At 57.3% G+C, this 57537-nt stretch carries 54 protein-coding genes (2 of these 54 cut by a window edge); 34 read left to right on the top strand and 20 right to left on the bottom strand.

Annotated elements, in window-relative coordinates:
- From HY010_19585 to HY010_19575, 3 genes are all read left to right on the top strand, one after another.
- On the top strand, positions 1 to 28 hold the final stretch of the coding sequence (locus HY010_19585; protein ID MBI3477942.1) for a M13 family metallopeptidase. The gene continues 2036 nt to the left of window position 1, outside the view; 28 of the gene's 2064 nt are visible here — the last part of the coding sequence; its start codon lies beyond the left edge, outside the window; it ends in the stop codon at positions 26 to 28.
- Between the two features lie 259 nt (positions 29 to 287).
- Positions 288 to 800: a class I SAM-dependent methyltransferase gene (locus HY010_19580; protein ID MBI3477941.1), complete on the top strand. Its 513-nt coding sequence runs from the start codon at positions 288 to 290 to the stop codon at positions 798 to 800.
- 116 nt (positions 801 to 916) lie between these two features.
- A complete protein-coding gene (locus tag HY010_19575; protein ID MBI3477940.1) occupies positions 917 to 2041 on the top strand; it encodes a tetratricopeptide repeat protein in 1125 nt (374 codons plus the stop codon).
- Between the two features lie 19 nt (positions 2042 to 2060).
- On the opposite strand, the gene HY010_19570 is transcribed toward HY010_19575, so the two are convergent.
- The 3 genes from HY010_19570 to HY010_19560 form a co-directional block, all read right to left on the bottom strand.
- Positions 2061 to 2663, bottom strand: coding sequence for a hypothetical protein (locus tag HY010_19570; GenBank protein ID MBI3477939.1), 603 nt, complete (start codon positions 2661 to 2663; stop codon positions 2061 to 2063).
- 43 nt (positions 2664 to 2706) lie between these two features.
- Positions 2707 to 4590 carry a PAS domain-containing sensor histidine kinase gene (locus HY010_19565; GenBank protein MBI3477938.1) on the bottom strand — a complete coding sequence of 628 codons (1884 nt, stop codon included), beginning with the start codon at positions 4588 to 4590 and terminating at the stop codon, positions 2707 to 2709.
- A gap of 93 nt (positions 4591 to 4683) precedes the next feature.
- On the bottom strand, positions 4684 to 6075 hold the full coding sequence (locus HY010_19560; protein ID MBI3477937.1) for a sigma-54-dependent Fis family transcriptional regulator: 1392 nt from the start codon (positions 6073 to 6075) through the stop codon (positions 4684 to 4686).
- A 366-nt stretch (positions 6076 to 6441) separates the two neighbouring features.
- Here HY010_19560 and HY010_19555 point away from each other — a divergent pair, with 366 nt between their 5' ends.
- The 17 genes from HY010_19555 to pheT all read left to right on the top strand — a co-directional run bounded on the left by HY010_19555 (position 6442) and on the right by pheT (position 26131).
- Entirely contained in the window at positions 6442 to 8052 is a 1611-nt protein-coding gene (locus HY010_19555) for a hypothetical protein (GenBank protein MBI3477936.1), read from the top strand.
- Positions 8053 to 8203: 151 nt separating this feature from the next.
- Positions 8204 to 10198, top strand: coding sequence for a transcriptional regulator (locus HY010_19550; protein ID MBI3477935.1), 1995 nt, complete (start codon positions 8204 to 8206; stop codon positions 10196 to 10198).
- Positions 10199 to 10397: 199 nt separating this feature from the next.
- Positions 10398 to 10994 (top strand): hypothetical protein, encoded by a 597-nt coding sequence (locus tag HY010_19545; protein ID MBI3477934.1) that lies wholly within the window; start codon positions 10398 to 10400, stop codon positions 10992 to 10994.
- 188 nt (positions 10995 to 11182) lie between these two features.
- Positions 11183 to 12403, top strand: coding sequence for a PAS domain S-box protein (locus tag HY010_19540; protein MBI3477933.1), 1221 nt, complete (start codon positions 11183 to 11185; stop codon positions 12401 to 12403).
- The gene (locus tag HY010_19535; GenBank protein MBI3477932.1) at positions 12397 to 13803 is read left to right on the top strand and encodes a sigma-54-dependent Fis family transcriptional regulator; all 1407 of its coding nucleotides are present in this window, start codon (positions 12397 to 12399) and stop codon (positions 13801 to 13803) included. The genes HY010_19540 and HY010_19535 overlap by 7 nt, the downstream gene beginning before the upstream one ends.
- A 218-nt stretch (positions 13804 to 14021) precedes the next feature.
- Positions 14022 to 14519, top strand: coding sequence for a hypothetical protein (locus tag HY010_19530; protein ID MBI3477931.1), 498 nt, complete (start codon positions 14022 to 14024; stop codon positions 14517 to 14519).
- 209 nt (positions 14520 to 14728) lie between these two features.
- Positions 14729 to 15847 carry a glycosyltransferase family 4 protein gene (locus tag HY010_19525; protein ID MBI3477930.1) on the top strand — a complete coding sequence of 373 codons (1119 nt, stop codon included), beginning with the start codon at positions 14729 to 14731 and terminating at the stop codon, positions 15845 to 15847.
- Positions 15847 to 16623: an SDR family oxidoreductase gene (locus tag HY010_19520; protein ID MBI3477929.1), complete on the top strand. Its 777-nt coding sequence runs from the start codon at positions 15847 to 15849 to the stop codon at positions 16621 to 16623. Before HY010_19525 ends, HY010_19520 begins: the two co-directional genes overlap by 1 nt.
- Positions 16624 to 16728: 105 nt before the next feature.
- Positions 16729 to 17367, top strand: a complete 639-nt coding sequence (locus HY010_19515; GenBank protein ID MBI3477928.1) for a helix-turn-helix transcriptional regulator — start codon at positions 16729 to 16731, stop codon at positions 17365 to 17367.
- A complete protein-coding gene (locus HY010_19510; protein ID MBI3477927.1) occupies positions 17364 to 18395 on the top strand; it encodes a hypothetical protein in 1032 nt (343 codons plus the stop codon). Before HY010_19515 ends, HY010_19510 begins: the two co-directional genes overlap by 4 nt.
- A gap of 258 nt (positions 18396 to 18653) precedes the next feature.
- Positions 18654 to 19451, top strand: coding sequence for a helix-turn-helix transcriptional regulator (locus HY010_19505; protein ID MBI3477926.1), 798 nt, complete (start codon positions 18654 to 18656; stop codon positions 19449 to 19451).
- An 8-nt stretch (positions 19452 to 19459) separates the two neighbouring features.
- On the top strand, positions 19460 to 21157 hold the full coding sequence (locus HY010_19500) for an FG-GAP repeat protein (protein MBI3477925.1): 1698 nt from the start codon (positions 19460 to 19462) through the stop codon (positions 21155 to 21157).
- Between the two features lie 146 nt (positions 21158 to 21303).
- Positions 21304 to 21876: a translation initiation factor IF-3 gene (locus HY010_19495; protein ID MBI3477924.1), complete on the top strand. Its 573-nt coding sequence runs from the start codon at positions 21304 to 21306 to the stop codon at positions 21874 to 21876.
- Between the two features lie 128 nt (positions 21877 to 22004).
- On the top strand, positions 22005 to 22202 hold the full coding sequence (gene rpmI, locus HY010_19490) for a 50S ribosomal protein L35 (protein MBI3477923.1): 198 nt from the start codon (positions 22005 to 22007) through the stop codon (positions 22200 to 22202).
- 150 nt (positions 22203 to 22352) lie between these two features.
- Positions 22353 to 22712, top strand: a complete 360-nt coding sequence (rplT, locus tag HY010_19485; GenBank protein MBI3477922.1) for a 50S ribosomal protein L20 — start codon at positions 22353 to 22355, stop codon at positions 22710 to 22712.
- A 161-nt stretch (positions 22713 to 22873) separates the two neighbouring features.
- On the top strand, positions 22874 to 23989 hold the full coding sequence (pheS, locus tag HY010_19480) for a phenylalanine--tRNA ligase subunit alpha (protein MBI3477921.1): 1116 nt from the start codon (positions 22874 to 22876) through the stop codon (positions 23987 to 23989).
- A 111-nt stretch (positions 23990 to 24100) separates the two neighbouring features.
- Positions 24101 to 26131 (top strand): phenylalanine--tRNA ligase subunit beta, encoded by a 2031-nt coding sequence (pheT, locus tag HY010_19475; protein ID MBI3477920.1) that lies wholly within the window; start codon positions 24101 to 24103, stop codon positions 26129 to 26131.
- Here the strand turns inward: pheT and HY010_19470 are convergent.
- Complete coding sequence (locus HY010_19470; protein MBI3477919.1) at positions 26128 to 26664, bottom strand: TonB family protein; 537 nt, start codon at positions 26662 to 26664, stop codon at positions 26128 to 26130. The genes pheT and HY010_19470 overlap by 4 nt on opposite strands.
- A 210-nt stretch (positions 26665 to 26874) precedes the next feature.
- On the opposite strand from HY010_19470, the gene HY010_19465 reads away from it, so the two are divergent.
- The 3 genes from HY010_19465 to HY010_19455 all read left to right on the top strand — a co-directional run bounded on the left by HY010_19465 (position 26875) and on the right by HY010_19455 (position 28957).
- A complete protein-coding gene (locus HY010_19465) occupies positions 26875 to 28074 on the top strand; it encodes an aminotransferase class I/II-fold pyridoxal phosphate-dependent enzyme (GenBank protein MBI3477918.1) in 1200 nt (399 codons plus the stop codon).
- A gap of 212 nt (positions 28075 to 28286) precedes the next feature.
- The gene (locus HY010_19460; protein MBI3477917.1) at positions 28287 to 28586 is read left to right on the top strand and encodes a hypothetical protein; all 300 of its coding nucleotides are present in this window, start codon (positions 28287 to 28289) and stop codon (positions 28584 to 28586) included.
- Between the two features lie 35 nt (positions 28587 to 28621).
- A complete protein-coding gene (locus HY010_19455; protein MBI3477916.1) occupies positions 28622 to 28957 on the top strand; it encodes a cell division protein ZapA in 336 nt (111 codons plus the stop codon).
- A 345-nt stretch (positions 28958 to 29302) separates the two neighbouring features.
- Here HY010_19455 and HY010_19450 read toward each other — a convergent pair whose 3' ends face one another.
- Complete coding sequence (locus HY010_19450) at positions 29303 to 29677, bottom strand: four helix bundle protein (GenBank protein ID MBI3477915.1); 375 nt, start codon at positions 29675 to 29677, stop codon at positions 29303 to 29305.
- Between the two features lie 169 nt (positions 29678 to 29846).
- Here HY010_19450 and lgt point away from each other — a divergent pair, with 169 nt between their 5' ends.
- Complete coding sequence (lgt, locus tag HY010_19445) at positions 29847 to 30656, top strand: prolipoprotein diacylglyceryl transferase (GenBank protein MBI3477914.1); 810 nt, start codon at positions 29847 to 29849, stop codon at positions 30654 to 30656.
- A 173-nt stretch (positions 30657 to 30829) separates the two neighbouring features.
- Here lgt and HY010_19440 read toward each other — a convergent pair whose 3' ends face one another.
- Positions 30830 to 32683 carry an ATP-dependent DNA ligase gene (locus HY010_19440; protein MBI3477913.1) on the bottom strand — a complete coding sequence of 618 codons (1854 nt, stop codon included), beginning with the start codon at positions 32681 to 32683 and terminating at the stop codon, positions 30830 to 30832.
- Between the two features lie 74 nt (positions 32684 to 32757).
- On the opposite strand from HY010_19440, the gene HY010_19435 reads away from it, so the two are divergent.
- Positions 32758 to 33183: an NUDIX hydrolase gene (locus HY010_19435; GenBank protein MBI3477912.1), complete on the top strand. Its 426-nt coding sequence runs from the start codon at positions 32758 to 32760 to the stop codon at positions 33181 to 33183.
- A gap of 265 nt (positions 33184 to 33448) precedes the next feature.
- On the opposite strand, the gene HY010_19430 is transcribed toward HY010_19435, so the two are convergent.
- Positions 33449 to 34558, bottom strand: coding sequence for a hypothetical protein (locus HY010_19430; GenBank protein ID MBI3477911.1), 1110 nt, complete (start codon positions 34556 to 34558; stop codon positions 33449 to 33451).
- 138 nt (positions 34559 to 34696) lie between these two features.
- Here HY010_19430 and HY010_19425 point away from each other — a divergent pair, with 138 nt between their 5' ends.
- Entirely contained in the window at positions 34697 to 35614 is a 918-nt protein-coding gene (locus HY010_19425; protein MBI3477910.1) for a sigma-70 family RNA polymerase sigma factor, read from the top strand.
- A 39-nt stretch (positions 35615 to 35653) separates the two neighbouring features.
- Positions 35654 to 37534, top strand: a complete 1881-nt coding sequence (locus HY010_19420; protein ID MBI3477909.1) for an MBL fold metallo-hydrolase — start codon at positions 35654 to 35656, stop codon at positions 37532 to 37534.
- A 204-nt stretch (positions 37535 to 37738) separates the two neighbouring features.
- On the opposite strand, the gene cheB is transcribed toward HY010_19420, so the two are convergent.
- Positions 37739 to 38818 (bottom strand): chemotaxis-specific protein-glutamate methyltransferase CheB, encoded by a 1080-nt coding sequence (cheB, locus tag HY010_19415; GenBank protein MBI3477908.1) that lies wholly within the window; start codon positions 38816 to 38818, stop codon positions 37739 to 37741.
- A gap of 243 nt (positions 38819 to 39061) precedes the next feature.
- Between cheB and HY010_19410 the strand changes: the two genes are divergently transcribed.
- Positions 39062 to 39460 (top strand): IPT/TIG domain-containing protein, encoded by a 399-nt coding sequence (locus HY010_19410; protein ID MBI3477907.1) that lies wholly within the window; start codon positions 39062 to 39064, stop codon positions 39458 to 39460.
- 39 nt (positions 39461 to 39499) lie between these two features.
- Positions 39500 to 40024 (top strand): pyridoxamine 5'-phosphate oxidase family protein, encoded by a 525-nt coding sequence (locus HY010_19405; protein ID MBI3477906.1) that lies wholly within the window; start codon positions 39500 to 39502, stop codon positions 40022 to 40024.
- A gap of 121 nt (positions 40025 to 40145) precedes the next feature.
- Here HY010_19405 and HY010_19400 read toward each other — a convergent pair whose 3' ends face one another.
- On the bottom strand, positions 40146 to 41201 hold the full coding sequence (locus tag HY010_19400; protein MBI3477905.1) for an NAD(P)-dependent alcohol dehydrogenase: 1056 nt from the start codon (positions 41199 to 41201) through the stop codon (positions 40146 to 40148).
- 90 nt (positions 41202 to 41291) lie between these two features.
- The gene (locus tag HY010_19395) at positions 41292 to 42107 is read right to left on the bottom strand and encodes a YihY/virulence factor BrkB family protein (protein MBI3477904.1); all 816 of its coding nucleotides are present in this window, start codon (positions 42105 to 42107) and stop codon (positions 41292 to 41294) included.
- A 523-nt stretch (positions 42108 to 42630) separates the two neighbouring features.
- Here HY010_19395 and HY010_19390 point away from each other — a divergent pair.
- The 3 genes from HY010_19390 to HY010_19380 all read left to right on the top strand — a co-directional run bounded on the left by HY010_19390 (position 42631) and on the right by HY010_19380 (position 45821).
- Positions 42631 to 42834, top strand: coding sequence for a cold-shock protein (locus HY010_19390; GenBank protein ID MBI3477903.1), 204 nt, complete (start codon positions 42631 to 42633; stop codon positions 42832 to 42834).
- Between the two features lie 156 nt (positions 42835 to 42990).
- On the top strand, positions 42991 to 44133 hold the full coding sequence (locus HY010_19385; protein MBI3477902.1) for a glycoside hydrolase family 18 protein: 1143 nt from the start codon (positions 42991 to 42993) through the stop codon (positions 44131 to 44133).
- A 44-nt stretch (positions 44134 to 44177) separates the two neighbouring features.
- Positions 44178 to 45821: a serine/threonine protein kinase gene (locus HY010_19380; GenBank protein ID MBI3477901.1), complete on the top strand. Its 1644-nt coding sequence runs from the start codon at positions 44178 to 44180 to the stop codon at positions 45819 to 45821.
- A gap of 8 nt (positions 45822 to 45829) precedes the next feature.
- Here the strand turns inward: HY010_19380 and HY010_19375 are convergent, their stop codons facing one another.
- The 5 genes from HY010_19375 to HY010_19355 form a co-directional block, all read right to left on the bottom strand.
- Positions 45830 to 46702: a flap endonuclease gene (locus HY010_19375; GenBank protein ID MBI3477900.1), complete on the bottom strand. Its 873-nt coding sequence runs from the start codon at positions 46700 to 46702 to the stop codon at positions 45830 to 45832.
- 13 nt (positions 46703 to 46715) lie between these two features.
- Positions 46716 to 47315 carry a DNA-3-methyladenine glycosylase 2 family protein gene (locus HY010_19370; GenBank protein MBI3477899.1) on the bottom strand — a complete coding sequence of 200 codons (600 nt, stop codon included), beginning with the start codon at positions 47313 to 47315 and terminating at the stop codon, positions 46716 to 46718.
- A gap of 102 nt (positions 47316 to 47417) precedes the next feature.
- Positions 47418 to 47828, bottom strand: coding sequence for a DUF4870 domain-containing protein (locus tag HY010_19365; protein MBI3477898.1), 411 nt, complete (start codon positions 47826 to 47828; stop codon positions 47418 to 47420).
- Positions 47829 to 47993: 165 nt separating this feature from the next.
- Entirely contained in the window at positions 47994 to 48938 is a 945-nt protein-coding gene (locus HY010_19360; GenBank protein MBI3477897.1) for a TIM barrel protein, read from the bottom strand.
- A gap of 28 nt (positions 48939 to 48966) precedes the next feature.
- Positions 48967 to 49629, bottom strand: coding sequence for an energy transducer TonB (locus HY010_19355; protein ID MBI3477896.1), 663 nt, complete (start codon positions 49627 to 49629; stop codon positions 48967 to 48969).
- Between the two features lie 157 nt (positions 49630 to 49786).
- Here HY010_19355 and HY010_19350 point away from each other — a divergent pair, with 157 nt between their 5' ends.
- The gene (locus tag HY010_19350) at positions 49787 to 50350 is read left to right on the top strand and encodes a sulfotransferase family protein (GenBank protein MBI3477895.1); all 564 of its coding nucleotides are present in this window, start codon (positions 49787 to 49789) and stop codon (positions 50348 to 50350) included.
- A 55-nt stretch (positions 50351 to 50405) separates the two neighbouring features.
- Here HY010_19350 and HY010_19345 read toward each other — a convergent pair whose 3' ends face one another.
- The 3 genes from HY010_19345 to HY010_19335 all read right to left on the bottom strand — a co-directional run bounded on the left by HY010_19345 (position 50406) and on the right by HY010_19335 (position 53760).
- Positions 50406 to 50852, bottom strand: coding sequence for a c-type cytochrome (locus HY010_19345; GenBank protein MBI3477894.1), 447 nt, complete (start codon positions 50850 to 50852; stop codon positions 50406 to 50408).
- Positions 50849 to 51757 (bottom strand): hypothetical protein, encoded by a 909-nt coding sequence (locus HY010_19340; protein MBI3477893.1) that lies wholly within the window; start codon positions 51755 to 51757, stop codon positions 50849 to 50851. Before HY010_19340 ends, HY010_19345 begins: the two co-directional genes overlap by 4 nt.
- Positions 51758 to 52014: 257 nt before the next feature.
- Complete coding sequence (locus HY010_19335) at positions 52015 to 53760, bottom strand: methylmalonyl-CoA mutase family protein (protein MBI3477892.1); 1746 nt, start codon at positions 53758 to 53760, stop codon at positions 52015 to 52017.
- Between the two features lie 225 nt (positions 53761 to 53985).
- Between HY010_19335 and HY010_19330 the strand changes: the two genes are divergently transcribed.
- Entirely contained in the window at positions 53986 to 54666 is a 681-nt protein-coding gene (locus HY010_19330) for a hypothetical protein (protein MBI3477891.1), read from the top strand.
- A gap of 82 nt (positions 54667 to 54748) precedes the next feature.
- Here HY010_19330 and HY010_19325 read toward each other — a convergent pair whose 3' ends face one another.
- Together HY010_19325 and HY010_19320 are read right to left on the bottom strand one after the other, a co-directional pair.
- The gene (locus HY010_19325; GenBank protein MBI3477890.1) at positions 54749 to 55588 is read right to left on the bottom strand and encodes a glycosyltransferase family 2 protein; all 840 of its coding nucleotides are present in this window, start codon (positions 55586 to 55588) and stop codon (positions 54749 to 54751) included.
- A 220-nt stretch (positions 55589 to 55808) separates the two neighbouring features.
- A protein-coding gene (locus HY010_19320) for a TolC family protein (GenBank protein MBI3477889.1) crosses the window boundary here: on the bottom strand, positions 55809 to 57537 show its 3' portion. 347 nt of this gene lie beyond the right edge of the window; only the last 1729 of its 2076 coding nucleotides appear in the window; its start codon lies beyond the right edge, outside the window — the gene reads right to left on this strand; its stop codon occupies positions 55809 to 55811.

Below are 57537 nucleotides of genomic sequence, written 5' to 3'. Positions count from 1 at the left end.
CCGCGAAAACGCCTGCCGGGTTTGGTAGGAAGCAGGATTCAGGTGTCAGGGCTCAGGTGTCAGGGTAAGGCGGTTTCTTTCCGGGTACCCGGTGATCGTGTGATAATCGCCAATGCCGATGGTTTTGCTGACACCTGAGACCTGACACCTTGACACTCTCCCTGAGGCGCCTCTTCAAAAAAGAAAAGCAGGAGCATCGCATCCTGCGGCAAATCGAGCGTGGAGATCATCTCCAGCCCGAATATCACCGTGCCACCCCGGAGAACCCGCACCCGGAATGGTGGAGCATGTACGACTCCATGACCGCGGAAGTTGAGGTCCTGGAATTCCTTCGGACCATCGTGACTACGATCAAGCCGGAACTGGTTGTCGAGACCGGAACCTTCAGCGGCATCAGCACGTTGTGGATCGCGGAAGGACTGAAAGCCAACGGTCGCGGACGAATCATCACCTGCGAATACGATTCGAAAGTTTACGAGAGCGCCAAATCGCGAATCGCCACTTCCGGACTCGCCGAGTGGATTGAACTCCGCAATGAGTCCAGCCTCGAAATGAAAGTCCAAGGCACGATCGATCTGTTCTTCAGCGACAGTGACATGCCGATACGCGAGCAGGAAATCCGCCGGTTTTTGCCCCAGATCAATCCTTACGGGTTGATCCTGATGCACGATGCCAGTTCCCATTTGAAGATCGTTCGCGACGCTGCCTTGAACCTGGAGCGCGAAGGGCTTATTTCCGTAGTGCTTCTCCGGACGCCGCGAGGCCTGGTCGTTGCGCAGAAGCGCGAGGGGCGGAAGTAGTCCTGCAGAATACCTTTCTCTTAAATCCGTGAAGAGCCGTGATCCCGTTCCTTGCGCCGCGACCCATTCGGCGTTACGATTCGCGCTGCAAAATCTCTAGTCTCCCGGAGGCTGCCATGCGTCGTGCCGCCGTCGTTGTCGTGCTCCTATCTCTCTCTGCATTTGCCCAACTCGACAAAATTGTCATTGCGGCTGGCACTCCGGAAGATCAGGCACTCACCGCGATCTCGAACGAGCAGGATGCGGCGAAAAAACTCGCCATGTATGAAGAGTTTGTCGCGAATTTTTCCGGCAATCCCGCTGCGGTTGCGTATGGCAACTGGCAACTGGCCCAGGCCTACCAGACCGATGGCAATCTGGAAAAAGCTCTCGGCTATGGAGACAAAGCGTTAGCCAGCGCTCCCAACAATCTCGACATTCTGGTTTCGCAGGTGAACATCGCGCAGCAAATGAAGTCCAGCGCGAAGATGTTCGATTACGCGGTGCGGGGCGGAAAAGCATACAACTCGGTTGAGCAGACTCCCAAACCGGAAGGGCTTACGGACGAAGTGTTCGCGTCTCGTATCGCCGACGCGAAGCAGAGTAACAAGACTTCTTACGAATACCTCGAGACAATTGCCTTCAACACCATTGCCGACGAGAAGGACGCGAAGACTCGCATGAGCTACATCGAGCGGTTCTCGCCGTCGTTCCCGGCGGGACGCTTCGACGAGCCTGTGACTCAGTATGCGATGTTCACGTTCGGACAACTGAACGATTCGTCGCGCATGTTCGCCTACGGAGAAAAAGCGTTGGCGGCGAATCCGAACAGCGTGCCCACCATGCTCTTGCTGGCGAATGCCTATGTGGAAGACACTCGTCCAGCGGGCTGGGCAAAAGCGATTACATATTCGCAAAAAGTGATTGAACTGTCGAAAGCCGATGCTTCCGACGCCGACAAAACGCGCAAGATTTCAGCAGGGTCCGCCCATTCCAGCCTGGGTTGGGCTTATGTCCGGCAGGAGAAGGTGCCGGCCGCAATCGTGGAACTCAAGGCAGCCGCTGCGCTACTGAAAGGTCAGGAGGAGGGCTCGTATGCGACCGCCCTCTATCGCCTGGGATATGCCTACGGAAAAACCAACAAAGCGGCCGAGGCGCGAGCGGTTCTCGAAGAAGCAGTGAAGATTCCGGGCCCACTGCAGGGTCCATCTCGCGATCTGCTGGAAAAAGTGAACGGCTTGCGCACCACCAAGCCGAAATAGGGAAGTGGCGGCGCTACGTTTAGCGCTTCACGAGGTCATCCGACAACAAATAGGCTTTCTGCGCCAGGGTGTGGGCTCGTTGAGGGTCGCTGTCTTTGAGCGCTGCACGGGAGGCGTCCATGTATTGGCGAATCTGGACGACCGTGTCCTGCTTATTCTTGTCGATCGGCCGGTAGGCTAGTTGTTGCAGAGAAGTTTCAGCGGCAGCAAGAAACTGCTCGGTGCTCTCCCGCTGCCTGGCCGCTTCCTCGGGAGTCATCCCTGGCAGAATCTGCGCGCCGGGTTCTGTGGTTCCACCCTGGTGGACGACGATCTTTCGGGGCTCGCTTTCCGTGCTGGGCGGGGGCGATTTCTTGATTCGTCCACGACGTTTCCGCACGCCACTGGCAGCCGGAGTGGGCATCGCTTTTTGCGGAACTGATTCATTTTTCTTCGCTGCCGGTGGACCTTCCTCAGATTTTTTTTCAGAAGGTATCGGATCACTGCTGCTCGCTGGAGTCGGTTCGGCTGCAGGTGCCTGCTGACTTTGCGCCGGTACCGCTTGCGAGGAGTCGTCTCCCCTCACTCCTGCGCCGGGAGGCGAGGACAACAACAGAATAACGAGGATGGCGGTCCAAGGCATATAGAAGTTCAGATGCGATTCTGGCTACTGCCGGACGCAACGCCTATCCCACTCGTTCCGACGCGGCAGTAACATCCTTCGAGGTCATACGATTTCCGTTGACCGCCGGCAATCGCAGCCGGAAAGTCGTGCCCACCCCCACTTTCGATTCGAAATCTACCTTCCCGTGATGCCATTCCACATACTGGGACGCTTGCGCCAATCCAATCCCAGTTCCGCCCTTATCTTTTTTCGTCGTGAAGTAGAGCTGGAAGACTTTTTCCTGCAACTCCGGCGGAATTCCGCGGCCCTGGTCGCGCACTTCGGCGACCACCATGTCGCCTTCGCGCCGGGCCGCGAGCGTCAAGGTTCCACCTTGGTCCATAGCCTGAAGTCCGTTTAGTACAAGATTCAGTACTGCTTGCTTCATGAGGTCGGAATCCACCCGCACGATGAGTTGTTCGTGCGAAAACTCCCGGACCAGGAGCGCACGCTGCCGTTCGGCATCGGGAGCAGCGAGAATTGAAACGTCCTCCAGGATCTTCCGCATATCGACGTCCTGTTCGCGAAGGTCGCGCGGGCGCGTGAAATCCACCAGCGTTTGTACAACCCGATCGAGGCGGTGGATCTCGTCCCCGATTACTGCCATGTGGCGGCGTGTCTCAGGATCAGAACTCTGCATTTTGTCCTGCAAAAGTTGAAGATGAAGCACGATCGCATTCATCGGATTCTTGACTTCGTGGGCCACTTCTTTCGTCTTGTGCCCACTGGCGGAAAGGCGGCGCGAAATTTCGATTTCGTCTTCGATTCGATGCACCGACTCGAGATCCCGCATGATGAGCAGCGCGCCGATCGAAGCTTCTTTCTGTTGGATGAAATCGAGTGAAACTTGCACCCGTCGCTTGTCGGCGGCATCGAACTCGTATTGCACAAGGTTCCTTCGTGCCGTGAAGGCTGGCAGCACAACCGCGCCGAGAGGTGAACCGTCGGAAAAAATTTCTTGTGCGCTTCGACCCAGAATTTCGTGCCGGGGACGGCCCAGGAACTGCTCGGCAGATGCGCTCACCAGCACCACCCGCGAGTCAGGTGTAAAGAGCATGAGCCCGTCTTGAAGATTAGCCATGACCTGTTCAACGTTGTCTTTCAGCGCTGAGAAAATCTGGTTGGTGTCACGGATCTGGCGCCCCAGGTGCGCGATCTTCAGGGATACGAGGCCGACTTCATCGGCGGGCGAGTCGTCGGCGGGAAGCATCTCGGTACCGCCCGCGCTGGCGCTATCCAGATTCGCGGCAATTCGTTTAAGAGGGCCGAGCGCGAGGTTGGAGATAACCGCGGAGAGCACTAGCGAACAAAAAATCGCGACCACGCAAAAAAAAGCCGCCTGCTGCAGCCTCGGCGTCAGTTCGTTGCGCAGGAAAACGGTTGCAACTCCTACGCGCACGCTGCCGAAGGGCTGTCCGCCCAATTGCAACGGGATGCTGACGTCGTACACCGAGCCCAGGTTGTAGAGCAGACGCAACTGGCGGCGAAAGCCGGCATCTCGCAAAACGATCAGGTCCGAGCGGGGTGGAATCGGCTTACCGTTCAATGCGGGGTTCGTGTCAAGAATCGCGATGCCTGCGGGATCGACGATGGCGGCGTCGTAGATGATCTGAGAATTCCCGACCACCGATTCCAGCATATCGTTGAGATTCGCGTCGTTCTGAAGGTAGTCCGAGACGGCGGAGCGTACGGCTTTCGGATTCGAGGTGTCGACACGCGTGCTGGTGAGATCGGGGACGGCTTTGGAAGCGGTGTACTCCAACTGCCGCGTGAGCATCGAGGCCGTCTCGTCCGCCCACAACAGGCGTTGCCGAAGCAGTTGCGAGAGGTACACCCAGGAAAATCCGAACACCAGCGCCGTGATAAGCGTCGTGATCGCGAACACGATAATGGCTTTTCGGCTCATGGGAGTTCTTCGGCCGTTGCTGACTGTGAGTTCGCTAAGGAATAGTGATCCTCAGAATGCCATCTCAATAAGGAGCTAACGACTCAGTTCTCGCTATTCCTCCGCCGTCAACACCGAATCTGTTGCCCGACCGTATTCCTTGAGCTTGTTGTGCAAAGTTTTCAGGCTGATCCCAAGAATTTCAGCGGCCCGCGTCTTGTTGTTTGTCGTCGCCTGCAGGGTTTTGAGGATGAGCTGCTTTTCAGCCTCTTCTACGGTTGTCCCCACACCCAGGTGAACGGCATCAGGATCGTGAACTGCCGGACGAACGCTCTGTCCGAAGCCGGGAGGCAAGTGCTTGGTTTCGACCAGGCCACCTTCGCAGACAATTACCGCGCGCTCCAGAGTGTTGCGTAACTCACGGACATTCCCCGGCCACGAGTAACTTTGAAACAAGTTGAGCACCGCCTCGCTGACGTCGGCCACTTTGCGTTCGTGTTTCTTGCTCATCTCGGCGAGTAAAGACTTGACCAGGTCGCGGATGTCTTCCTTATGTTCCCGCAGAGACGGCATGTTGATATTGAAGACATTCAGCCGGTAATACAGATCCTGGCGTAGTTCTCCGGTTGCAACGGCATCATCAGGAATTTTGTTGGTCGCTGCCAGGACGCGCACATCCACCGCGGTTTCCGCTTTACTGCCGAGGCGCCGCACCTTGTGGTCTTCGAGCACGCGCAGCAATTTCGCCTGCGTACCAACCGGCATCTCGCCGATCTCATCCAGCAACAACGTTCCACCTTCGGCAAGTTCGAAGCAGCCTGTTCGGCGTTCGAGTGCGCCCGTGAACGCTCCTTTTTCGTGGCCAAAGATTTCACTTTCGATCAGAGTTTCCGGGATGGCCGCACAATTGATCGGGACGAACGGCTTGTTGCGGCGCGGACTCAGATCGTGAATCGTGCGCGCGACCAACTCCTTCCCAGTGCCGCTGGCTCCGGTTATGAGTACGGACGCGGTGCTGGGAGCAACCATCTCGATGAGATGAAAAATCTCCAGCATCTTCGGAGAAGATCCCACGAGTCGGCCCAAGGCTCCCTTGTCGCGTAGTGAACGCCGCAGGGTTTCGTTCTCCGTGCGCGTTTGGAGAATCTCTCCGATATTTCCGAGGATCGAGCGCAGGCGTCGGAAATCGATCGGCTTTTCAATGTAGTCCTGAACACCGAGGCGCCCGGCGTGAAACGCAGTCTCGGTGGTCTTCTGCGCCGTCACCATGACCACGGCGATCGACTGGGAAAGGTCGGAGAGTTCTTCCACCAATTCCATACCGTCCATGCGCGGCATCTTGATGTCGGTGATGACGATGGAAGGCGAGAAAGCAGCAACTTTTTCCATCGCTTCGACGCCGTCGCAGGCGGTGTCGGTGCGATAGCCCCAGCTGGAAACTAGTTCGGCCAAGCCGGTACGTTCGTTGGCTTCGTCCTCGACGATGAGTATGCGTTCTTGTGTCATAGGCGCAAACCCTTATTATTGGCCCTGCAGCGTTGCCTCGCAACCCTGCACACCCTGAAATCGTCTGCGCAGCTCAAGAATGTAGTCGATTCGGGCGGCCCCTGCATGGCTGTTCAAGGAAGACTCCAAGCCCGGCAATATCAATTTGAGATGCCTTGTCCGAGCCTGATGCAACCCTGCTTTTCGTCGCAAAGGTGGCCGAAGCGCCGCCAAATGCAATTCTTTTCCTTTTCGAGAAGTGGCATCGTGCTGTAGAATTCATGGTTCCCAAGGGCAGGCACATCATTTGTGCAGTCGGGTTTCGTTGGTCTGTTCATTCTGCTCTCATTAACACATGATCGTTGTGGATTTGATTCGGAGGAATCTATGTCACTTTGTTCCCAGGCTCACCGCAGAAGTGCTTGCGTAGCATTTGTGCTGGCGGTAGTGGTTGCGATGTTCCCATCATTCATGAGCGCGCAAGACGAGGCGCCGCCAAAAGTTGACATATTTGTCGGCTATCAATGGTTGAACCCCGGCGGCGAGGTGCCGCAGTCAACTGCTAATCCGGTTTCGTTCACTCTCCCGTCACTCCCGAAGGGTGGGGGCGGTAGTGTCGCCTACAACTTCACGAAGTATTGGGCCTTGGAAGCTGATTCTGGCATGAATCGTAGAGGGGATGTCACTGAGTCGACATTCAGCGGCGGGCCGAGGTTAACTTGGCGCGGAGAGAACCTGAACATCTTCGCTCACACCCTTCTTGGTGTGAATCGTCTCAACGTAAAAGGACTCGGAGCAGACAATAACCTCGGAGCGGTTTTGGGTGGCGGTATTGATTTAAAGCTCTTCAAGTTAATGAGTCTGCGTCTCATAGAAGTGGACTATGTTCTCGGTCGGCACAACTTTGCAGCCCCGATCACCGATTCGAACCTTCGTCATCCGGTCCTTAGCGGAACGCGCCTGCGCACGGGCGTCGTATTCAATCTGGGTGGTGGCGCTCCGGAATTGCCGGTGGCCGCGACCTGCTCGGTTGACCACAGCGAAGTCATGGTCGGAGAACCGGTCCATGCGACCGTGGCCGCCAACAACTTCAATCCGAAGCACCCGCTGACCTATGCCTGGTCTAGCACCGGTGGCAAACTCGATGGCAAGGACACGGGCGCGAACATCGACACGAATGGTGTCCCGGGCGGCAGCTACGCAGTGACTGCGCATGTGACCGATCCGAAGGCCAAGAAGAACAATGAAGCGAGCTGCACTTCGAACTTCACGGTAAAGGAACCGCCAAAGAACCCGCCGCAAATTTCCTGCTCGGCGAGTCCGACCAGCGTCCAGACCGGTTCGCCCTCTACCATCACTTGCACCTGCACCAGCCCCGACAGCGTTCCTGTCACGGTCGGTGGATGGACGTCCAGTGGCGGCAGTATTTCGGGCAGCGGCAACACCGCGACCCTCAACACCACGGGCGCGCCATCGGGCACGGTCACAGTAAATGCGACCTGTACCGATTCGCGCGGTTTGACGGCTTCGACCTCGAGTTCGGTCACGGTGGAGAATCCCCCACCGCCGCCGCCGCAGGCCAGCAAGTTGAACGAGTGCCAGTATCCCAACAAGATGAAGCCCTGGCGCGTGGACAACACCTGCAAGGCCATGCTGGACGATGTTGCGCTGAAGTTGCAGCAGGATCCGGAAGCCAAGCTGGTCGTCGTCGGCAACGCCGATCCGAAAGAGAAGCGTAAGAACCTGGCCGGCGAGCGCGCAGCCGACGTGAAGTTCTACATCTCGGGCGGCGAAGCGAAGCAGAACATCGATCCCAGCCGGATCGAGGTTCGCACTGGCAACGAGGGTACGACGACCTCCGAGCAGTGGATCGTCCCGTCCGGCGCCACCTTCCCCGAGGCCAGCAGCACGGCTCCGGTGGACGAATCCAAAATCAAAGCCATTCCCGACCATCCGAAGCCAGCCGCCAAGAAGGCAGCCGGCAAGAAGGCGGAATAGCTTCTCTAGCAATATGAAGGGCATACGGGGCCGGTGGGTACAAACCACCGGCCCTTTTTCGTCTCTGTTCTTCGGTAACCTTGTAGTGTGCGTGGTAGCCTGTCAGTCTCTGGGACGGGCGAATACTGTTCGCAGGGGTAAACATACGTTTATGAACTGGGGCCTTTACCGCAAAAGTTTGGTTGTTTTGGCTTTCAGCCTGGTAGCTACCGCGCTGTTCGCTGGATCCTGGCAGGCAATGGGACCGGACGGCGGCGACGCTCGTAGCCTGGCTTATGATTCTCACAATCCGGACCACCTTCTGCTCGGCACCAGTACCGGACAACTGTTCGTTTCCGAGGATGCCGGTAAGAACTGGGCGCGGTTAGCCCGTCTCGGCGGCGATGACTACGTTCTCGATCACATCACCGTCGATCCGCAAAATTCCAAGCACATATTTGTTTCCGCCTGGAGTGTTTCCAGCCAGCAGATTGGCGACGTCTTCCGCACTCGTGACGGCGGCAAGAAATGGGAAACTCTGCCCGCGATGCACGGCAAGTCGATTCGCGCGATGGCAATGTTCCACGGCGATTCCAAGATCATGGTTGTCGGCGCACTGGACGGCGTGTTCCGCAGCAAAGATGGCGGCGACAGCTGGGACCGGATGTCTCCCGCGAACCATGCCGATATCAAAAACATTGAGTCGATTGCGATCGATCCCAAGGACCCCAACACGGTCTATGCCGGTACGTGGCATCTGGCTTGGAAGACCGCCGATGGCGGCGCCAACTGGCAGCAGATCAAGAAAGGCATGATTGACGATTCCGATGTGTTCTCGGTCATCGTCGATCACTCCAATCCTTCAATCGTGTTCGCCAGCGCTTGCTCTGGAATCTACAAGAGCGAGAGCGCGGGTGGTCTATTTGCGAAGATTCAGGGCATCCCGTTTTCGGCGCGCCGCACGCGCGTTCTGAAACAGGATCCAACGAACGAAAACATTGTGTACGCCGGCACCACCGAAGGTCTGTGGAAGACAACCGACCTGGGCAAGACATGGAAGCGCGTGAGCAATCCTGAAGTCGTCGTCAACGACGTTTCGATTGATCCCCGCGATTCCAATCACGTTCTCCTCGCCACCGACCGCAGCGGCGTTATGGCCAGCACCGACGGCACGCAGAGCTGGTCTTCTTCGAACCATGGATACGCTCATCGCTACGTTTCGGCTCTTCTGGCCGATGCGAAAGAAGCGGACACGTTCTACGTAGGCGTGGTCAATGACCGCGAGTACGGTGGCGTCTTCTACACGCGCGATGCCGGACACACCTGGCTGCAGCGCAGCGCGGGCCTCGGCGGACGCGATGTGTTTTCCCTGAAGCAGGCTTCGAACGGCGCGCTCGTGACCGGAACCAACCGGGGTATGTTCTCTCTCGACCGCAATGGCAGCGAGTGGCATCCCATGAACGTCGTTGTGACCGAGCAGACTGTTAAGACCGCCAAGAAGGGGTCGAAAAAGGCTGCCACGACAACCATCGTGAAGAAGTCGGGCGTTCTCGAGGCACGTGTGAATGATCTGGAACTGGGTTCGCAGCGCTGGCTGGCGGCGACCTCGGAAGGCATTTACACCAGCGTCGATCAGGGCAAAACCTGGAAGGGCGGACCAGTGATGGGACAAAAAGACTTCGTCTCGATCCGGGCGCAAGGATCTTTCATGGTGGCTTCGACGCGATCCACGGCTCTGGTTTCGAATGATTCCGGCGCGACCTGGAAACAGGCTGGGCTGCCTTCGTTCATGGTTGGCATTCGCGGTAGCGCAATTGCCGCCGACAATGCCGTAGTGATCGCCGCTCGCGAAGGGATCTACCGCAGCACGGATGGTGGCGCCAGCTGGGAGCACGTTGTTGATGGATTGCCCGGCAAGGACATCACCTCGGTAAGCTTCGACGCCGCTCACAAGCGGCTTCTGGCGACCAGCGATTCAACGGGCGTGATTTTTGTCAGCAATGACAACGGTCACTCCTGGAAACGCGGGCCGGACACCGGGTTCCCGTTGCGCCGAGTCAGTGTAGTCGGCGGGCGCTTTGTGGCTGCAACTCCGTTTGATGGTGTCGTTCTCCAACCTGAGGATGGCAACATCAGCGCGGCCGCGGATGCCGGTAGCACGAACTAGATCAGCACTCAGCAAAGAGGGGGGAGCGGAGACGCTCCCCCTTATTCTGTTGGAGTTCAGTTGTCACCCGGAGCGGAGAAGTTTGCGAAGATTGGCAAAAAATACACGATTCAACGTGGGTCATCATCTTCAAGTATCTTGTTTTCAATAACTCTGATGGTGACCCTCTTGCGTTCAGAAGTGTAGGCAACAGAGTTTTATGAAACCGCTTCAGGCGTGCCAACTCGCAGGGGTCGTTGTCATGATTGGTCTCGCTTTGGCCTGCGGCAAGGCAACCGGCGTTCCGGATGACGGGCGGCAGAGCGCCGATGACGTTCAAAAGGTCCCTTTTGAACTGGAATCACAGCCCGCTGCGCGATTGACTACTGGTTTGCCGCAGTCCGCCGGCAGTTTGCCGGAAGGAACCGCCATCACCATCCGCTTGCTCAGGACTATCTCCAGCGCTCAGGTTCATGCCGGCGACCACTTCGAGGGCACCTTAGAGGATCCCATTACGATCGCTGGACGGAACACGTTGGAACGAGGTGCCGCCGTGACCGGGCGCATCCTCGCTGCCAAGGCCTCCGGAAGCAGGCATGATCCAGGGTATCTCCGCATCGCACTAGCCAGTCTCAGCGTAGATGGAAAGGCGATGCCGATTGAGACCTCAAGCCTGTTCGTCAAGGGCGGAGCGCGTGATCGGACCAGTTCCATTGCGTCGGGCGGGAACGCCTTCGTATCCGAAAGCCAAGAGGTATCGTTTGCGGCAGAGCGCCGCCTCACATTCAGGCTCGCGCAAGCCTTGGAATTGCAATAGACCGCCATCCCGGAGATCGATTCGCACTTACTCCGGTCCATCAGGATTACCCTTCAGTAAGTACGTCCAAGCGGATGCTTGCGCCCCTTCTCGGAATCATCACAAATTGACGTGATAGCCCGCACTTAGTGTGAGCCACTAAGTCCGTAGAATTCCCAAAATAAGACTCAAAGGCATCGGGGTCATTGATGAGCGCTGCGGGTAAGGCAACGGTCGGATCGAACGGAGCCAAGCAAAGTAATGCGTTGTCGCACGACCCGAAGTTGCGATTGACGTCTCTAGTCGAAGGGGCTGCGATCGGAATCGCAACCTGTACGCTCGATGGCCGGCTGATGGAAGGCAATACCGCTCTTGCGACAATGCTGGGCTACAACCGCGAGGAGTTGGCTGGCTTACCAATTCGCGAACTCCGACTCGATGATTCTAACGAGACTGAAGTCTCTCTCGCGGAATTACATGCCGGTAAGCATGATTCGCTGAAACAGGAAAGTTGCTATCGCCGAAAGGATGGCACTCACTTCTGGGCTCGATTGACGATGTCGGTCGTGCACGACGGTGCGGGCGATCCTGCATTTCTAGTCGCCTTGCTGGAGGACTCCAGCGAGCAGCGGCGCGCCGCCGAAAAATCGCAGGAAGCGGAAAAGATGGAAGTCATGGGCCGGCTGGCCGCGGGTATCGCGCACGACTTCAACAATCTTCTGACCGGAGTCCTGCTCTATTGCGATCTGCTGTCGGATGGAATCGGGGCCGACACTCCTCTCCTGCAACATGTGGAAGAGATTCGCATGGCAGGTGAGCAGGGTGCTGCAATCACCCATCAACTATTGGCGATCGCTCGCAAACAAGTGATCCAGCCCCGTCCGATTTCGATCAATGCCCTCGTCACCTCGACACAGGACCTGCTTGGACGGCTGATCGGTGAACAAATTGAAATTGTAACCGTGCTCGCGCCGAAATTGCCGACGGTACTCGCGGATCCCGGGCAGTTGCGTCAGGTGTTGTTGAACCTGGTTTTGAACGCGCGCGACGCGATGCCACGCGGTGGACGGATCACCATTCGGACTCGGGTCAACCCCGGCGTCAACGTCGGCCCAGCCATGGTCACACTTCTCGTGGAAGACACCGGATGTGGCATGGATGAGCAGACCCGCGCCCGACTCTTTGAGCCCTTGTTTACCACAAAGCCGCCGGGGCAGGGAACCGGCCTGGGGCTGGCGACAGTGCAGCGCATCGTCTCGGAATCAGGTGGCACGATCGATGTAGAGAGTGAACTCGGAAACGGCACGTGCATCCAGGTTTCATTCCGGGCATTGGATGTCATCCCGGACACCTCCTTACAGATCGCCGGCTGTGTGCCCCCGAAGCGCATTCGCGAAGTTCTTGACCCCAAGGGAGACTCGCCATGGTAGCCATCAACCCTGCACTCAGCCGTCCTCCGCAAATCGAGGGCGCAAATTTCCTTCAACTGCTGATCGTGGATGACGACCGGGCAGTCCGCGAGGCGTGTCGCGACGTAGCGTTGACGTTGGGCTTTGATCCACAAACTGCCGAGTCTGCCGAGCAGGCTTATCGCGCGCTCGAGTCCCGTGGAGCCGACGTCGTGTTGCTCGACTTGAAACTGCCTGGATCGAGCGGACTGGAGGCGCTGCACAGCATCCGGAAGAACAGTCCTGGAGCGCTGGTGATCGTGGTCACGGGCCATGGAACGATCCAGTCCGCTGTGCAGGCCATGAAAGATGGCGCGTATGACTACGTCACCAAACCGTTCAGCCTCGAAGAACTGCGACTGCTTCTCGAGCGTGTTGCCGGACACCTGAAGTTAAAGACGGAAAATCGCCTGCTGCGCGAAAGCATCAAGTCGCGCCAGGGATTTGGCAACATCATTGGCCGCGCACCGGAGATGGAAAAGCTGTACCGCATTATTGCCAAGGCCAGTCAGAGCACGCATCCGGTGCTGATTTTAGGAGAAAGTGGAACGGGCAAGGAACTCGTTGCCAAGTCGTTGCACTTCACGGGGCCCAATCGAACCAAGCCATTTATTCCCGTTGACTGCGGATCTCTGGTGCCAACCCTGATTGAAAGCGAACTTTTTGGCCACGTGCGAGGAGCCTTTACCGGTGCGACCCATCCCAAAGACGGACTGCTGGCGGTCGCCGAAGGTGGCACGATCTTCCTCGACGAGATTGGCGAGCTTACGGTCGATCTGCAAGCAAAACTGCTGCGGGCAATTCAGGAGAAAGAGATCCGCCCTGTCGGCAGCGTGCGGCGCATTCCCATCAACGTACGGATTCTCGCCGCCACCAATCACGATCTTGAAATCTCGGTCACGCAGGGTACTTTCCGGCGCGACCTTTTCTTCCGACTGAACGTACTGACCTTACGCATTCCACCGTTGCGCGAACGACGGCAGGATATCCCGCTGCTGGTGGCGCATGTGCTCGATCGCGTGGGTCGCGACACGGGCACCGTAAAAACAATTTCCGACGAAGCGCTCAAAATCCTCTTGAGCTATGACTGGCCCGGCAATGTCCGTGAACTGGAAAACTGCCTGGAGCGGGCCTGTGCGCTCTCGAGTGCCGACGAGATCCAGTTGCGGGACTTACCCACTCGCGTCTGCAGCGCCCCCGCCGAAATGCTCGCCGTTCCCTCACCCGGAAATGGAGGAATCCTGCCCATGGCCGAATTGGAGAAGTTGACAATACTGAACGCACTCGCGCAGGTGAATGGAGACAAGATAGTGGCCGCCAGACTGCTCGGGATTGGCAAAACCACTCTGTATCGAAAGCTCAAGGAGTACGCGCAGGCGTGAACCGCGTGCTAGAACGCGTCTGCACACTGCTGTGCGCCGTGGTAGATCGCAAGAATCGTAACGTGCTGCCCCGCAACGCGATACGCCGCGCCTTTCCCCAATCTGAGCCGGAGCCCACAGAAACGTGCCGAACTGGGAAAGATCTCCAGACATGGTCCGATAAACCTCGCATTCTCAACAGTCCATGATTGGTCCGCGACTTGCTTGTCAGCAGAGGCATGATCCTCGTTGTCACACCGAATCTTGCAGTAGACGAATCCTTTGCAACGCTCCAGCAGGCTACCAAGGAGAAGATCGTCCTCGCCAAGAGCCTGGTTGAGGCAGCAACTCTACTTCGTGCCGAGTCATACCTGGCCGTTGTGCTGGATCAGTATTTGTTGGAGACCGAACCGCATAACACGGAAGTGGTGATGCGCCACCTGGGAACGGCGATCCCACTGCAATTCAATTTTGCGATCAGCGGCGTTGCCAGATTGGTGCGCGAAGTTCGAGCTACTGTAGATCGCCGTCAGCGTGAGGAAGAGTCTGCGCGGCGGGCTGCAGTCAACACACTCCAGTCAGAAACCAATGGGACCGTGACGGCGCTCTTACTCTGTTGTGAACTTGCCATGGGAGCTCCTGGCATCTCCTCGACTGCCTTCAAGAATATCGAGTCCGCTCACGAACTGGTCAAGAAACTGCGGGATCAACTGGAGTCCTCTCTGACCGAAGCCTGATTTCCAACAGCTTATTGGTGGATCAAGGGAGTCTCACGCAGGAATAACTCGCCCCTGGCACTCTTTTGGACCCAAATGGCCTTCTGTGTGGGGCTTTCGGCCAAAAAACCACAAACTCGTGCAAGAAAAGCTTGGCTCCCGGGCCTCCTCGCCAATAAACTATCCCCACTGCGAGGACCTTCCAGCCTCGCACCTCCTTGGGAGGTTCTGTGCGCGTTCTTGTCACAACTGACACGTTCAGTGGAGTGTGGACCTACACTCGCGAATTAGTGTCGGGCTTGGTGACGCAAGGCGCCCAGGTTGTGCTGGTCAGCTTCGGCGAAATTCCCCTGCCTCACCAGACGAGTTGGATGCAAGGCCTGCACGGACTGGAATACCATCCCACCGCATTTCGCCTCGACTGGATGCAGGAAGGCGAGCAGGATTTCCACGCCGCACAAGACTATCTCTGCTCCATCATTCAAGACACGCGTCCGACCTTACTCCACCTTAACCAGCTAAGTTTTGGATCCCTGCCAGTGGATACCCCGCGTCTGGTGATTGCGCACGGCGACATCCTCACCTGGTGGCTCAGCGTCCACGGACGCGAGCCCGCCGCTTCGAGTTGGCTTGACTGGTATCGCGAAACCATTGTGCAAGGGCTGGCGCGTGCCGAAGCCGTTGTCACCACTTCGCGATGGATGGAAGAAATGCTGCGCCTGGCCTATGGCGACGAATTCGAGTCGTACGTTGTCGCGCCCGGGCGCAATCCGATCTATTTCAATCCGTTTGTCACCAAGGAAGAATCGGTCCTGGCGATCGGCCGCCTCTGGGATACCGGGAAACAAGTTGCGCTCCTCACTCACCATTCCCATGGAATGCCGGTTTGCATCGTGGGCGCGGACCATACGGTCCCTCCACCGCCTGTGCCGATCCGTGCCGATGTGCGCGTCTCCACCAGCAAGCACGACATTTCGGTCAAAGGTGCGCAGACCGAATCGCAGTTGCGGACCCTCTACAGCAAAGCCACAATTTTTGCCGCCACTTCGCGCTACGAACCCGTGGGCCTGGCCGCAATTGAAGCGGCTTTTTCCCGCTGCGCTATCGTCGCGAATGACACACCGGTCTATCGCGAAATGTGGGGCGACGCGGCGTTGTATTTCGAACGCAACGACGCCGACAGCCTGACCGAGACCCTGGCACAGTTACATCACGATCCGGAAATGGCGCGGCTTTACGGCACCCGAGCCTACAATCGCGCCCGCGAGCACTTCACCGCCCGCCGCATGGTGGACGATTATCTCCGACTCTACCGGCAACTGCGCACGCCGAAAGTCGCTGTGGCGTAATGGACGCGGCACCTGACCCAACGGCAAACCATTCCAAAGTTCTGATTGTCACCGGAGGCGGTCGAGGGATAGGTGCGTCCACGTGCCTTCTTGCGGCGCGCCGTGGTTACGCTGTTTGCGTCAACTATTTGCAGGGACGATCGACTGCCGACGAGGTGGTGCATGCGATTCAGAAGGAGCACGGGCGGGCCATCGCCGTCCAAGCCGACATCAGTGCAGAACCAGACGTGATCCGACTCTTCAACACCGTTGACCGCGAGCTAGGCCGTCTCTCGGCGCTCGTAAACAACGCCGCCACCATCGCGCCGCAGATGCGTCTGGACATGATGGACGCAGCGCGCCTCCAGCGCATCTTCGCGACCAATGTGATCGGAACATTCTTGTGCTCGCGAGAAGCCGTCCGCCGCATGTCGACCCAACATGGAGGATCGGGCGGGGCCATCGTCAACGTTTCGTCCGCTGCAGCAAGACTGGGGTCCGCTGGCGAATACATCGATTACGCGGCCAGCAAAGGAGCCGTTGATACGCTCACGATCGGGCTGGCGAAAGAAGTGGCCCAAGAAGGGATTCGCGTCAACGCCGTCCGCCCTGGGCTCATCTACACCGATCTGCATGCCAGCAGCGGAGAACCCGGACGCGTGGACCGCCTCAAAAAAATGGTGGCGATGAAGCGCGGTGGACAGCCAGAAGAAGTGGCCAACGCCATTCTGTGGCTGTTATCGGACGAAGCTTCCTATACAACCGGCGCCATTCTGGACGTCACCGGCGGACGCTAGGCTCACTCCAACTCATTAAAAAAAATAGAGAACATAGAATTCGTACGCTCGTGCAAGATTCTTGTTCCTTAATATAGTTCTCATGATATAGTTCATGTGAACTATATGAAAGAAATCGACTCACATCGCGGCCTTTGGGATTTGGCGGTGCTCTGTTTTCTGCGCGAATGTCCGATGCACCCCTACGAGATGCAGCGTTTACTCCTGGAACGGCACTGGGACGAAGTTCTGGTTCTGAAGAAGGGATCCCTTTACCACGCGATCAAGCGCTTGTTGAAGTCCCGCCTGATCACCGCTGCCGGAATCAGCCGGGATGGGCGGCGGCCCGAACGCACGACCTATCGCATCACGCCCGAAGGCGAGCAGGAACTCGTTCACTGGCTTCGAGAAATGGTTGCGGTTCCTTTGCGGGAGCCTTCGACGTTTATGGCTTCGATCAATTTCCTGATTCACTTGACGCCGAGCGATGCGGTCGCACAGCTGGAAAAGCGCGCGCAGCAACTCGACCAGGAAATCGCCACCAGCGAGGCTGTTTTGAAACAGGTGGCTACCTTTCTGCCACGTTTCCACCTGCTCGAAGGCGACTACCTGCTCTCGATGCGCAAAGCCGAACAGCAATGGGTTCGTAGTCTGCTGGATGAGCTAAGTTCCGGGCGATTGACATGGGACCTGAAGAAGATTTTTGACGACCTCGAAGCCGCAAGAAGAGGAGCGTCCACGCAGGCAAAAGGAGAACAGCCATGAACACCCAGACCCTCACTACGCATTCGACTGAAGAACTGCCGAAGAATCGAATCGCTCCCATCGTGGTCCTGATCCTGCTGTCGCCTTTGGTAGGCGAAGTCCTGAGTGGGGCGACGCGACTGAGCTACATGTTTGCCTACCTTCCAGAAGTGATGATGTGGGGATGCGGCACGCTGCTCATTCGCGAGGCGGTGCGCCGCTGGCACGGCGATTGGACCACTATGCTGCCGCTGGGTTTCGCGCTGTCGGTAGCGGAAGAGTTCATCGTTCAGCAAACGTCCCTCGCGCCCTTGCCATTCTTGGGCACAACTCCGATGTATGGACGCGTCTGGGGTGTGAACTGGATCTACTTCCTATTCATGCTTGGATTCGAGAGCGTTTTCATTACGCTGGTTCCGGTACAGATTGTCGAACTCATCTTCCCGAAGCGCCGCCATGAGCCGTGGCTGCGCACACGCGGCATCGTCATTGCCAGCGTTATCTTTCTTCTCGGAGCCGTCATAGCATGGTTTCTGTGGGTCAAGATCGCGCGCATTCAAGTATTCCACATGCCTGATTACCGTCCGCCGATGGTGACGATCCTGATTGGACTGCTCGCAATCGTCGCCATGGCGCTGGCTAGCTACGCGTTGCGTGGGCCACGCCCCGCAGGAGGGGCTTCGCATAAAGCGGTCAGTCCCGCACTCGTGTTGCCGGTCACCATGCTTCTTGCATTCCCCTGGTACATCCTGATGGCGTTGATTTTTGTTCCGCAGCCCCTGGCTCTATGGATACCCGTCACCGGCACCATCGCCTGGGCCGCATTCACCTTCTTTTTGCTCCGGCGCTGGGTATCGGCCGACGGCTGGGGGGAGATGCATGAGTGGGCCCTTTCATTCGGTGCGCTGCTGGTTTGTATGATTGCAGGATTCCTAGGGAGCAGTTTATGGCCACGCATCGATCTGATTGCAAAGATCGTCCTGAATGGGATCGCGTTCGGGAGCATGATTCTGCTCGCGATACAAATCCGGCGGCGCTCCGCAGCATAAGAATTTGGGTCCCGACGAACGCTCCGGTGCTCCTGTTGTCGCAGTTCATCCGTCTATGGCATTGACAGAGGCTGGCGATTCAGGTCGAGCGGCTTTTGATACCCAATCCGGGTGGCGGAAAGACGGCCGATGGCTGCGTTGCAACCTCAATTCAATCGAGTTGTCTTTGAGACGGGCCTGGTCCGGATCGGGGCCTTTCGATGCCATCCGGAGCATCCATCGTTCCGTGATACTGGACCTGCGAGAAACTTCTGTTTCGTGTTTCCGCGGACTGCGGTGGAAATTCAACATGAGCACGAACCAGCGTTCGTGGCCAACCCGAATGTCGTAACTTTTTACAATTCCGGGCAGCAGTATGGACGCAATGCCATCAGTCCCGAGGGCGACCTCTGCGACTGGTTCGGCGTTGATGCGAAGGTGGTGCGAGACGCAGTGCGGACGTTTGACCGTCGAGTCGATGACCGCCCTGAGCGACCGTTTCTGCTTCCGCGTGGGTGCGCGGAGTCTTCCACGTATCTTCTCCAACGAAATCTGTTTACGAGAGTTGTGCGGGGAGAAGGCGTAGAGCCGCTCGCGGTAGAGGAAACCGTGATTGAACTGCTCGATCAAGTAATGCTCTCCACCTACGCACCGCTTGCAAGTCTCGTTTCACCGCAGGTCAGCGCGCGGCAGCGGGCGACGGTTCACGATATCGAAACGATTCTCAGCCAACATACGGATGAGCCTGTAACACTGACCAGCATCGCCTGCCGACTAGGCCTGTCTCCGTATCATGTTTGCCGGCTGTTCCGGCAGGTGACAGGAACGAAACTGCATCAGTATCGTTTGCGGCTCCGGCTTCGCGTGGCGTTGGCGGCGGTTCTTGAATCCACGCAGCCACTGATCGATATAGCCCTCGACACAGGTTTCGCAAGCCACAGCCATTTTACGAATTCCTTCCGTCACGAGTTCGGCATGACGCCTTCCATGGTGCGAACTGCTCGCCCGAGCAAATCCTGGATTCGCAATTTTCTGATAGCGCCTTCGACTCCCGCTGGGATAAGCCTAGGGAGGTGATGATCTCGATGCCATTCAAGAACAAACAATGCCTCGCCCTAGCACTGCTGGTTTTCAGTGCCTCTTGTGCTCCCAAACAAAAAGCAGTTGCGCCCGAAGCGACTTTGCACGCTGCCATGGGCCGGATCCAGTCAAGCGACTTTGCCGGGGCCGCGAAGATTTTGGAGGAGGTCACGAAGAAAGAGCCAGGCAACGGGCGGGCATGGCGAAATCTTGGTTTGGCTGACCAGCGGCTCAAGAATGTTGATCGTGCCATAGAAGCCCTCACCAAGGCGATGGAAGTTGAGCCTGCGGTTCCCACGCCCATGTTTCAACTCGCTGCACTTTACGCATCGAAAGGCGACAAGGAACAGGCGTTCTACTGGTTGTCCAAAGCGAAAGCAAGTCGCAAGTTGGATATGACGCAGATGGACGCCACTCCGGAATTGGCCGCGCTGAAGACCGATCCACGTTATGCCGCCCTGTTGCCTGCTCACAAGGATTTCGATGACCCGTTTGTGGAGCCAGTGACGATCCTCCACGAGTGGGATGGCGAGGCCGCCCAAGACCAGTTTGGTTGGATTGCGCGCAATATAGGCGATGTGGACGGTGACGGCGTTCCTGACTTCGTAACTTCGGCGCCGACCAACAGCGCAGGCGGAGCAAGCGCGGGCCGTATCTATGTGTACTCAACCAAGTCCGGCAAACTTTTGTGGAAAGCAAACGGCCACGCAAACGACCAGCTTGGAACCGGTCTGGAAGCGGCGGGAGATACGAATGGAGATGGAATTCCCGATGTGGTTGCCAGCGGACCCGGGGGCGGTTATGCCAACATTTATTCGGGACGCGATGGTCGCGTGCTCCGAACGCTCAAAGCGGAAAACGTGAATGACGATTTCGGACGGCATGTGGAAGGCGTCGGGGACGTCAATCGAGATGGATACGCTGACATCATCGTCGGTGCGCCGAACAACAGCGCGGCCGGGGATAAGGCTGGCCGGGCATATGTTTACTCGGGCAAGGATGGAAGCATTCTCCTGACGCTGAGCGGCGAGAGGGCAAACGACAATTTTGGCAGCGCCGTAGCGGGTTATTCCGACAAGAAACATATTCTCCTGATGACAGGAGCGCCGGCTGCCGGGCCGAAGCAGACGGGGCGCGTCTATGTGTACGACGGTCTGACCGCCGTTCCCAAATTCACGATCGACGCGGATGAGACGGGGGCCGGTTTGGGACACATGTTCTTGTCCATCCTCGGCGATGTGGATGGCGACGGTGTGCCGGACGTGTACGCGTCCGACTGGGCGAACAGTGCGAAGGGGCCGTCGACTGGCCGCGTGTATATCCATTCGGGAAAAGATGGTCACCTCCTGTTCGCTTTGACAGGCGAGACAGCGGGAGAGGGATTCGGCACAAGCCCATCCGTTGCGGGCGATGTGGATGGAGACGGTCATGCGGATGTCGTCGTCGGGGCGTGGCAGTATTCGGGCGCCGCGATCGGCGCGGGGCGTGCTTATCTATACTCGGGTCTCGATGGACATCTGATTCGCACTTACACCTGCCGGACTCCGGGCGACACTTTCGGCTTCGATTCCGTCACCATGGGCGACGTGAAGGGTGATGGCATGAGCGCCTTCCTGATTACTTCGGGATGGAGTGGAGTACATGGCTACCACTCGGGCCGCGTGTTTCTGATCGCGAGCGGTATTAAACGCGGCTCGCATTGAAAATCCGCGAAAGAGAAGAAATAGCTGGGGACTGGGGCGAGGAATATGCTCCCTCAAACCGCCCCGCCGTTGCATGTTATACTTTTTAAGCATCTTTCCGCTCAGAACGGACGACGGAGGACGGTATCGACAAACGCTTTATCCGCATGAATGAGCGCATCCGCGCACGCGAAGTGCGTGTGATTGGTGACGAAGGTGAACAAATTGGCATTATGCCTCCCTTCGAAGCGCTCAAGATGGCTCGCGAGAAGAACCTGGATCTGGTAGAGATTTCCCCCACTGCGCAACCTCCGGTTTGCCGCATCATGGATTACGGGAAGTTCCTCTATCAGAACGAAAAACGCGAACGCGAAGCCAAGAAGAAACAAAAGACGATTACGGTCAAGGAAGTGAAGTTCCGTATCAACGTCGATGATCACGACTACGATACGAAAAAAAATCATGTGTTGCGATTCCTGGATGAAGGCGACAAGGTCAAAGCGACCATCTTCTTCCGCGGACGCGAAATGACCCGGCAAAGCCTGGGCCGCCAGATTCTGGAACGGTTGATCAAAGACGTCGAACACAAGGGACTGGTGGAATTCCGGCCCCGTCAGGAAGGCAACACGCTGCACCTGATCCTGGCGCCGAAGAAGGACGCCGGAGGAGCAAAAGAAAGTAAGCCGGCGCCTCCGAAGATTGCGCCTCCGCCACCGCAAGGCGGCGCGCAGACAGCGTAACGACAGCATTTCAGCCGTCAGCACTCAGCCATCAAAAACTGATTGTGTGCGATAGCGAAAAAAAACGGTTGTCTTCTCAGAAGTGGTAGCACTGAGAACTGGCAATCGAGAACTGGGAACTGATTTCAATGCCGAAACTAAAAACACACAAGGGCGCTGCCAAGCGCTTCAAGAAGACTGGGACTGGAAAGGTAAAACGCCATCAGGCGTATTTGCGCCACATTCTCAGTTCGAAATCCAAGAAGCGTAAGCGTCACCTTGGTAAAGCTGTACTGGTAAGCGATGGCGATCTTCTCAAAGTAAAGCGGATGATCCCGTACGCTTAATCGTCGATCGTGACTGGTAGTTCGTGGCTGGCGCATGTGCAATTCAAAAGCCAGCCTGGCGCGTGAAGAGGTCAGACTTCAGAAATCCCTTAGGGTAGAAGTCGCCTTACCTCCAGCCGCCTTAACGTAGTAAAAAAAAGGAGAACACTCATGCCTCGTGTAAAACGCGGAACCAAACGCCGCGCCAAGCGCAAAAAGATTCTTGATCGCGCTAGTGGATATTTCCTAACAAAATCAAAACTCTACCGCTCTGCAAAAGAAGCGGTTGATCGTGCCCTCAAGTTTGCCTACTCCGGACGCAAACAGAAAAAGCGGCAGTACCGCTCTATCTGGATCGTCCGCATCGGCGCTGCCGCCCGTTTGAATGGACTGAACTACAACCAGTTCATCAGCGGACTCAAGAAAGCCGGCGTGGAACTGGATCGCAAGATCCTTGCGGAGTTGGCCGTGAATGATGCGGCAGGCTTTGCGCATCTGGCGGACCAGGCGAAGAAGGCGCACGCAGCGTAGACCTCGTCGCTGGTCGTTGGTCGTCAGACTCTAGTCCCTATTTTGAAACTGTCATCCTGAGCGAAGCGAAGGACCTGCTGTCTTGGCTACCGAGAAGGAAGCGGGTCCTTCGCTTCGCTCAGGATGACAACTTCAGTTAGAGGGAAGCATTCGAACGAGCCATGCCCTATACCGTCCCCAAACTGACTGATTTCTCGGCCACTGCGCTCGATGTTGCAGTGCGCGAGTTGCTGTCTGCTTTGGGACAGGAGTCGGCTGCCGTTGGGTCTGAAAGCGATTGGAAAACTTTTCGTGATGGTTGGATGGCACGCAAGAACGGCGTGCTCACCCAACTGAATGATCTGTGGCTGAAAGCTGCGCCGAAAGATGCCAAGCGTGATGTCGGCCAGCGCGTCAACGAAATTAAAGCCAGGGTCGAATCGACAGTTGAAGCGGTACTCAGTCGTATTCAGGGCGGCGCTTCTTCCGCGAAACTCGCTGCCGACCGGGTCGATGTCACCCTGCCCGGCATTCGCCGCACGCTCGGTGCGGAGCATCCGGTCATCAAGACGATGAACGAAATTGTCGGCGTCTTCCGCAACCTCGGATACTCCGTCGAAGAAGGTCCGGAGATTGAAACCGACTACTACAATTTCGAAGCGCTGAATTTTCCGCCGAATCACCCCGCGCGTGACACGCAGGACACGCTCTTTATTGCTGGACAAGAATCGAAGCCGCAGCGCGACCGCTTGTTGCTGCGGACGCATACCTCGCCGGTGCAGATCCGTAGCATGCAGAAGATGAAGCCGCCGGTACGAGTCGTTTGTCCCGGCAAAGTGCACCGCAACGATGCGCCCGACGCGACACATTCGCCAATTTTTCATCAGGTCGAAGGACTGGCCGTTGACACCAACATTACGTTCTGCGATCTCAAGGGCACGCTCGATCATGCGATGAAAGCGTTGTTCGGTTCGAGCGTGAAGACGCGATTCTATCCCTCGTTCTTCCCGTTCACGGAGCCCAGTGCCGACGTGCAGATTAGCTGTATTTTCTGCGGCGGCAAAGGTGTTCGTGATGGCGGTCCGTGCCGCAATTGCAAAGCCAGTGGATGGATTGAGCTACTCGGCTGCGGCATGGTGGATCCCAATGTCTACGGGTTTGTCGATTACGATCCGGGAAAAATTTCTGGCTTCGCGTTTGGCATGGGCGTGGAACGAATTGCGATTTTGAAGTACGGCGTTGACGATATTCAGTTGTTCTTTAATGGTGACGTGAGGTTTCTAGAGCAGTTTGGATAGATCAGCTACTAGCTGCTAGCTACTGGCTACTAGCGAACTGAAGCCGAAGCGGTCGGCTTGCTAGAAGCTAGGAGCCAGAGGCTAGTAGCCGATCCAGTATCTTTTTCGATCATGAAAATTAGTCCTCATTGGCTCCGCGACTTCGTCGACTTCAAGATCGACTACCGTCGACTTGCAGACGAACTCACTCTCGCGGGAATTGCGGTGGAAGGCGTTTCCGGCGAAGGTGACAGTACCGTCTTCGAGATGGAGATCACGACCAACCGTCCCGACGCGATGAACCACTACGGAGTGGCGCGGGAGATTTCGGCGCTGTACGATTTGCCGCTTCGCCCGATCGATCCGAAACTGCCTGCTAGCAAAGGGAAGTCCGACGTCGTCATTGAGATCCAGGAAGCAGAACTTTGTCCGCGCTTCACGGCGCAGGAAATTCGTGGTGCGACGGTCAAGCCTTCGTCGGCAAAGATCGCGGATCGTCTTGCGCTGATCGATCAACGTCCCATCAGTAACGCGGTCGACGCCACGAATTACGTTCTTTGGGAAAGTGGTAAGCCGACGCACGTGTTCGATCTCGACCTGCTCGAGGGACGCAAGCTAGTGATCCGCAAAGCTCGTGCCGGGGAGGTGCTGAAGACGCTCGACGGCATTGATCGTAAGCTCACGGTTGAAGACCTGGTCGTCGCCGATGCAGTGAAGCCGGTTGCGCTTGCGGGCGTCATGGGCGGATACGACACCATGATCACCGAGAAGACGCGGAACATCCTGATTGAGTCCGCGTGGTGGGATCCGGTTACGGTGCGCCGCATGTCGAAGCGGCACGGGATTCACACCGATGCATCACACCGTTTCGAACGCGGAGCGGATTTCGAGTCGACTGTTCCTTCGACCAACCGCGTGGCGGAGTTGATCCTCAACTCGGGTGGTGGCGAGTTGGTTGGCGGGATCATCGACGTCATCGCCCGCAAACTGGATCTGGCGCCGGTTGAACTGGATCGCCGCGAAGTGAAGCGAATTCTCGGTGAGGACATTGGCGACAACGAAATCAGCCGCATCCTGACCCGTCTCGGATTCGTCCTGATCGCCGGTCATGAAGACGCGTATCTGGTGAACATCCCGAGTTGGCGTCTTGACGTGGAGCGTGAAATCGATCTGATCGAAGAAGTTGCGCGCCTGCACGGCTACGACAAGTTTGCCAATACGCTGCCGGCTTACACGGGCGGCGTAGTCGATCGCCCGGATGCCGCGAAGGACGCCCGGTTGCGCACTTCCTTGCTGGCGCTGGGATACAACGAAACAATCTCTCTGACGTTCATTTCCAAAGGTGATGCCGCCAAGTTCTCCCCCGCGGTGGCGGTGGAGCTGGCCAACCCGATCAGCGACGAAGCCTCGGTCATGCGTACTTCGATGCTTCCCGGCATGCTCAACATGCTGGCCTACAACCTGAATCGCGGCGCGGAGAACGTCAGGCTGTTCGAGGCGGGTAACGCGTTCGAAGCCTCAGGCGAGAAGGCTGCCGAGTTGAAGCGCCTTTGCATCGGAGCCACGGGAAGCACGCTGGAGAGTGGCGTACACCAGGCGGCGCGCCCGCTTACATTTTTTGACCTGAAAGGTGATATCGAAGATCTACTCGCGCCCTTCGCCTCCTCGACCACGGTCTACGACACGACTACAGCTGACTATTACCATCCTGGCCGTTCAGCACGTGTGGTGATGGATGGCACGCCAGTCGCGGAATTTGGCCAGCTCCATCCGGATGTCGCGGTGGCGCGCAAACTCCGTCAAGACGTTTTTGTTGGAGAAATCTTTCTTGACCGGCTTTACCAGCACGACCTGCGACAGGTGCGTTACGAAGCCCTGCCGCGTTTTCCGGGAGTCGAGCGGGATTTTTCGTTCGTCTTCGACGACAGCGTGACCTTCGAGACGGTTCACCAGAGCATCGCGGGATTGGGCCTTGCCGAGTTGCAGAGTTTCATTCCGGCGGAAATATTCCGTGGAGATAAAGTCGGGGCCGGGAAGTACTCCATCCTGTTGCGCGCGAAGTTCCAGTCTGGCGAGCGGACCCTGCGCGAGGATGAAGTTGCGAAGTGGGCCGCGCAGGTGACGAAGGCACTGGAATCGCTGGGCGGGGTGCAAAGAGCCTAGGGATCGCCATAGCGAATACCGCATCGCCACAAATACCAGCATTTTCCGGAACGTACCCTAAATAGTGTGCCTGCGGGGTCGCAAATCTCTTGCGCAAACCCTGAAACGACAACTTCATGTCGCGATGGATCTAATTCAGGCGCTGGTGACTGGTCTTTGAAACTATCGCAATCACGGGGACTTCCGCGAGATATTATTTGGAACTTGTATTTCAGCGCATACGACGTAACCGCCTCGGTGCACCCTCGGCACTCAAACTTGGACCGTTTCGCGCTATCAAGCGCAGCCACCGCCAGCATCGGGTGACCGTTCAGAAGACGCGCCGACTCCACCGTTCCGTCCGACCGGACAACCACCGTTACGTCCACATCTCCGGTGATGCGGGCTTGTCGCGCCAGGGGTGGATAGATCGGAGCGGCCAGGTTCGTTAGTTCTGCTACACCAGCGGTCCTATCCAGAGTTTCGGAGGGCTGGGCCGCAAGATGTACGACGGCAGCCGCCAAGAAAAACAGCACGACCAGGCGCGGCTTCATGCGCAAAAGTCTATGCCGAGTCGCCTTCCTTGTGCAACGCACGCCACTATGAGTGAGAATAGCTTTCCACAGCGACGCGAAGGATAACCGTTCATGGCGGAGGAGAAGACAGCAGGTCCTTCGCTTCGCTCAGGATGACAGTCCTTGTCGGTGTCGGTATCGGCTGCAAGTGAGGATACTTGAGCAGTCCCTGTGCTAGCCTTACTTCCCATGACCCACGTTTCGCCGCATCCCAAGCACTTTCTCTCGGAAAAGGTCGAGCATTTTACTGAGTCCGTGATTCGCGAAATGACGCGCCAGGCAAACCAGTACGGCGCGATCAACTTGTCGCAGGGGTTCCCGGATTTCTCTGCGCCTGCCGAAGTGAAGAAGGCCGCGCAGGACGCGATCGCCGCGGATGTCAATCAGTACGCAATTACATGGGGAGCAAAGAATCTGAGGAACGCGATTGCCCGGCAGATGCTGGAGCGGCACGGACTGGAAGTCGACCCCGAGCGCGAGGTCACTGTCTGTTGCGGGTCGACCGAAACGATCGTGGCAACCATGCTGGCGATCTGCAATAAGGGCGACGAGGTCATTGTCTTCGAGCCGTTTTATGAAAACTACGGGCCGGATTCGATCATCAGCGGAGCCAAGCCGCGCTTTGTCAGCCTCCGGCCGCCCAAGGATGGGGGCAGGGAATGGACGTTCGACGAACAGGAATTGCGGGAGGCGTTTCAGCATCACACCAAGGCGATCGTCCTGAACACGCCCAACAACCCGACTGGCAAGGTATTCAGCCGGAAGGAAATGGAACTGATCCGCGATTTGTGCGTCGAGTTCAACGTGCTGGCGATCACGGACGAGATTTACGAACACATCCTCTACGATGGCGCCCAACACATTTCGATCGCTTCTCTCGATGGAATGCGCGACCGAACGATCACGATTAACGGGCTGTCGAAGAGCTACGCGGTCACGGGATGGCGCGTCGGTTGGGCGGTAGCGCCGCCGAACATCACGAATGCGATTCGCAAGGTACACGATTTTCTGACCGTGGGCGCGCCGGCGCCTCTGCAGGAAGCCGGAGCGGTGGCGTTGGGTTTGCCGCAAACGTACTACACGGAACTGGCGGAGAAGTATCGATCGCGCCGAGATCACCTGATCCCGGCACTTGAAAAGGCGGGATTCCGCTGTTACCGGCCGCAGGGCGCCTACTATGTGATGACCGATATCAGCGGATTCAACTTTCCCAACGACGTCGAATTCGCGACCTACCTGGTCAAAGAGATTGGGGTCGCATGCGTGCCGGGGTCGAGTTTCTACAAGCATCCGAAGGACGGCTCCCAACAGGTACGTTTCGCATTCTGCAAGAAGCCTGAGACACTGGACGCGGCGGCGCAACGGTTGGAGAAGCTGCGTTCGAGATAGATCGCCAAGAATAGCTGTGAGCTTCGGGCTGCGAGCTACCAGGTTTGGCTGCTCGCTGGAAGCTCGTGACTCGAAGCCCGCGGCTCCGATAGTTGTGTTGGCGAGTCGTCGACGTCCAGCACAACCAGTGCAAAAGTCGCAAAGTCTTCCACAGCAAACTGGGTTATACTGCGCCTCAAAGCTGAATACCGTTGTTGGAAAGTGAGCGGCTCATGACCCTGAAGGTTGTGGAAGAGGTATCTGCGCAGGTTCCTGCTGAAGATTTTCAGGCGCTGGAAGAGAAAGTTTATCGCACCATTGAGTTGTACAAGGCTGCCAAGGAAGCCAGGAGTGCCGCAGAACGCGACGTAAAGCGAATTCGCGAGCAACTCGAAGAGCGCGAGGAAGAAAACGAATCCATGCGCCGCGAGTTGGTGAAGCTCCGCAAGGAGCGGGAAGAAATCCGGGGACGCGTGGAAAAGATGCTGACCCAGATGGAAGACCTGGCGCAGGAACAAGCGGCGGCGAGCTGAAGCAGGCGGGGGACGATCCCCGAATCAGGAGTGACATGGCAACGGCCACCAAGCAACCACCGACCAGCAATGCATCGAACGGCAGTGTGCGGGTCGAAATCTTCGACCAGGTGTACAACCTGCGCGGGTCTGACGCAGATTACATTTTGAAACTCGCGGAATACGTGGACACGAAGATGCGCGCCGTCTCGGAACAGACGGCCACCGTGGATTCGGTGCGTCTGGCGGTGCTGGCTGCCCTAAATATTGCTGACGAATATCATTTGCTGAAGCGGCAACTGGACACTCCGGCTCCGGAAGTGAAGCAGCGCACCAGCAAGCTCGAAAGCGCGCTTGACGAAATTTTGCAAGATACCCGCCGCATTGGATGAACGCGTTCGTAACCTCTGGTTCATGGACGAATGCGAACACGTTGCAAACTTCCTGCCAACTATTTCTGCTTTTCCACTTGCGCATCGTCGCGGTCTTTCCTAGCATCAAAGACGAAAAGCCGGCCTGCTAGGTTGGTGCTGGTGGTCACCGATTTTTGAACCAATGCAGAATGAACGGGGACTCGACTCGAACTAGGATCCGGTGTGCTACGTTCCGCCATGCGGAAAAGCCTAAAGGGTCTCGGCGGGTTCCCAACGCTTACCAGCGGGTTCATTCTCGGCCCATCAGGACGGCGGTGCGGGTCGGCTTTTTCAGTTCAGGTGTTAGGTCTTAGGTGTCAGGGGTTAGGAAAACCTTTTGATTTGCCCCTGAAAGCGGTTGATCAGGCCGTTCAAAATGCGGCCTACTTCATCTATCATCCCGTCTAGATGAATAAAGGTCGGCTCATCTACATAGTCCAGTTCATGCGCGATTGACAACTGCGTGTCCAATTCAAGGAGTGAGCCACGGGCATGAAAGAGAAACTGCACTAGTTCTTTGGGTGAGTGGCGTCCCTTGCCTTCAGCAATATTGCTCGGGATTGAAACTGCCGCGCGCCTCATTTGAGAAGTCAGTCCGTACATCTCATCCTTAGGAAATTTCCTGGTACAGCAATAAATCTCCAAAGCCAGAGCCTTCGCTTTCTGCCATGCGATCAGGTCCCGATAGTTCTCTGGCATCAGACTTCCCTCTGGCATCATCGTGAAGTGGCAGCACGATCGCTGCAGTGATACCAGTCACCACACGTTGGGTCGGTTTTCCTGACACCTGATACCTGCCACCTAAGACCTGACCCCTCGCTTCCTGCTAAACTTCTCTCAATCCCGAAAATGGAGCATCCAAGCTAACGTGCTACCTAGACTCTTCCACATTGGCAACTTCAGCTTGCCGACTTATGGCCTGCTGGTCGCTTGCGGCGTCCTGATTGGGCTTTGGATCAGCGTCCGCAATTCCGAGAAGCAGGGCCTTAACGGCGACGACGCCTGGAACCTCGGCATCCTGGTTGTCCTGGCCGGCATTCTCGGCGCCAAAGTCTTGCTCATCGTGAACGAGTGGGACAATTACTCGGGGAACTGGCGGCAGATTTTCAGTCTCAACACGTTGCAATCCGGAGGAGTGTTTTCTGGCGGACTGATCGCGGCGCTCCTGATGGGCGCGTGGTATATGCGCCGCCATCGCATGCCGGCACTTCGCACGATGGACGGTTTTGCCCCCGGCCTTGCCTTCGGACATGTGCTCGGACGCTTTGGCTGCTTTGCCGCGGGCTGCTGTTATGGCAAGCCCACCGAACATTTCTGGGGCGTCATTTTTACGAACCCGTTGGCGAATAGCTGGGCAGGAACTCCGTTGAACGAACGACTCGAGCCGACACAACTGATTGAAGCGGCGGCTGAGTTTTTCAATTTTGTGCTGCTGATGTGGATGTTGAAACGCAAAAAGTTCGATGGACAAATGTTCGCTGCCTTCATGATCCTGTATGGGATCGAGCGCTACTTCATTGAGTTCCTGCGGGGAGATCCTGGCCGAGGGGAAGTGTTCGGCGGATTTATGTCCGGGACACAGCTCATTTCAGTTTGCCTGGTGATTGGCGGGGGACTGATCTGGTGGTTCAAGAGCGGAGTACCGAAAGCAGTGGTGCCGCAGCCAAGCAATTCGTAGCCGCTCGCATGTGTGCTTAGCCCAACCTCGGAACTGTCATCCTGAGCGAAGCGAAGGACCTGCTTTCCTGGCGGACCAAATGAAGGCAGATCCTTCGCTCGTCCTCGGCTTCGCCTCCGAACGGCTCAGGATGACAGTGTCAAGAATAATCACAGGTTCCGGGCGATCCGGGGTCACTTGGTGGAACTCACAACCTCCTGCCCTCGCATAGGCACCGCATCCTCCAGGTTGCACTCTTTGGGATCCTTGTCGAACCTCAATCCCATGAACACCGGGGCGCGCAGTTTCATTCCACCTTCGACAGTTTCGTGGGTCCACTCGGAAAATTTGATCTCGGCAACCAGTTTTGGACGAACGAAGTGGACCTTCTTCAATCCGCCAATTTCGCCATAGAAGGGATTGGTTTTCGTCTCCAGCGGATGCAGCTGTCCATAAATCTCTTTGAGTGCATTTTGGTCGAATCCGGTGCCGGCCTGGCCCACATGAATCAGTCTGTCGCGCTTATCGTAGAGTCCGAGAACGAGCGCTCCGAAGTGTTCGCGGCTGCCTTCGGGATCGGTGTAGCCGCCGATGACGCATTCCTGGCGCTTCGTGATCTTGATCTTGAGCCAATCGCGTGAACGTTCTTCGTGATAGATGCTGGCGCGCTTCTTCGCGAGAATCCCTTCCAGGCCACTCTTGCCGGCAACCTCAAATAAGTCACGGCCCTTCTCGGGGTAGTGATCCGAGAAGCGGACGATGTCGCCTGCGGTGAGAACGGACTGTAGTAGTTCCTTGCGTTTTTCCAGACCGACGCGGCGCAAGTCGTAACCGTCGAGGTAGAGCAGATCGAACGCGTAGTACACAACCGGAACCCCTTCGCGGCCCGGTCGACGCGGCTTGCCGGGCTGAAATCCGGTTCGTTGTTGCATCAGGCTGAAGGAAGGACGTCCTTGGTCGTCGAGGGCGACGATTTCTCCGTCGATGACGGCACGCTCGGCGTGCACGGATTTAGGCAGGTCGCGGAGTTCGGGGAACTGTCCGGTGAGATCATTCTGATTGCGGGAAACCAGTCGCACGCCGCTGCCTTCAATGAAAGCCACGGCACGATAGCCGTCCCACTTGATCTCAAACAGCCAGTCTGGGTTGTCGAACGCGTCTTCGACTGACGTGGCCAGCATGGGGCGGATCTTCGTCGGCATGACTTTCTCTACGGCGCCAGGCACGTTCTTAACCACGGAGGGCACGGGGGCCACGGAGGACTTCTTGGCGCTAATCTTCGACGAGGCGATACTTGCTTTCCGCGCGCCTTTCCCCGTGTTCTCCGTGCTCCCCGTGGTTAACGCTCTTCGCTTTTTGTCAGCCCGAGCCACCGCGTCCGCCAGCCATGCGGCTTTGAGTTTTCCACGCGTGGCCGGACGACTAGTGGTCCACTCCCGTGAACCTTGATCCCCGGCGATTTCCTTCATGGTCCGGCCAGTCAACACCGAGGTGTCGAATTCGCCGATGTCATATCCGGACACTACGGAAGCATCCTTCTTCTTGATCAACAGCCACTCGTTCCCCTTGCTGCCGGGCCGTTTTCCCCGGATGTGGACCAGCGAGAAGTCGCCGTTCAGGCGCTTTCCTTTTAAACGAAATTTCAGATCGCCCTTGGCGAGCATCGTCTCTGCTTCTTTGTCGGTGGCCGGAACGTACTCGCCTTTGACGGTCACAGGAGACAACGGCTGCCAGGTGCCGACGTCCCACACCATGACCGTGCCGCCACCGTAGTTGCCCTCGGGGATGGTTCCCTCAAAATCGAAATAGGAAACGGGATGATCTTCGACATGCATTGCCAGGCGCTTGTGGGCGGGATCGAGCGACGGGCCTTTGGGGACAGCCCAGGATTTCAGGACGCCGTCGATTTCGAGCCGAAAGTCGTGATGCAAGCGTGTGGCATCATGACGCTGGACGACGAAGCGGTGCTTGGACTGCTTCTCGATCTTTGGCGGAGGCTCGGGCGTTTCCTCAAAGCGCCGTTTGCGTTTGTATTCGTCGAGGGACATTCTGCGTATTCTAGAGCACCGCGGCTTCGAGCTACGAGCCGCAAGCTACGAATCCTTGTACACTGCTGCTTCGTATGGGCCGCGAATATCCAGATACTCCGCTAGTTGGGGTAGGCGCCGTCGTGCTTCGGGACAACCGCGTCTTGCTGATCCGGCGCGGGCAGGCGCCGTTGCTGGGGGAGTGGTCGTTGCCCGGTGGCGTCCTCGAGTGTGGCGAGTCGCTGCGCGAAGCGACGATCCGCGAGGTTCGCGAAGAAACTGGCCTCATCGTGGAGACAGGGGAATTGCTCGGGGTCTACGAGCGCGTGATTCGTAGTGACGATGGACGCGTACGATATCACTACGTGCTGATCGACTTCTTGTGCCGCATGCTTGGCGGGGATCTGGCCGCTGGAACTGACGCGGCAGATGTGCGTTGGTTTGAGCGCGAGGAGTTGGATGGTTTGAATTTGCCGCACGACACGCGTGAGGTAATCGCCAAAGGTCTCAAAGGACAATAGCGTCGTGATTTCGCGCGAGCGAAACAGTAATCCAGCCGCGTTAGCGGCGGAATGTGAAAGCCCGGCACGGCAGTGCCGGGTGGGCATCAGAAAAAGCCGAGTCCCGCAAGGGACGGGACCGGGTGTCGTCCCTGCCGGGACTCGGTCCTTCCATCAACCTACCCCGGACTTACGTCCGGGGCTTTCCTATTCCGCCGCCTCGCGGCTCTGGCGAATCTAAACCGCGATTGACATGTGCTCCCCAACACCACCGGCCCGTGCTCCGTTACTCCGCCATTTTCGCCAGGTGCACAGCAAATCCCGTCTTAGGCAGCAGCGATGTAAGCTCGAACACCTTGAAGCCGTTTCCCGTAATTTCAGACTGCCGATACACACCCGGTTCGGTGTCGGCGGTTTCGTGGCGGCCTTGCAGATCATCGAGAAATTTCTGGGCTTGCCGAGTGCTGGCTTCCGCGCTCTTGGCTCGGGTTACGACAGCTTCGGTGGCGTAGGAACGAACCAGCTTCGGCCAATATTTTTGGAGTAGTTGGGAACTGGCAAAGAGATCGGCCCACACAACTTCTCCGTTCACCGCGACCACCACGCCGACTGCATTCTTGTCGCGGAGTTGGCGAATGACGCTTTCGTAGTTGCGCTGCACGGGTTCGGCGACGGAGGCTACCTGTTTTTCCACATCTCTATTTCCCATCACCCGGGCATAGGACGAGGTCGAGTTCACTTCGGCCGCTCCGCCACGGGTTAGCTTTTCGGACATAGCGCGTTGCGATTTGCGAACTTCGTCCCATACCTGTTGCTGATCTTTCGCGTCCATCGCCTTGGCTCGAACTGCGGGGGCAGCGAGGTACGAGAACCCGCCACTGGCAGAGTTATCGAAGTTTGCCTTACCGCTGGCGGCGGTCCAACGTCCCGGCTCGACGCAAAAAACGCTGAGGTCGACAGGATCACTTTCCGCCGGGACGATTCGATCCTTCCCGATGACTCGATCCTGCTTGCCGCCGGTGACAATTTCTCCTGCAAGGAGTAACAACGGGCGCTTGGAGTTATTGATGAGCACTAACTGGTTGACTTCAGCGTCGCCGGAGTGCCGAACCGTGGGACGCACTCCAGGACGCCGCCGGAGTAATCCTTGTGCCTGTCCCGCTTCGGTGACGACCACGTCGCCGCTGCGAATGCCTTCATCAAGCGTGAGGAATTGCCCGGTGTCGTAGGATTTATTCGCGACAACGGGAAAGACAGTCAGATTGCCGCTGCGAATTGGGTCGAGCAGAGCGTAACCGGACGGTTGACTGACTTCACCTGCTTGAAGCAGGCTCGGAACCACGATCGCTGCTAGTACGAGCAGAACTATCCCACCTACTGCCAGACTGAGACGCATAGCAATCCTCCGGGCAGGAAAGCGAAAGCATCTGTTTCCTCAGACCCCTTCCAGGAGGTTGCTTTCCTGCCTCGATAATCGAGAACGAGCGAATTTCCAAGTCTTGCGTCTAAAAAATTGCTAGCATCCTGATGGGACATGCCCGCACCCGTCCAACACGCGCTCGGAGATGACGAGGTTTTTGCGCTGCATGAGCGCTGCGGTGCAGCTGGCTATGGGCTGAATCGCGATCAGTTTGCCACCATCCTGCGCGACATTCAGAGTAAGTACTTGCCGCAAGCTTCTCCCGAAGAAGCAGCTGCATTCTGCGGGGCTCTGCGATTGGAAGAACTGGTGCTTGCGCGGGCTTGCGCTGCGGGCAACGAAAATGCGTGGAAGGATTTCATCTCCCGTTATCGGAACAAACTTCATGCGATGGCGTTACACATCACGCGTGATGGAGCGCATGCCGCCGATCTGGCCGATTCTTTGTTCGCGGATTTGTATGGTGTGAACGCGCGCGATGGCGTCCGCCACTCCAAGCTGACTTTTTACACCGCGCGAGGATCACTCGAAGGCTGGTTGCGGACGGTGATGGCGCAGGAATTCATCAATCGCTATCGCAAACAGAAACGAGCAGTGAGCCTCGACGAGCAGGAAGAAGAGGGGACGCAGTTTGTCGCTCCCGAAACGCCGGCTCCGATCGTGGCCGATTCTCGGCTAGAATCGGCGACGGACGAGGCGTTGGGCGAACTCTCGGCGGAAGACCGTTATGTGCTGGCGGCATATCATCTGGACAGACGCACGCTCGCGGAGATTGCCCGCGTGCTGGGCCTGCACGAATCGAGCATCAGCCGCCGGCTTGACCGGGTTACCAGCACGTTACGGAAGCGCATCCTGGCCTGTCTGCGGGATCGTGGGATGAGCCATGCTCAAGCAAAAGAAGCACTTGAAACGGATGTACGAGATATCACCCTGGATTTGCGTGCACGTTTAGCGCAAGATTCCGGGGGGAAAGCGTTCCCTGGGGGAAAGGCCCCCGCGCCGGGCGCGGGCACTGACGGAAGCGTGGTCTGAAGGTTGTCTTGAACGCTGTCCTGAACGTTGTTTTGAAATATGTCTGACGCACCCAAAATCGTGCGCGATCGCCTGCGGGCAGCGATGCCCCGGGACGGCCATCCTGACGCGGATGTGCTCACGGCATTTGCCGAACAGGCGTTGTCGGGGGCCGAACGCGAGGACGTAGTGCGCCATCTGGCGCGCTGCGGAGATTGCCGCGAGGTCGTGGCCCTGAGTCTTCCCCCATCGGTTGAGGCGGCCAGGCCGGAAACAGAAATGGAGACGGCGTCTACCCGCCAGCCAGCGGGGCGGTCGTTTACCTGGTTCGCGTGGCCTACTCTGCGCTGGGCGGCGTTGGCTGCGGGAGTTGTGGTGGTGGCGTCGGTGCTGATGCTGCGTCCTGGGAAGCAATCTGACCAGACGGTGGCAACTGCGAAGTATCCAGCGGAAAGTAAGGTTGAGCCTGCGGGGCCGGCGGCAGTTTCCGTCTCGAAATCTGAGATTGCATTGTCCCGGTCGGCAGTGGCGCAACCGGACGAGAAAGAATTGGCGATTCATTCGCGAGGGTACGCAATCGATCGGGGCGGGAATCTTTTAGTTGGTAACCAGAATTCAAAGACGCTACCTTCCGACGCGTATGCCTTCAACGGGCGTTCGGATGAAATCGCAATGAAGCGTAACTTGGTATTGGACGAGCGCAAGCTGGCGGCAAAGAAACCGGCAACTCCTGCGGCTGCCGCGACAGGCGGCATGTTGGCCGAGGAACGAGGCGCCCGCTCCGTGGATTCGCCAGCGGCAAATGGCGCGGTGGGAGAAATTCAATCCTCGGCCGTACCCGAGAAATTGATGGCGCGGGCCGAAGGCCCAGCGCTGCCGATTGCCAAGGCGAAGCCTGCAACCGGCGAAGAAGGGACGTCGAAATCGGAACGGCAGGACTTATTGTCATTCAAGGAGTCAGACAAGGCGAGTCTCGCGCATCTCTCTTCTGCCGCGCCGGTAGTATTGCAAAAGCAGAACGAAAAACAATCTGCGGATCAAAAGCGAGATAAAGACGCCTATGCGCGAAAGTCGGCCGAGCCCCTTCGTCCGGAGTGGTGCAGCCAACTTCCTCGGCCGGAGTACAAGAATCTCGAACGCGTTCTTACGGATGAACCGTGGTTTGAGGTCTACAAAATTCGTCCCGGCGTGTTCGCGATCTATGAGGCGAAACAATTTGAGGAAGTGATTTCCTATCTCATCCTCGGCGACAAGCGTGCTTTGCTGTTTGATACTGGATTGGGCGTAGGAAAAATCAGCGCGGTAGTGACTCGTCTTACAGCGCTGCCCGTAACGATCATCAATTCCCATACTCATTTCGACCATGTTGGCGGGAACGCGGAATTCGCGGGAGTTTGGAATCGCGATCTGCCTTTCACGCAAGGAAACATGCGCGGCCAGAGCAATGCCTACTCCAGCGACGCGCTGGCTGCCGAGCGTTTGTGCGGATCGTTACCCTCAGGTGTCAATCCGACCTCCTATGCGATTCGTCCCTGGAAGAGCAGTCACTCGCTGCAGGATGGCGAGGCGATCGATCTCGGTGGGCGCACCGTCGAAGTGCTCTTCACTCCCGGACACACGCCCGATTCGCTGATGCTGCTGGATCGCAAGAATGGACTGTTGTTTACGGGCGACACCTTCTATCCCGGCCCGATTTACCTGTTCGTGCCGGAGACTGACTTTGCGGCCTATACGCGATCGGTCAATCGACTGGCGGCTCTAGAGCCGCAACTCAAACTCCTCCTGCCTGCCCACAATGTCCCGGTTGCGGATCCCATTTTTCTGACGCGCCTTGCGGCTGCCGTTCAGCAAGTCAATCATGGCGGACTAAAAGCGCAGGTAACCGAAGGCCATCGCGAGTACGTCTTTGATGGTTTTTCTCTCTTGTTGTCAGCGAAGTAGAGTACATATCCGCGCTTGTTTCGCAGTTACGAACGGTGCGTGTGCGTGCGGTACTGCCATCGCGGCGCAAAGTTACGAAAGTGACATTTACAGTCCGACCGACCGGCCATACGATGATCACGTGGTTTGGCAGTTCTGGGGGAGGGCTGCCAGGGGCGTCTTGAGCGTTTCGCTCAAGGCGCTTTTTTTTTGCGTTCCAAAACACTAAGTTGCCGCAGCGAACGCTGATGGGGCTGATTTTCGAGCCTGGACTCGGCGGATAATTTCGTAAGCCATCCTATCGATCGGACAGATACAAGGAGCCAAGCCGGCGGCCACAATGCGTCCGGGCATTCCCCAGATCACCGAAGTGGCTCTATCCTGCACGATGATTTCGCCACCAGCATCCTGGACAGCTTTTGCTCCGCTTGTTCCGTCGGCACCCATTCCGGTTAGGACAATCGCCAGAACGCGGGGACCGTACGTCTTGGCCAACGAACGGAATAGTACGTTGACCGAAGGACGGCATCCCTGCTCGGTCGGGTCGTGGTTCATTGCCAATACGGCCGAACCATCCTGCCGGACCACAGTCATGTGGTAATCCCCCGGAGCGATCCAAACTTCTCCGGGATCAATCCGTTGCCCCGGCTTTCCCTCCATTACCGGCAATGAGGTGAGCAGGGCCAGGCGCTCGGCCAGGAGTCGCGTGAAGTTCACAGGCATGTGCTGGACAATCACGATCGGCACGGGAAAGTCCTCCGGAAGCCTTGTCAGTAGCGCGGCCAGGGCTTCGGGACCTCCGGTTGACGCTCCAATGGCGACGATATCGATTGGGCGGCTGGTGAACTTGTGCGAAACGGGCGAACCCTTGGGCGAGGAGTCAGCAGGAAGTCGGGAGGCCGCGCACAACGACTTGATCCTTGGGATCAGTTGGCGGCGAAATTCCTCCCTTACAATTTGGCGGCTACCTCGTTGGTTTGGTTTCGCGATGAACTCAGTGATGCCTCGGTCGCGGGAATTTGGTCTGACCCTCATCGGCGGCTCTGCGAACGCGCTGAACACGATGACTGGGAGAGCCGGCCTCAATTTGTGAATTTCGGCGAGCGTGACGAGACCATTCATCCCCGGAAGCGCCAGGTCAAGCGTGACCAGTTGGGGGCGGAGACGCTCGATCAAGGGCAACGCTTCTTCTCCGCTCGAGGCGGTGCCCACGATTTCGATTTCCGGATCTGACGCCAGCACTTCGATCACGATTTCGCGAGTGAGCACCGAATCGTCGACGATGAAGGTTCGAATCGGGGGCAATGCATCTCCGTTTGGATACAACGCCAGGGCCTGAATTCGCCAACGATCGCGCTGGATAATCGTGGCTGGATACACTTCCATCGGCGGGAAAACGGAGAGGCTTGAATGCAGCGCCGGGGCTGGCGTGGTGCAGAACGTGGTTCCTAGGGGCGTTCTTGATCCAAACTTTCGTTCCGCAGTGAAGGACCAACTCCGCGGATGCGACGCAGACCAAGTGCTAGACTCAATTCAGATCAATCCCAAATGAAAATTTCAGTAGTCTCGCGCCTCGTTCCTTGTGTCGTGGCGATCGTGATGCTCTCGGGATGCGGGGCCGTGGATGTGATTTGTGGAAGCGCACGGCCAAAACCCGTCATCTCCTCAATTTCTCCGTCGACAATCCCGTTCGCGCAGGTAGCGCCATCATTCCAGCTGACCGTCAATGGCACCAAGTTTGTCGGCGCTTCCGTCGTCGTTTTCAACGGGGTGGCACTGGCGACGACTGTCAACAGCACCATCAAGCTGACCGTCACAGTTACTGCCGCGATGATCGCTGCTCCCGGAAGCTACAACGTTCTCGTCCGCACGCCGGGTGGTAATACGGGCGACTTGGGCTGCGATAGCGGGGGCAACAGCAGCACGCTGGTTCTGACCGTAACGTAGCGTCCGCGACTTGCTTCTGGAGTTACAATGCTGGTCGTCATGACGAAACGATCAGCTGCCCGCAAAACCTCGCCTAAGAAAACCAACAAAAGCGCCGCGCCCAAAGCGGGTCGGCCCTTCGCTCCCGGATACGGATTGGCAGAAGATGAAAAGGGACTGCTCCCCTGGAGTTGGGTTGCCACGCAAGTCGGGAAATGCCGTACGTTCTGGGTCGCCACAGTGCATCCCGAGAACCGTCCGCATGTCATGCCGGTATGGGGAGTCTGGGTGGAGGATGCGTTCTATTTTTCTACCGGACGAAAATCCCGCAAAGGCCGGAACCTGGCCGCAAATCCGGCATGCACGATCACGAATGATGACGGCGAAGAGGCGGTCATCATCGAAGGATCTGCCGAGGAAGTGAAGGACGCAGCAACTCTAGAACGAATGGCCGCTGCTTATGTGAAGAAGTACAAGATGGATCCCCGCAGCATGGGTGAGCCGATTTTTATGGTGCGTTCGAGAGCGGTGTTTGGGTTCGTCGAGAAAACGTTTCCGAAGACGGCGACGAAGTGGAGATTTTGACGATTGGGGAGTTGGGAGGGGTCATCCTGAGCGAAGCGAAGGACCTGTTGTTAGGGATAAGAAATCAGGTCCTTCGCTTCGCTCAGGATGATAGAACGGAGTGGGCATTGCTGCGTTCGATTTACTTCAGCGACGCCATATCAATCACGAACCGGTAGCGCACGTCGCTCCTCGTGACGCGCTCGTAGGCTTCGTTGACCTTCTGAATCGGAACTACTTCGATATCCGACGCCAGATTGTGCTGGCCGCAGAAATCGAGCATCTCCTGGGTTTCTTTGACTCCTCCGATGCAGGAGCCGGCGATGCTGCGGCGTCTGCCGACTAAAGGCATGGCGGCAACCGGGACCAACTTCTCTGGTACGCCGACCACGACCATCGTCCCATCGAGTTTGAGCAGGCCGAAATATTGATTCCAATCGATATCCGCGGAAACCGTGTTGATGATGAGGTCGAAGGAGGAGGCGAGTTTGGTGAACGTCTCCGGATTTGAGGTGGCGTAAAAGTGATCGGCTCCCAGGCGCTTGCCGTCGGCTTGCTTGCTGAGTGACTGGCTCAGGACGGTCACCTCAGCACCCAGAGCATGCGCGAGTTTCACTCCCATATGGCCGAGTCCGCCCATGCCGACGATAGCTACTTTCTTGCCAGGACCGGCCTTCCAGTGCTTCAGGGGCGAGTACAGCGTGATTCCTGCACAGAGCAGAGGGGCAGCGGCATCCAGCGGCAGATTATCGGGGATACGCAGCACGTAGTTTTCGTCGACTACGATTTTCTCGGAGTACCCGCCGTATGTGGGGACGCCCTCTTGGTCGCGACCGTTGTAGGTGAATACGGTTTTCACTTCGCAATACTGTTCGAGGTCTCTCTGGCAGGCGGAACAGGTTCTGCAGGAGTCGACGAAGCAGCCAACCCCCACTTTGTCTCCCACCTTGTACTTGGTCACTTTCGGTCCGACGGAAGCGACGACTCCGGCGATTTCGTGACCGGGAACCATCGGGAAAATGGATTCCTGAAGGAAATCGCCCCATTCATTGCGCGCCTGGTGAATGTCGGAATGGCAGATGCCGCAATACTTGATGTCGATGACGACATCGTGTTCCCGCGGATCGCGCCGTTCAAAGGAATACGGTGCCAGTGCAGCTTTGGGGCTATGGGCGGCGTAGGCTTTGGTCTTGCTCATGAGTTCTGGCATTCTCTCTTTCAGGAAAATGTGGACGTGTACTAGATAGATGTTGCGATTGCCTCTCCGGCTTCACAGGAACGCGCGGATTTACAGGTCACGCAGTTTGCGCGCGGAAAGATGCGCTCCGGTCAGCAGCAGCATTCCCGAGAGAAAGGCCCAGAACATCAGGCTGACCGAGATCGCGAATGGTCCATAGACTTCACCGAAGTTGAGCCAGGGCAGGGCCAAGATGTAGGCGTACTTGAGAGCTTCCGAGAACACTCCCATCAGCACGGCGGTGGGCAGTACGGCCCGGGCTGGGACTTTGCCGTTGGGCAGCAACCAGTAAATGAGGAAGAAGATGGCGATGCTGGCGGTGATCGCAAACACCTTCATGGTAATGAAGCCCACCAGATTCACAAACCACATGCCATGGCCTTGGAGCGCTCCTTTCATGATGGAGAGATTGCCCGCGGTAAGCGAGACCGAGAGCAGTGCCAGGCAGCCCGAGGCGAAGGTCAGCCCCAGAGAGATGAGCTGGTTGCCGACATAGGACCGGTTATTGCGAAATCCCCAGATCCGGTTCAACGCGACTTCGAGGGGCATGAAGATGCCAGTCGATGTGATCAGCAACATCACCACGGAGAACACTTGCGCACGTTGGTGCGCGTCGACCAGCGCGTTCAGGTTGCGGATGACGAAGTCCTGGCCGGCGGGAACATAATCACGCAGGAGGCGGACGACAACGTCGTACATGACCTGCGAATGAAAGACACGCCGAATAAGCGTGAGCAGGAGCAGGACGAATGGGAAGAACGACAGAATGGCGTTGGCCGCTACTGAGAACGCAAACGTGTGAACTTCCGTCCGCAGGAGATACTTCAGGGTGGAGCGGACCAAGCCGTCGGTCTGCCTTTTGACCATGCCGGGTTTCCGGTCGGCGGCAGTCTTTTCCGGAAGTTCGATGGGTGTAATGGACGTCACGGCGCTCCCAAATCGTATCAGACGCTGCGTCTTCTACCTGGAAAGCCAGTAGGGGACGGCAACCGGGCGGTCCACCTGTCCTTCCCGGGCCCACGGGACGTGGCTCAGGGCCGCCCTCGGGTCATATTGGATGTCTTGGATGTCAAGAAGTTGTCTCTTGCCAAGAACCAAGTTCCTGCTATTATCTGGGGCTTCGCCAGCCGGGAACGGTTGGCGAGAGTGCAAGCCCAGGTTGACGTTCTGTGTCAGGCAGTCCGATATCGCGCCTTCGTCTCGCGGCTCCAGCCGTTACGTCGCTCCCTGTTGAGCGCCGGAACTTCGGGAGCCGTTTGTGTTGGAGCGTTCGCCCGTACGCGGTTCGCAACCGAATTCTGACCGTCCTTTGAGGGGGTGTCCCGTTCCCCGGGACAAACACATAGAGACGGAAGAATATTCCAGCGACAAAGGCGAAAGGAGTTTTTCCGTGAGAGAGAAGGGTACTGTGAAGTGGTTCAACGGGGCGAAGGGGTATGGGTTTATCCAGCGCTCTACGGGAGAGGACGTGTTCGTGCATTTCTCCGCCATCCAGGAGAACGGGTATCGCTCGTTGAACGAAGGCGAGACGGTTGAGTTCGACTTGTTGAAAGGCCCCAAGGGATTTCAGGCGGCCAACGTAGTGCGTGCCTAGAGCCTCTCCATGCAGCCAGTTCGCAACCCTCTCAGCCCGAGCGAGAGGGTTTTTTCTTTGTGCAATGATTGGGCCATTTTTCATGAAAGCAGGCTGGCCACCATGTAAGATTCTGAAACGCTCCGGAATCTACGGCCGGAGCCGGGAGTCATCCTAATGCTGTCCTTTAGTACCCGCGGAGTTGTTGTTCTTTCCCTGACGTGTCTGTTGGCTCTGGTGCTTGTACCCGCTTCTTCTGCGGCCTCATCAAAACGCCTCCTTGCCTACTACACGTTCTGGTCCAAGACCAATACTCCCGCTTATAGTGCCGCCAATATTCCGTATCAGCACCTGACCCACATCTCGCATGCCTTTCTGCTGCTCGACAAGAAGAATCTTGGCAACATCGTCGTTTCAGAGGGCTTGATCGAACCAGCATTGATTTCAAATGCGCACGCCGCTGGAGTGAAAGTGCTGATCTCGATTGGTGGGGGCGATCCGGCGCAGGCCCAAGCCTTCCGGAAGATCTCGGCTGATCCCACGATCCGCGCGGCGTTCGTGAAGAATGTTTCCAATTTTGTGGTCGCGAACGGATACGACGGGGTGGACATCGACTGGGAGATCCCGGTCAATCCGAAAGATACGAACAACTGCATCATGCTGATGCAGGATTTGCGCAACCAATTCGCCAGCCCGCGGTATCTGCTGTCGATGGCGATTCCGGCTGACCCGCGATCGTGGGGAAGCGGCTTTGACGTGCCCGCGCTCGCACCCCTGCTCGACTTCATCAATGTAATGACGTACGACTACTACGGTCCGTGGAGCGATCGTGCCGGAATCAATTCCCCGCTATTCCAGGATCCCAACGATCCAGAACAGGCTGGCAGTATTCAAACGTCGATGGATTTGTTCGCGAATATCTACGGTGTTCCGCCGGACAAACTGAATATGGGGACGGCATTTTACGGCTACGAGTTCGACAGTGCCCAGCAACTTTGGGATCTGTGCTCGGATTGCGGCAACACGACGCTGAGCGTGAATTACGGGACGGACATTAAGCCCCGCATCAACAAGATGGGATGGATGCGCCGTCGCGACGCGGCTGCCAAGGCTCCCTATCTGCTCAACGAGGGAGTGGGAGGGGCGACTGGTTTCATCAGTTACGACGATGCGCAGTCGACGGCGGCAAAAGCGAATTACGTCCTCGGTAAGCGTGGCTTCGGAGGAGTCTTCATGTGGAGCCTGGATGCGGACTACGACGGCTCCAGCCAGGATCTTTTGGACGCATTGTACGGGGCGTTCCGGCGACATCAGAAATAATCACGTCGGCGACGAAACAGTTTCTCGATGGTGTAGAGGCCTTGATGCCAGACCCGCAATTAATCGGCCCCGTTCCAGAAGCCACGCCGGCTGATCCCAGCCTGACGCGCAATCGTATCTCTCAAGTCCCTTACGATGTGCTCAAAGAGGCGTCGAAACGGCTGGAAATCATGTCGCTTCTGGCGGCAGTGCTGTGGTTGCTCGCCACTACGGCAGATAAGGTCGCGCTCTTTGTCATGAGCCATGGTGAAGGGATCTGGCGTCGCGAGCCAACGACGGATGTCATCGCGTTGGTCAGCATCGCCGCGTCATTGGGACTGTTCTTCTACATCCGCAAAGGCGACCGCGACCCGCAGTTCATTCTGGATCTCGGCCATGTGTACATGGTGTTCACGGCTGCTGCTCTCGGCCTGTTGATGCACTGGTCGCACGTACCCAAGGATTGGCCCGCCAATCCGATGATCAGCTGGATCGGCGCAGTGGTCCTGATGTCAGCGGCGATCGTACCCAATTCGCCGATGAAAACGTTGGTGGCTTCGTTGATCGCGGTGTCGATGAACCCTATCGGAATGCTGATCGCGCGGGCCCGGGGCTCGTGGGACTTTGGCCCGGTGAGCAATGTGCTCATCATGCACTATCCCGACTATCTGTTGGTGGGTGTGGCGGTCGTGATCTCGCGGGTGATGACGAAGTTAGGCCAACAAGTGACGAAGGCGCGCGAAATGGGCAGCTACCGGCTCGTATCCCTGTTGGGTAAGGGAGGGATGGGAGAGGTCTGGCGTGCCCGACATCACATGCTGGCTCGCGATGCGGCGATCAAGTTGATCCAACCGGACATGATGAGTGGAAAGTCGGGGAGCAACTCGGTAACGATCCGGCGACGCTTCGAGCAAGAAGCTAAAACGACTGCCTCGCTGCGCTCTCCACACACGGTGGAACTGTACGACTTCGGCGTCACGAAGGACGGCGTTTTCTATTACGTAATGGAATTACTGGACGGCATCGACCTGGAAACGTTGGTCAAGAAGTTTGGCCCGCAGCCACCTGCGAGAGTCGCAAGCATTCTGCGGCAAGTTTGTCGGTCGCTGGGGGACGCTCACGGCCATGGCATGATTCATCGCGATATCAAGCCCACCAACATATTCTTGTGCCGGATGGGCAATGAATATGACTTCGCCAAGGTTCTCGATTTCGGTCTGGTCAAAGTGCTGGATGAACAGGAAACTCAAATCACACTCGACGGCGCGACCACGGGCACGCCTGCCTTCATGGCTCCTGAAATGGCAATGGGAAATTCGCCGGTAGACGGCCGCACCGATCTGTACGGGTTGGGATGCGTCGCGTATTGGCTGACCACGGGCAGCCTGGTGTTTGAAGAAAAAGGTGCCACCGCGATGCTGCTGGCGCACCTTCAGAAGACTCCGGTCGCTCCTTCCAAAAGAACACAAACAGCCGTGCCTGCCAGCCTCGATCGCGCCATCATGATGTGTCTCGCTAAGGACCCAGCACAACGGCCAGCGTCCGCAGATGCGATGGTGCGCATGCTGGAAGACTCAGATGGAATCGGGTCCTGGACATCGGAAGATGCGGAGCGATGGTGGCGTACCCACATGCCCGGGGAAGTGAGTCAAAATGCTGCGGCGGAACTGCCTACGCTCGCGAGTCCGGACGCTTTACCTACGCTCTAGAAAGCCCTTTACCGCGGAGTTGCCGCTGTAACCTTGCGGAACAAATCTGGAACCTTCAGTCTCTGGCAGTAAGAGCCGAAGTTGGGCCTCGGTCCCCTCCAGCGCAGATCGTCGATGGTCTGGAATACGGATACATCCAGGCGAAGCGTCGCGAGGGTTCGAAACAATAATGCGTCATTCCATCCTGTGACCAGCGATTCGGAGAGGGCCTTCGCCCGCTTGATGGAAGGGTGCCATTCCCGCCAATCCTTCGGAATACCTTCCAGATGGAGGTACGGAGAGAGCACGGCAGCCGCTGCCTTTTCTCCCCAGCCCGGCAATCCCGGGAAGCCGTCTGCACTGTCTCCGACAACTGCGAGATAGTCGGGAATCGATCCCGGTTTCACACCGAATTTTTCTACAACGCCGGCTTCATCGCGCACGAGGTTGCGCCTGCGGTCAAGTTGGACGACTCGCATGCCCACCACACATTGCCCGAGATCTTTATCGGGAGTACAGATGAAGACTTTCTGGACACGGTCGTCTTCGGCAGCCTTCGCGGCGGCGGAAGCGAGCGCATCATCGGCTTCGAACTCGACCATGGGCCACACCTTCACGCCCATCGCATCCAGTGCTTCTTCGAGGATGGGGAACTGCGAGAGTAGTTCAGGAGCTACGCCCTCGCTGGTCTTGTATCCCGGATAGAGATCGTTGCGGAACGACTCGACCACATGATCGGTCGCAACTCCAAGGTGAGTCCCTCCGTGTTCGATCATGGAAAGAACGGAAGTCAGGACGCCGCGCACCGCGCCGACCTCCTGTCCGTTGGCATCCGTGGAAGACGGCACGGCGAAGAAGTGCCGGAACAGTTCGTAGGTGCCGTCAATGAGGTGAACGTCCATTTGTGCGGTGCGATCACATCGTCTTGATATCTAAACTTCGCCACAGATACCAGCACGCGATTGAGCGGTAGGGTATCCATGGTTTCGCGATCTTCTGCATCACGTCGGGCTTGGGCCACTTACGTTTCTTGTAGTGCTTCTTGATCGCGGCCTGGATGCCGTAGTCGCCGGTGGGCAGAATGTCGGGCCGACGCAGTGTGAACATCAGGAACATGTGCGCGGTCCATACGCCGATGCCTTTGACCTGGGTGAGATGAGCGATCACTTCGTCTTCAGGAAGTTCTGGGAGGCGCTCGAATTCCATCAGGCCGTCTCTGGTTTTTGATGAGAGGTCGCGGAGATAGGAAGTCTTTTGCTTGGAAAGACCGACGGCGCGCATCTCTTTGTCGGAGAGGTGAAGGATTCCCTTGGGAGTGAGTGGATCGCCAGCCGCGGCAGTAAAGCGGTTGAAGATCGTCATGGCGGCTTTGCCATTGAGCTGCTGGTAAAGGATCGATTCCGCCAGACTATGAAAGGTCGGCTCGCCAAACTGCATCTTGCAGGGGCCGACCTGCTCGATAATCGCCGCCAGCACCGGGTCCGACTTCTTCAGATGATTGACTGCCTTCCGCATCGTGTCCTCGCCGCGAAAGGCAGCATATCATAAGGGCGAACAAGCGGCGAATCTCTCGCCGCAGATCCGTGCTTGCAGCGGCGTCAGCGAGATTCCCGCCGGCTAAACTGCGTTGGCTTGCTTTTCCGCCATGTCCCCAATCACGGGCAGTTTCCACATCTGTCCCTGGTAGGCCTTCAGGAGGAGCACGATCCAGAGGACCAGTTCGCCCAGGCTGACCAGCGGCCAAAGTGCCAGAAGCACAATCCAACCGAGGAAGGGGATGTGTCCGACCACGGCCAGCGCAATGCCGAGCGCAAATTCGGCGACACAAAGGAAAATGCACTGAAACGCGTGAAAGCGGATGAATTTTCGCTTGTTATAGGGTTCAAGCACGAGAAAGACAATCGCCGGGATAAGCAGGTACGACAACAATCCAGCGATGTTGTCGGTGAGCCCGGCAGCAGGAGCGGTGCTCACGGGGTTCGGACTGCCACCAGCGCAAGTTGGACAAGCGGTCGCGCCTGCAGGCATTTGCGATCCACAATTTGTACAGAAGGCCACGGTATCTCCTCGACGAATTCAGTGTGTGCCGAAGCGGTGCAGGGAAGAAGGAGTCTGCGTGAAAGCTCCCGGGTCAGCGAACTGCACGTTATCAGAAACGCCGCCTCCGGCGCAATCATCGTGCTTGCGACACCTTCACGCCAGAAAGCGTAGAGCCTGCTCAATCAATTCTGCGGTACCTCTATGGGGATCGCCGACATCGTCATACTCCATGGATAAATATCCGCGGTAGCCGCTCTTCTTCAGAAGTCCAAAAGCGTAAGCCATGTCGACCGCGACGACGGCGCCCTTTTCAGTTGATTCCGATCCCTTCACGTGACTGATGCCGTAAGCATGAGCGAACATGGCTTCCAGCCCGGCGTATGCGTTTTCAGGAGGCAAGTGCATCAGCGAATTGCCGAAGTCGGGGAGGCCGCGTAGCCATGGGCTATTCACTTTATCGATTACCTTGACCAGGAAGAAGGGGTCTTCGGTGACGCCGTCATCATTTTCAAGATGAACGACTACATTACGGGTTGCTCCATACTCAGCAATTCGCTTCAGAGTGTCGGCGCAACGATCCACATCTGGCAGTTGATTTTCGACGCCCTCAACATGGGTGCGGATGCTGGGAGATCCCAACACGACGGCAGCGTCGATCCATTGCTTGTTTGTAGTTACCGCCCGTTCGCGTTCGGTAGCATCAACGGCGTAGAAGCTGTGTTTGCCGTCGACCGCGATATTCACTACCGAGGCTCCGGCCTGGTCGATCGCAGAACGGATATCGGCAAGATACTTCGGATCAAGCGATCGGAAATGAGCGCTCCAGGGCTCGATCTTGTTGACGTGAAATCGGTCGATGGCACGGGCCGCAAAATCCTTGATCTCCATTTTCGGAGTGCTCTTCGCGGCGGGCGTTACGTACTCGCCCGGCAGGATGAAGTCGCGAAATGGATAGGACGCGACCGAGATGCGATCCCGCGCGTTGGCGGGGAACTGGACGTTCGGAGTTGAAGGGGATGCGCTGGCCAGCGCAGGCATCAGTATCGTTCCTGCAGCGAGGGCGGCGGAGTCGGCGAGGAACTCACGGCGAGTCTTCATCGCACACGATATTACCTGATGAATCCGCTTACGAGGGAAAGTGGAAGTGGACGTCCTGCTTCGAGGCGACGGGTACGCCATCCAGCGTAGCGGGCTGATAGCGCCGCTGGCGAAGTGCGGCAACAATCTTTTCGTCGATCCCGTGACCAATTGCCTGCACCAACTTGGTCTCGACGACATTTCCCAGCGAATCAATCGTGACTTCCACGATCACATCGCCCTTCAAGTCGCGCGGCAGTTCAGAACGCACCACTTGAGGATCAGGAAAAACAACCGGTAACGCGACGTGCACTTCATGGCCTTCAATCGGTCCATCGATCACGGTGCCAAGTGCCGAGCCTGCGCGGTTGTTCTCATCGGACGCCAGTGCATCGGGTGGAACCTGGAGATGATCCGGCGGCGGTTTCAGGGAAGACGGCTTAGGCCGGCGATGAGGCGCTGGCTTGGAATGGGCAAGGCTGATCTTGTTTTCTTCGGGCGTGTCCTGCCCGTCTGGTGATGAGTAGATGATGCGATAGGATTGCGACCCAATCCCATTCTGTAGTGATAAGGGAATCAGCGCGACGGGCGCTCGATGAAAGAGCAGGATCGCAGCCAGAATGGCGAGATGAGCGATCACCGATCCTGCGACCGTACCATGCTTCCGGAAAGGCCCCGCCACGGGTTGGATTTCGCCGAACATGCTCTCCATACCTTATCGTGATCTGACGTTTGAGAACAGAAAAGGTTGCTGTTTTAGCGCGTTGTGCGCATTACTTCGGGCTGCAATTTGCCCGGAAATCGATGTCACCGCTATGATTCCAAAAGGGACGGTTGCGTCGTCCCGCACTCATTCCTGAAAGGTAGCGATGATCACGATTGTTTCCGGGCTTCCTCGTTCCGGCACTTCCCTGATGATGCAGATGCTGGTGGCAGGAGGCATGCAAGCCCTCTCCGACGGCGAACGTAAGGCGGACACCGACAATCCGCGCGGTTATCTGGAATGGGAGCGCATCAAGCAACTTCCGAAAGAACCGGCCTTGATTGCCGAAGCAGAGGGCAAAGTCGTCAAAGTAATTTCGCAACTCCTGCTCTCGCTGCCGGACGGCCATGATTACCGCGTTGTTTTTATGCAGCGTCCATTGCCGGAAGTTTTGAAATCACAAGACGAAATGCTGAAACGCCGTGGAACGTACGAAGGCGGCGGAGACACCTCTGCCATTGAAGACGCCTTCCAGCGGCACCTCGTCGAAGTGAACAAATTCTTAGCCGGAAAGCCGAACGTCAAGGTGCTACGCGCGCACTATCACCGCACGTTGCGGGAGTCGAAAGTGGTCGCCGAGGAGATCAAAGCGTTTCTGCAAGTTCCCCTCGACGTGGAAGCGATGACCCGCGAAGTCGATCCGAGCCTGCATCGCAATCGCATGAAGTAAGAGCGGCGCGGTATCCCCCGTCTGCTTTTGTGTCGATTGCGCTACTTCGCTTGCTCTACTTAGGGTTCGGGCTCGCTTCCAGCGCCTTGATGTAGCTCACAATCTGCCAGCGCTGCGGCTCCGGTAACTTCGACCAAACGGGCATGCCGCGGCGTACTACGCCATTGGTCAATACCCAGAACAGCGTCCCCGGCGTCGCCTGCTGCACCTCCGCCGCGCGCAGGCTCGGTCCCTTTTTCCCGCCTTCTGCCGTGTCCCCGTGGCATTCGGCGCAATGCGCTTCAAAAAGCTTCTTGCCCGCGGCCACAGCGTCAGGATCGGAGGAGAGCGGATTCGCCCGGCTCCGCGCTTTCTCGGGAGCCTTCGCGAGTTCGGCATAGATTTGCCTGCGGCGACCGTCTTTGCCCGGGCCCTGCACAGGGTCCTGCGCGACTGTGTAGGATGTGCCGAATACGCAAACACCTGCCAGGAGGACCTTCAACGTGTGCGAGTTCGTCATCATCGCCCACCTCCGAACAGACGGCTAACCATCTGCCCAAAGCCCGCGAACTCATGCGAGACTCCCCAGCGCAGGAGAAAGCGGTGGCTGTTGTCGTTGAGTCCGAACCCCGGCGAGAAGCGCACGGTCCAGTCTGACGGCAGATTCCAGGCGACTACCGGCGCCAGATAGTGAGAAGTCTCATGCAATCCCGGACTCTCCGCATCGCCCAGGCCGCCATACATCTCAACTCCCGCCACAAAATTTTCGCGGCAGAATGTGCAGCGCTTCGAGGAGGCCTTGAGAGCCAGAGGACGGCTTACGCCCCAGGCATAACCGAACTCCCACGGTTCGCTCGGAGATAGGTTCTTGGTGAAGATCGGATTCACCGCAACATTCCATCCCTTGAATGTGCTGGAAAGGAGCAGTTTGAACTCCAGTTCATGTTTGTGTTCCCGGCGCGCCTCGCCATTGGGGTCCAGCTTCTCGGATTCGATGTCGTGTCCTTCGACTTCTTTCATGATCTTGTCGGCGCCATTAATCTGCTCGTACTCGACGTACAGTACCGGATTGATGATGTGCTCGTGTTTCAGCGGACGGATACGATTCTCCAGCCGGAAACCGGTAAAAATCGTGCTGTCGTTGAACGTGGACTGGCCATCGAGATAAAGCTCGGTTGTCCACCACGCGGTGGCACCGTACTCAAATTCAAGCCAGAAAGCGTGGAAATCGTTTCCTCCGCGTTGGGTTCCGAAGTTTGAATAATATTCGACTTCAAGATTGCCGGGTTCTTCGAGGTAGTGGTCGTAGGTCACAATGTAGGGGCTTTCCTGTGCCCGCCCGACGCCGGCAGAGAGCGCGCCGACTAGTGCCAGAGCGCCGATCTTGCCCGCCGCGGCCAGTTTTCTAACCAGGGTAGAGTAGTGCATGGGTCTCCTAAATGAAAATGAAAATGAATTTCAATTTCAATTAGGATTTTACGATACCGCGCTGGAGTCCTGCCAGTGATCGTTGTCACAAATGAGCGTGATTACAAAACAATTACAAAGGCAACTGCGTGTTCGGTGAACGCCTAGAGAAGAGAGCGATGGCCGCGCGTGTTGCTAATTGTTAGCGAAGAATCAGAATCTCGATTCGATGGGGATGACGAATTGAAAAAGACGGGCTAGATGTTCAATTCCAATGACTACGTGATGCTCACTTCCGTATAGGTCCCGTAAACCTGCCGCAGCGCCTCGCAGATTTCGCCGACCGTTGCGTAGGCGCGGACAGCGTCAACGATGTACGGCATGGTGTTGGCGTCGGAGATGTTGCCGTTCGTTCCAGCGGAGGGCGTTCGGGCAGCAGCCTTCTTGAGCGCGTCCAGGCAGCCCTGCACTTTTTCGTTGGAGCGCCGGTAGCGCAGGGCCTTTAACTTCTTCTCCTGAGCGCGTGCGACGGACTCATCGATATAAAGGGTGTGGGGACTCTCTTCTTCGATCGCAAACTCATTCACGCCGACCGTGATCTTTTCGTTGGCCTCGGCGGCGCGCTGGTACTGGTAACTGGCGTCGGCGATCTCTTTCTGCGGATATCCTCGCTCGATCGCCTTAACCATGCCGCCCATCTGATCGAGTTTAGCGAAGTAGTCGAAGGCGCCTTTTTCCATGTCGAGTGTCTGCTTCTCGACGAAGTAGGAGCCGCCGAGTGGATCGACGGTATGCGCGACCCCGCTCTCGAAGGCGATGATCTGCTGGGTGCGAAGCGCAATGCGCGCCGCCTCTTCGGTCGGTAAAGCAAGCGCTTCGTCGTAGGCGTCGGTGTGCAGCGACTGGGTTCCGCCGAGCACAGCGGCCAGTGCCTGGATGGCCACGCGCGCGATATTGTTCATGGGCTGTTGCGCGGGAAGGGAAACGCCGGCGGTCTGGGTATGGAACCGCATCAGGCGAGTGCGGTCGTACTTCGAGCCGAAGCGGTCTTTCATCAGGCGATACCAGATTTTGCGGGCGGCGCGATATTTTGCGATTTCTTCGAAAAAGTCGTTGTGTGCATTGAAGAAGAAGCTCAGCCGAGGGCCAAAGTCATCCACGTCGAGGCCGCGTTGGCGGGCCCATTCGACGTATTCGACGCCGTCGTAAATCGTGAAGGCGAGTTCCTGCAAAGCGGTCGATCCGGCTTCGCGGATGTGGTAGCCGGAAATAGAGATAGTGTTGAAGCGCGGCGTGAATTTGGACCCGAATTCGAAGGTGTCGATCACCAGCCGCATCGACGGCGCGGGTGGATAGATGTATTCCTTCTGCGCGATGTATTCCTTGAGAATGTCGTTCTGGATGGTGCCGGAAATCTTTTTCCAGTCCGCACCCTGTTTTTCGGCGACGACAAGATACATCGCCCAAAGGATGCTGGCCGGAGAATTGATGGTCATCGACGTGGTTATTTTTTCGAGGTCGATGCCGTCGAACAGGATCTCCATATCTTCGAGGGAATCAATCGCTACGCCGCATTTGCCTACTTCGCCTTCGCTCGCCGGGTGATCCGAGTCGTAGCCCATCAATGTAGGGAGGTCGAAAGCGACCGAAAGTCCGCCGCCGCCGTGTTCCAGCAAATACTTGTAGCGCTGATTCGTTTCTTCGGGCGAGGCGAAGCCGGAGAACATACGCATCGTCCAAAGCTTGCCGCGATAACCGGTCGCGTGAATGCCGCGAGTGTAGGGAGGCTGTCCGGGAAAGCCGAGATATTGCTCGTAATTCCAATCAGCGGGCAGATCGGCCGGCGTGTAGAGGCGGCGGATCGGTTCATTCGAAATTGTGCTGAAGCGGGCGTGGCCTTGGTCGTCGAGGTTCGTGCCGGTGGCGGCGCCGATGGGCTTCTCCGGAGCTTTGTCGAGTGTGGGGGCAAGCGTCTTTTCGGCCCATGCCTTCTCGGTGGGGGAAGGCTGGCGTCCGTCAAACACGTCGGCAATCGGGCTTTCGGCGACGGATGGTTTCGCCACGCTCGTATTGGTCTTCTTCTCGGACATTTGGTTCCCCACGATGAATCTGATGATAGAGGAGCGCTGCAGGGGGGACAAGGTTACGCACCGACCGAACGGTTGGTGGAGAGCCGCGAGCTTCGAGCTACGAGCTGCGAGCAATCTGGGTGTGGCCGGCTCGAAGCTCGTAGCCCGAAGCGCACGAACTTGACGGCGCTTTTTCCTCGCACCTATGCTGGACGTTCTTCCGAGGAGGATACTCTGAAGGCATTCCGGCAATTGCTGAAGCGCACGCCCGTGTATGGCGTCTATAAGGCGCTCGGCCACCTTCCTGATTACTGGTATTGGATCCTGCGCGGACGTCCGACGCGCTCCCCGCATCTTCTGAAACAGAAGACCGTGCGCGAGTATGGCGCGTGGTATGAACTGAAGACGCTGGTTGAAACCGGAACCTACTACGGTGAGATGGTCGCCGCGATGCGGACTCGTTTCGATCACATCTATTCCATCGAATATGTCCCAGAACTGGCGGAACGGGCTGCCAGGAAGTTCGCACGCGATTCGCATATCAGGATTTTTTGCGGAGACAGTCGCGTGGTGATGCCAGAAATTCTGGCGCTGCTGAAAGAGCCTGCGCTCTTCTGGCTCGATGCCGGCTATTACGGCTGGATCGGCAAGCAGGGAGATCAGCAACGTTTGTCAGCGGAATTGGAAATGATTCTTGGCCATCCGTATCCGCACATCATTTTGCTCGACGACGCACGCGGCTTGACAGGCAAGGACGGAGTTCCGTCAGTGGCGGAAGTGAAAGCCTATGTAGAAGGGACTTTCCCGACGCGGTCGGTTGAAGTGCGATACGACATCATGCGGATTACGCGACGGGCCTAATTTCGAGTAGAGACACGGAGTGCCGCGTCTCCGGTTGCGATCGGTGATGTCGCTGCGGACAGAGACGCGGCAAGCCGCGTCTCTACTCTGACTTTTTTTGCAGTTCCCACGCCTTGGCGTACTTCCATGAAACATAGACCGCGTGGTAGAGATGCAGCAGCAGGCCTTCCCGCCCATCGAGGAATCCTAGCCGGAGGAAGTAGTTGTAGATAAAAGTTGCAGCCGGCCTCACCACGATGTTGAACACACTGAAACGCACGTGCCCTTTGGCGGCGACCATCTCCGCGCCGAGCGAGGAATAGCGGTTCATGTGGTCGAGGTAGTCGGAGAGCGTCGGGTAGCAGTGGTGGATGATCTCGAAGGAATCGCCCATTTGGTACCACAGATTGGGGTGATACTCGACGCCCTTGTTTAGGCGCAAGTCCTCATGCACTCGACGGTCTTCGAAACGCGCGCAACCGCGCCGAATCAGTCGCAACTTTGGATCTGGATAAAAGCCGCCATGTCGGATCGGACGGCCCAAGAAACAGTTGCTTCTAAAGAAAATCATTCCTCCTTGAAAATTGGCGAACTCTGGCTTGTGTTGTCCGAAGAGGACCAGGAGCAGAAACTCACGCATTCCGGCGCCCACCTCTTCGTCCGCATCCAGACTTAAAATCCAATCCCCCACGGCCTTGTCGATCGCCGAGTTTTTCTGCGCCGCGAAGCCCTTCCATTTTTCAACGAACACTTTCGCGCCAAATGACTTCGCGATCTCGACGGTGCGATCGGTCGAGCCCGAGTCGACGATGATGATCTCGCCTTTGCCATCGGAAACCAGTGACTGCACGCTCGCGAGAGTGCGTCCAATGTTGGCTTCTTCGTTATGGGTGATGATGACGACGGAAAGCTGCACGGGGAGAGGATACTCGTCGTCGGTCATCGGTCGCTAGTCGTTAGAGCGTTACTCGCTTCCATTTGGAGAACTGTCAACCTGAGCGAAGCGCAGGATCTGCTTTCCCAGCGAAGCGAAAGAAAAGCAGATCCTTCACTCGTTCTCGGCTTCGCCTCCGTACGATTCAGGATGACAGTTCCGAGAGTGGCTGGGTCAAAATGAAAACGCCGGACGCAAGCGCCCGGCGTTTATTAAGTACGATTAGCGACTACTGTTGCGGTTGTGCCGGTTGAACCGGAGTCTGCTGTTCTGCCGGACGAGGCGCTACGTAGGGTACGCTCGGCATTTTGGTGACTTGGCCGCGTTCGGCATCGGCCATCAGGATGCCCAGACGGTCAAGAGTTTGTCCGGTGACGCGGTCCAGTTCGACGCGAGCCTTCTCATAGGCAGAGTTAGCGGATACCAGGTTGGATTGCGCCTGCGTCAAATCGCGTTCATTCTGCAGGACCAATGTAGTGGTCGAAGCGCCGAGCCCGTACTTTTTCTGTTCCGCGTCGAGCGACTGCTTGCCGAGTTCGACGGCAGCGCGAGCTGCTTCGACACTGGCGCGATTCTGCTGAACAGAAAACTGTGCGTTGCGGACTTCGATGCGGATCTGATTTTCCTGCTGCTGTAAGCGCATCTGCGCCTGGCGATATTCCAGTTCCGCACGCACCTGATCGGCCTGGGCGGCGCGGTTACGAAGAGGAATGTTGAGTTGAAGACCGACGCCTTTGTCTGGAGCGGTCGAGTCGAAGAGTTGACCGAAAGTGCCACCCAAACTGACGTTGCCGTGATTGAAGTTCGGAGGAACCTGACCCGGAGGAACGCAGAATCCCTGGTTCGGATCCCCGGTACAAATCACGCCCTGATTGAGATTGCCTCCGGCGCCAGATCCGCCGTAATACGCAAAGAGGTTGAGGGTAGGCAATAGCGCATTCTTGGCGGATCGCGTGTTGATATCGCGGTTCGTCAAGTCGATCCGTGCCTCCGAGAGCTCCGCTCGATGCGCCAACGCCTGGCTGACTAACTCCTGAGTGGGAACGACCGGCTCGTTTTCAGGTACGGCCATCGTGTCGGTCGGGACTACTTCGGCATCCGCCAGAACCGGATCAAGGAGAGAACGACTGAGCGCATTCTTGATCAGCAATTGTTGAAGCTGCAGGTTGGTCTGAGCCACGATCAGCTGCTGCTGGTTCGAGGCGACTACGCTTTGGGCTCGTACCACTTCGATGGGCGCGAGCGTTCCGATTTCCACCTGCTTCTTGTTGTCCGAAAGGGTCTTCTGCGCGAGACCCACGGAGTCCTGCTGTACTTTCACATTCTCGTAGGCATTGACCAGATCCCAGTAGATATTCTGAATCTGGTTGACAGTGGTTATCACCTGTAAACGGAATGCAACGTCTGAAATCTCCCGGTTATTCTTGGCGATTCTGATGAAACGGGTGTTGGGCAATAATCCAAAACCTGAAAGCAAGGGCTGGCTCACCGTCATCCGGAAGTTTGATGCGAGTTGCGGAGTAAGAAGCGTGACGGAGGAGTTCGACGCCGTCCGGCTATTGTTAAATCCCACCGACAAATTCGTGCCCCAGTGGAATCCCTGGTTGTATCCGAAATCCATTGTTGAAGTGTTCGTGCTGGTGAGGGGATTGCCGCTAAAAGCGTTTGTGGACTGCGTAATATTGTGATCGATCTGAAATGTACCAGTGAGGATCGGGTCAAACGACGGGATCGCCGCGCCTACACCGGAAGTGGATGTCACCAAACCCGACGTTCCCGCTCCTGCTCCTCCCGTACCTGCGGTGGTGCCGCCGGCTCCGCCACCGGTCGAGGTGGACCCTACTCCTGATCCTGTTCCGCCAGGCGTACCTTGCACGATGCCGGTGTTAACACCGCGCGTCGCCGATCCTGCCTTCGCGCGCCAGATATCCGTATCGGCGATATTCAAGTTGTAGCGC

The organism is Acidobacteriota bacterium, assembly GCA_016196065.1.
Lineage (GTDB): Bacteria > Acidobacteriota > Terriglobia > Terriglobales > Acidobacteriaceae > Acidiflorens.
Note: the sequence above shows the minus strand (reverse complement) of the source record. Positions and strands in the feature narration are given on the sequence as shown.

What these genes read in the sequence shown, in the direction of transcription:
- HY010_19580 (MBI3477941.1), top strand. Translation starts at nt 288, where the DNA reads ATGTACGACTCCATGACCGCGGAAGTTGAGGTCCTGGAATTCCTTCGG.
- HY010_19575 (MBI3477940.1), top strand. Translation starts at nt 917, where the DNA reads ATGCGTCGTGCCGCCGTCGTTGTCGTGCTCCTATCTCTCTCTGCATTT.
- HY010_19570 (MBI3477939.1), bottom strand. Translation starts at nt 2,663, where the DNA reads ATGCCTTGGACCGCCATCCTCGTTATTCTGTTGTTGTCCTCGCCTCCC.
- HY010_19565 (MBI3477938.1), bottom strand. Translation starts at nt 4,590, where the DNA reads ATGAGCCGAAAAGCCATTATCGTGTTCGCGATCACGACGCTTATCACG.
- HY010_19560 (MBI3477937.1), bottom strand. Translation starts at nt 6,075, where the DNA reads ATGACACAAGAACGCATACTCATCGTCGAGGACGAAGCCAACGAACGT.
- HY010_19555 (MBI3477936.1), top strand. Translation starts at nt 6,442, where the DNA reads ATGTCACTTTGTTCCCAGGCTCACCGCAGAAGTGCTTGCGTAGCATTT.
- HY010_19550 (MBI3477935.1), top strand. Translation starts at nt 8,204, where the DNA reads ATGAACTGGGGCCTTTACCGCAAAAGTTTGGTTGTTTTGGCTTTCAGC.
- HY010_19545 (MBI3477934.1), top strand. Translation starts at nt 10,398, where the DNA reads ATGAAACCGCTTCAGGCGTGCCAACTCGCAGGGGTCGTTGTCATGATT.
- HY010_19540 (MBI3477933.1), top strand. Translation starts at nt 11,183, where the DNA reads ATGAGCGCTGCGGGTAAGGCAACGGTCGGATCGAACGGAGCCAAGCAA.
- HY010_19535 (MBI3477932.1), top strand. Translation starts at nt 12,397, where the DNA reads ATGGTAGCCATCAACCCTGCACTCAGCCGTCCTCCGCAAATCGAGGGC.
- HY010_19530 (MBI3477931.1), top strand. Translation starts at nt 14,022, where the DNA reads ATGATCCTCGTTGTCACACCGAATCTTGCAGTAGACGAATCCTTTGCA.
- HY010_19520 (MBI3477929.1), top strand. Translation starts at nt 15,847, where the DNA reads ATGGACGCGGCACCTGACCCAACGGCAAACCATTCCAAAGTTCTGATT.
- HY010_19515 (MBI3477928.1), top strand. Translation starts at nt 16,729, where the DNA reads ATGAAAGAAATCGACTCACATCGCGGCCTTTGGGATTTGGCGGTGCTC.
- HY010_19510 (MBI3477927.1), top strand. Translation starts at nt 17,364, where the DNA reads ATGAACACCCAGACCCTCACTACGCATTCGACTGAAGAACTGCCGAAG.
- HY010_19500 (MBI3477925.1), top strand. Translation starts at nt 19,460, where the DNA reads ATGCCATTCAAGAACAAACAATGCCTCGCCCTAGCACTGCTGGTTTTC.
- HY010_19495 (MBI3477924.1), top strand. Translation starts at nt 21,304, where the DNA reads ATGAATGAGCGCATCCGCGCACGCGAAGTGCGTGTGATTGGTGACGAA.
- rpmI (MBI3477923.1), top strand. Translation starts at nt 22,005, where the DNA reads ATGCCGAAACTAAAAACACACAAGGGCGCTGCCAAGCGCTTCAAGAAG.
- rplT (MBI3477922.1), top strand. Translation starts at nt 22,353, where the DNA reads ATGCCTCGTGTAAAACGCGGAACCAAACGCCGCGCCAAGCGCAAAAAG.
- pheS (MBI3477921.1), top strand. Translation starts at nt 22,874, where the DNA reads ATGCCCTATACCGTCCCCAAACTGACTGATTTCTCGGCCACTGCGCTC.
- pheT (MBI3477920.1), top strand. Translation starts at nt 24,101, where the DNA reads ATGAAAATTAGTCCTCATTGGCTCCGCGACTTCGTCGACTTCAAGATC.
- HY010_19470 (MBI3477919.1), bottom strand. Translation starts at nt 26,664, where the DNA reads ATGAAGCCGCGCCTGGTCGTGCTGTTTTTCTTGGCGGCTGCCGTCGTA.
- HY010_19465 (MBI3477918.1), top strand. Translation starts at nt 26,875, where the DNA reads ATGACCCACGTTTCGCCGCATCCCAAGCACTTTCTCTCGGAAAAGGTC.
- HY010_19460 (MBI3477917.1), top strand. Translation starts at nt 28,287, where the DNA reads ATGACCCTGAAGGTTGTGGAAGAGGTATCTGCGCAGGTTCCTGCTGAA.
- HY010_19455 (MBI3477916.1), top strand. Translation starts at nt 28,622, where the DNA reads ATGGCAACGGCCACCAAGCAACCACCGACCAGCAATGCATCGAACGGC.
- HY010_19450 (MBI3477915.1), bottom strand. Translation starts at nt 29,677, where the DNA reads ATGCCAGAGAACTATCGGGACCTGATCGCATGGCAGAAAGCGAAGGCT.
- HY010_19440 (MBI3477913.1), bottom strand. Translation starts at nt 32,683, where the DNA reads ATGTCCCTCGACGAATACAAACGCAAACGGCGCTTTGAGGAAACGCCC.
- HY010_19435 (MBI3477912.1), top strand. Translation starts at nt 32,758, where the DNA reads ATGGGCCGCGAATATCCAGATACTCCGCTAGTTGGGGTAGGCGCCGTC.
- HY010_19430 (MBI3477911.1), bottom strand. Translation starts at nt 34,558, where the DNA reads ATGCGTCTCAGTCTGGCAGTAGGTGGGATAGTTCTGCTCGTACTAGCA.
- HY010_19425 (MBI3477910.1), top strand. Translation starts at nt 34,697, where the DNA reads ATGCCCGCACCCGTCCAACACGCGCTCGGAGATGACGAGGTTTTTGCG.
- HY010_19420 (MBI3477909.1), top strand. Translation starts at nt 35,654, where the DNA reads ATGTCTGACGCACCCAAAATCGTGCGCGATCGCCTGCGGGCAGCGATG.
- HY010_19410 (MBI3477907.1), top strand. Translation starts at nt 39,062, where the DNA reads ATGAAAATTTCAGTAGTCTCGCGCCTCGTTCCTTGTGTCGTGGCGATC.
- HY010_19405 (MBI3477906.1), top strand. Translation starts at nt 39,500, where the DNA reads ATGACGAAACGATCAGCTGCCCGCAAAACCTCGCCTAAGAAAACCAAC.
- HY010_19400 (MBI3477905.1), bottom strand. Translation starts at nt 41,201, where the DNA reads ATGAGCAAGACCAAAGCCTACGCCGCCCATAGCCCCAAAGCTGCACTG.
- HY010_19395 (MBI3477904.1), bottom strand. Translation starts at nt 42,107, where the DNA reads ATGGTCAAAAGGCAGACCGACGGCTTGGTCCGCTCCACCCTGAAGTAT.
- HY010_19385 (MBI3477902.1), top strand. Translation starts at nt 42,991, where the DNA reads ATGCTGTCCTTTAGTACCCGCGGAGTTGTTGTTCTTTCCCTGACGTGT.
- HY010_19380 (MBI3477901.1), top strand. Translation starts at nt 44,178, where the DNA reads ATGCCAGACCCGCAATTAATCGGCCCCGTTCCAGAAGCCACGCCGGCT.
- HY010_19375 (MBI3477900.1), bottom strand. Translation starts at nt 46,702, where the DNA reads ATGGACGTTCACCTCATTGACGGCACCTACGAACTGTTCCGGCACTTC.
- HY010_19370 (MBI3477899.1), bottom strand. Translation starts at nt 47,315, where the DNA reads ATGCGGAAGGCAGTCAATCATCTGAAGAAGTCGGACCCGGTGCTGGCG.
- HY010_19365 (MBI3477898.1), bottom strand. Translation starts at nt 47,828, where the DNA reads ATGCCTGCAGGCGCGACCGCTTGTCCAACTTGCGCTGGTGGCAGTCCG.
- HY010_19360 (MBI3477897.1), bottom strand. Translation starts at nt 48,938, where the DNA reads ATGAAGACTCGCCGTGAGTTCCTCGCCGACTCCGCCGCCCTCGCTGCA.
- HY010_19355 (MBI3477896.1), bottom strand. Translation starts at nt 49,629, where the DNA reads ATGGAGAGCATGTTCGGCGAAATCCAACCCGTGGCGGGGCCTTTCCGG.
- HY010_19350 (MBI3477895.1), top strand. Translation starts at nt 49,787, where the DNA reads ATGATCACGATTGTTTCCGGGCTTCCTCGTTCCGGCACTTCCCTGATG.
- HY010_19345 (MBI3477894.1), bottom strand. Translation starts at nt 50,852, where the DNA reads ATGATGACGAACTCGCACACGTTGAAGGTCCTCCTGGCAGGTGTTTGC.
- HY010_19340 (MBI3477893.1), bottom strand. Translation starts at nt 51,757, where the DNA reads ATGCACTACTCTACCCTGGTTAGAAAACTGGCCGCGGCGGGCAAGATC.
- HY010_19325 (MBI3477890.1), bottom strand. Translation starts at nt 55,588, where the DNA reads ATGACCGACGACGAGTATCCTCTCCCCGTGCAGCTTTCCGTCGTCATC.